Below are 45,872 nucleotides of genomic sequence, written 5' to 3' on the forward strand. Positions count from 1 at the left end.
TTTACTTCGCACATTACTCAAATAAATCAAATACAACGCACCAGCAAATAGGGCGATAGCTGCCACGCGTTTATAATCGAGCACTATCTGCGTATTGCCAAACCAACCAAAATGATCAACCAATAGCCCCATAATGATTTGACCAGCGATAACAGCAACGATGGTTGCCGCGGTACCGAGACGCGGTACTGCGACTACGATAGCTACCATCGAAAAGTTCCCAAACAGCGAGCCTGCCAATTGCCATGTCGGCACACTAAACATCGTTTGCGCTTGTGGCGGTTCAAAAAAAACTACCAATAACAATAGAATGATAGATGCGACAACGTTGGTCAGCCATGCCGTCGTCACGACATCGGTACGCATGCTGAGCGACCCATTAATAGAAGACTGCGCGGCGATGGCCATACCGCCTAGCAGTAATAATGGGAACGAGAGTGTCAATAGCATGGCTCTATCCTTAACATAACAACATCCTTAACATAACAACATCCTTAATAAATCAGCCAAAGGGCAATCAAAATAAGCACTAATGCCATTACTCGATAGATATCAATGGCACGTCGTTCGCTACCCAAAATACCGAAATGATCGATAGCTAAGCTTGCTGTGATTTGTCCACATAAAATTCCTACCATCGTTGTACCAACGCCCACTAACGGCGTAGTTATCGTGAGCACAATGGTATAAATAAAGCCGACAAGACCACCCGTTAATAGCCAACGCGGTTGCTTAGAGAGCGTGGGTAAATAATTGCACTTGCCTACGAGTATCAGCACAATCATTGCAAGACTAAAAACGATAACCCCAATTAAAAATATAGATAAAGTCGCTGACAAGCGCCCGATACTCTCGCCCAATGGTCCTAAAAATGCTGCTTCTAATGCTAATGCCATGCCGCCCAATACCACGAATAACAACATGCCGACTTGCTTCATAGCCTACCTTTTTTACATTTTTGTCTGATTTTATGAGATAAAAGCCCGTATTGTATGGATATAGGTTAGCAGATACAATGAAGGAAGCTAAAAGCATACCTTCAATGAAACTTTATGGTGATCTTATGAGTTTTCTAGAGCTAAAAATACCACCTGTTGCGCAAGTCATCATTACCGCTGCCGCGATGGTTGGCGTATCTAAAACCATGCCAAGTTTAAAGTTTTCACTTAATGGCTCAACTGCGTTAGCCATTGGTTTAGGAGTCATAGGATTGAGTAGTGGTATTATGGGCGTGACTCAATTTAGAAAAGCTCAGACCACACCCAACCCACAAGCACTTGAAAAAGTATCTAGTTTAGTAACCAGTGGCATCTATCAATATAGTCGTAACCCTATGTATTTAGGGTTGGTGCTTATCTTATTAGGCTGGGCGCTATATCTGTCTCATTTTTTTGCATTTATTTTAATACCAATCTTTATGATGTATATGACACGCTTTCAGATTCAACCAAAAGAAAGAATGATAAAACAGAAATTTGGCAATAAATATCAAGCTTATCTAAATAAGGTACGTCGTTGGATTTGAACTACCGTACGCAAAGAGATTTATTACCGATTCATAGAGGGTTAAATCAGGGCGAGACTGTTATGGAAATGAAAAATATACCTTTTTCTACTACTGACTGGACGAAAATAGAAGCAGTAGAAAACAAAGGCGAAACAGGTACAGGGTTTTGGAAAACATGCGAATTTAATAATATTAACCTGCATATGGTTGAGTATTCGGCAGGCTACCTTGCCGATCACTGGTGCTATAAAGGACACATGTTATTTTGTATTGAAGGCGAGTTGAATACCGAATTAAAAGATGGTCGTACTTTTACTCTGACACCCGGCATGACTTATCAAGTAGCGGATGATACGATTGCTCATCGTTCGTCAACCGCAGTAGGCGCTAAGTTATTTATTGTTGATTAATGATAGAAGTAAGCACAATATAAAAATAATTAAAAACGAGCACATAATATGCAGTTAGAAATCAATGTTATCGACGCCTTCACTGATAAGGTTTTTAAAGGTAACTCAGCAGCCGTTATTATCACCGATAACTGGCTTGACGCAACATTAATGCAGTCTATTGCTTTTGAGAATAACTTATCTGAAACCGCCTTCATAGTAGCTGATGATAAAGGTGTATATCACATACGTTGGTTTTCACCGCTGACAGAAATTGATTTTTGTGGTCATGCAACCTTGGCATCGGCGTTTGTGTTATTTAAGAAGCATCCTAGTTTGACGTCTATACAGTTTTCAGCTAAAGCGGTTGGGGTTTTGACCATCGTCCAAACGAATACTGGCAAAATACAAATGGACTTTCCAAATAGGATGCCTGAGAAAGTTGATAGTATCCCTAAGAGTTTATTGGCGGGTCTTTCTATTGTGCCTGTTGAGCTCTACCGTAATTCGCAAGCATATTTTGTGATTTATAACTCCGAGTCTGAGGTGTTGAATGTGCTTCGAGATAATGAAGAGCTTAAAAAACTTGCGCCGCTTGATGTAGTAGTTACTTGCCAATCTGAATCAGATAAGTATGATTTTATTTCACGCTATTTTTGGCCAGCTAATGGTGGTGATGAAGATCCAGTAACAGGCTCTATTCATACGGGACTTGCACCATTGTGGGCAGAGCGTTTGGGTAAGAATGAATTGCTTGCGTATCAAGCCTCAAAACGCGGTGGGGTGTTGGATTGTGTGGTTAAATCAGATAGAGTGCTTATTTCTGGTAATGCTGTGCAATATATGACGGGATTTATCACGATCGAGGAGTAGTGAGTTTTGACTGAATTAAAAACGGTTGGATTGTTTGCGCTGACCGCATTGGCTGAAATTGCAGGGTGTTATCTGCCGTATCTGTGGTTACGAGAAGGCAAGTCTATTTGGCTACTCATCCCTGGAGCGTTAAGCTTAGTCGCCTTTGTCTGGTTACTATCCTTACATCCAACGGCTGCCGGTCGAGTTTATGCAGCTTATGGCGGTGTTTACATTTTAATGGCAATTTTATGGTTATGGACGGTGAACGGTATACGTCCAACTACTTGGGATATATTGGGTTCGGCGGTCGCACTATTAGGCATGGCGATTATCATGTTTGCACCGCGCAGTGCCTAGTTTAAAAACTGCCAAGCAAACTATTAGGTTCGATCAGCAGTTTGATACGCTTAATATTAGTGTTTACCTAAGATACTACCATTGTCATCTTTCTTTGATTGCTTAGCTGCCTTCTTTTCTTTGGCTGTCAAAAGTGGTTTCTTTTTGACGTTCTTCTTACTATCTTGACCTTTACTCATGGTTTTTTCCTCTTGATATGAGCCGTAATGCCTTTAAAGTCAAATTTGAATAGACTTAGAAGGTTGTATTGATGCCGCTAACGCAAATTATGCGCATTGCAACGAGTATAGGCTTAAAGCCTTATAATAGATAGCACCCGCAAAATTCATCTACGTTTCTTCTCAATACTATTTTTAGATAAGCTTACTTTTAACTCGGAATGATGTTGAGAGTTGCTTTTAAAAACGGCTTTTTAGAATTGGTTGTGGTTGATTCGCTCAATCAATATCGGTATTAATAAGTGCTTACTTACGGATACATAGCGATTTGCTATAATGAGCGTCAAGCCGATAAGTAGCTGCGGCAAACCTTTATCATATTATTATTTAGCACAACGATGCTTACTGTTTTGGTTGATTATTATGCGTATCCGTAAACTATTTAAATTTGAAAATGCTCATATTGTGCGTAATTGTAGCTCTGAGCGCTGCAAACACTCGATTCATGGTCATAGCTATCAGATAGAGTTGATACTTGAAGCGAAACGCTTAGATCATGGGCAGATGGTATATGACTTTGGCTTATTAAAATCCTCGATTAAAGACATTATCGACAGTTTTGATCATGCGATTTGTTTTTGGAGTAAAGACGATCCTGAATATATCGCTGCTTGTAAAAAATTCAGTGCGCGTTGGATAAGTTTGCCAGTATCGCCGTCGGCAGAGCAGTTCTCGCGAGTGATATTCTTTTGGGCGCAAGAGATTTTGCAACAAACTCAAATGCAAAATGGTGAAGCCGATGTTAGTGTTTACTCGGTCATTGCACACGAAACTGCGACTGGTTACGCGCAATGTTTTGCTGATGACGTGGCCAATGAGCAAATGGGTAAGCTTAATCTGGAAGAGTTTGAGTTTAGTGAGCAAGTTCGTGCTGAGTGGCACGACCCTGAGCTATATGCAAAAATGATTCGTGGTGAGAGTTTTGTTAATCCAACTGTCACTATGCAAGTACAGGCGGATTGAGCCTATGCATAACAATAAATCTATAATGAATGATAAATATCTGCAAACCTTAACACTTCATTCTGAGGACGATACGCAAGCACTGGCTAAGCAATTGGCAGCTTTACCGCTGACAGGTAGCGTGTGGCTAGCAGGGGATTTAGGAGCGGGTAAAACCACATTAACTCGCTATTGGTTGCAAGCATTGGGTCATAAAGGCGCGGTAAAAAGCCCGACTTATACCTTAGTTGAGCCTTATCATATTCAGCAAGATGACGGGTCAATCAAGCCCGTCTATCATGCTGATTTGTATCGACTTCAAGATCCAGAAGAGTTGTCTTTTATAGGTTTTGATGAGTATTTAGATGAGCCTAACGCATTGGTTATTATTGAATGGGCGAGTCGTGCGGACAGCTATTTACCGCCACCGACACTGTTTATTGACATGACGCAAGCTAATAACAGTGCTGACAAAGAAGCCCGTCGAATTGAAATAACACTGTCAAAGGTAGGCCAGATGCAAGATTTAGACTTATCTCATCTAAAGATTTAGTCGAAATAGCACTTGATCCTCTAATGTTAGTCTCTAATACTTCCAAAAATATGATATTTCTCAATGCCAGATAGTACGCCACATAGCCACACCAATACCCGCATCAAAAAACTATCGCCACTGCTCATTAATCAATTAGCAGCTGGCGAGGTAGTGACGCGTCCAGCCGCTGTGGTCAAAGAGCTGCTAGAAAATGCCATTGATGCTGGTGCGACTGATATTGAAGTACGTATTACCCAAGGTGGCATGGGGCTAATTGAGGTGGTTGATAATGGTATTGGGATTCATCCCGATGATATGGTGATGGCGATTACCCGCCACGCGACCAGCAAAGTTGCTGACGTAGCAAACTTGCATGGTATTACGACGTTGGGTTTTCGCGGGGAAGCATTAGCAGCGACAGCCGCCGTATCACGTTTAACCTTAATCAGTAGCCATGACGACACTGGCATCGGTCGTCAGCTGCAAGTCGCTGGTGTACTGGATGAGGCACCAAAGTTAATACCTGTTGTGTATCAACGTGGTACGACTATTACCGTCAAGGATTTATATTTTAACGTTCCAGCCCGCCGTGGCAATTTAAAGTCTATTGCTACCGAGTTTAATCATATCGAAACCATCGTTCGTGAGGTCGCTTTAGCGCGCGCTGATGTGGCGCTGACCCTTTTTCATGATAATAAAAAACGTCTGTCGCTATCGGTAAGTGCGTTAAATAACAATAACGGCAGTTGTCTTTCATTATCACGTTTGGAGCAAGCGACTGGGCTAGCATTGGCAGAGCAAGCAATTAAAGTTGCTGTTGATTTATCTAGCCTAACGCAGCAGCCAAATATAAACGCTCTTTCTACCTCTACTGATAATGTAGGCGCTTTCCATGTGCAACCCGCTAGGATTGGTGGCTGGTTGTGGACAAGTTACGATGCCAATCATAGCTTACCCAAGCTTATTTATGTAAATGGTCGATTGGTCAAAGAGGCTATCATTAGCAATCAGCTGCGCCAACTTGGCCAAAGTGCACAGTTAGCAGGTATTGGTTATGCGCTGTACTTTGAGCTGCCAACCGAGTGGCTCAATATCAATGTCCATCCTTCCAAGCAACGTATCAAAATCAGTCCACTGAATAATATCATGGCACATTTAAGCCATGCACTTCGGGCAAAGCTAAAATCGCTTAATACTGAAAAGATTGTTTGCCCTAAAAATACAACACCAAGCGGTCATGTTTCCACAAACCACTTTTTTAATATGTCAGATCCAATAGCGTCATCTGCCAACAATTCAGTGCGGAGTCAGCAAGTTCAAGCGCCTAAGCAAGCATATCAAATTTCAGGGAATCAGTCGTTATCTCAAAGTGCGACAGACTTTCATGTTAATAAATCTATAGAGGACAGTCGTCATTCTATTGGCAATGTCACTGTAGAGACGCTATCTTTACCAATATGCTTAGAAGTTATAAATAGTGTCGCTGGTTTGATAGTAGAGCCTTCAGTTGCACACAGGAGTGGAGATAAAACATTGTCTTGGTTACTGTTTTATCATAAAAGTCAGTATGTACTGATTGGCGCTGAGAGATGGCAGTCAGCATTAAAAGTATTGTTTGAATCCAATGTTTCTAGCGATAGCGCTTATAAAACGCCTAATGATTTGAATGGCGCTACTATTAACCAGCAGTTAGCCATGATAAGCCTGCAAATGTCCGTACAAGATGCACAAGCTTTTGTAGCAGATATTGAGGCTCTATTAAGCAAATATGCTATTCAAACGATAGAGAGCAATCGGTTAGTCACATTGATGTTATCATCTGCGTCCCTGTAGATTTGAGTAGCGGCTAGTTTGAACATAGAGTGTTTTCTATAGTGAATACATACTGTTTAGCTAGCAACCGCTTATCTTGTCACTTGTCAAAACATAACCATTAATTAAGGGCAATTATATGCGACTTCCGTCAGCTAGCTTATCTCATCACTTAAGCGCCAGTCTAGCAGACAATAGCGTGGTGTGTCTGATGGCACCAACGGCGAGTGGCAAGACTGCCTTGGCTTATGAGCTTTACGATACCGGTCGTTATGAGCTGATTTCGGTAGACTCAGCGCTCATCTATCGTGACATGAATATTGGTACCGCAAAACCAACCGCTACTGAGCTAGCGCGCTACCCACACCATTTAGTCGATATCATTGACCCTATGCAGAGCTACAGTGTTGCTGAGTTTGTCAGTGATGTCGCCCTTTTGATTGATGACTGCCATCAAAATGGCAAGATACCACTGCTGGTCGGTGGCACGATGATGTATTACATGGCATTACTTGATGGGCTCTCACCTGTGCCTGAGAGTGATGATAGTGTTCGCGCGCGCGTTGCGCAGTGGCGACAAGATGAAGGTATCAGTGCGCTCTATGATTATCTTGGTAGAGTTGATGTCAGTACCCATGAGCGCCTCAATGCCACTGATACTCAGCGTATTACTCGTGCGATTGAAGTATATTTGCAAACGAACATCCCTATCAGTGAATGGCAACGCAAGCCTAAGCAAGCAATAGCACATAACCCTAATCAACAATGGCATGCTATTTCTGTTATGCCAGATCGTCCGTGGCTGCATACGCGTATTGAGCAGCGATTAGACATTATGTGGGGTGAGGGACTAGTCGCTGAGGTTGTTAGTTTGCTTAAGCATTATCCTTTAACCCCAAACTTGCCATCAATGCGCTGCGTTGGTTATCGGCAAGTATTGGAATACTTGGTACAAATTCAGCATCCCGTCTTTGATCTACCACATCTGGATAAGGCACAGTTTTATGATGCTTTTTCTCAACCTGAATCATTAAACGCTGAACATAGTAATCAAAGTAGCAGCATTTATGATGGTAATACTGAGGCGCATGTATCGACGGCAAATGACCAAACCGAGAGGCTTGCTTGTCAGCAAATGCAAAATAAGGCATTATATGCCACAAGACAGTTGGCAAAGCGCCAGTACACGTGGCTGCGAAAGGTGATGGGACTGTCTAAGGCAGCAACATTGCCTGCAGAAGAATCACTAATACAGTCATCAATGGCAACTACGACAGCGACTACTGTATCTGGTGGTATAGCTGATTCTCAAAACTACAAGTTGATACTGCACTCATTTAGTACTATGGAGCAGGCAAGAGAATATTTGTTTTAATCCATTTTATTGATCATTTACTCCGGCTTATTGTACCATTGCTATGGTGTCGTATGAATGCACAGCATTACCGTATAATGTCATATAAAGATACGAAACTAATGACAATTAGTTTCAAAGTATAATGTAGATAACTGGTATAATTTGATTATATGAAAGTACTAACTATGGTAAGTGAAGTAGCTTTTGAGTAATGAGCACGTCATATTTAATATTAAAAGTAACTAACGCAACAACTGGTTACTTAATTTATGACAATAATGATGTATTCGAGATAAAGTAGAATAACTTAACAATCTTTAGTACCTATGTAGATACATTTTATAGATAAAATTTAGTATTGTATCTACCCTTAGCCATTATAATTGCAGTAACCTTTAAAATAATTGGCGCTAACAATAATTATATAGTATTTAGGAGAGATTTCATGTCAAAAGGACAAACTTTACAAGATCCGTTCTTGAACTCACTACGTAAAGATCGTATTCCAGTATCTATTTTTTTGGTTAATGGCATCAAGCTACAAGGTCAAATAGAGTCATTTGACCAATATGTTGTTTTGCTTAAAAATACCGTCAGTCAAATGGTATACAAACACGCCATTTCAACCGTCGTACCAGCACGTAATCCACGTAGCAGTACCACACCAGGTGTGGCGACTCAAAGCCAAGGCGCAGCTCCAATGGGCTACCAAAGTCAAGGTGGCGGTGCAAGTGGTGGTTTTGAGCGTGGCGCTAATAGTACTCCATCTACTAGCGGTGGATTTGAAGAGCGTGGCTTTGCCAATCGTAGTGGTTTTAATCGTGGGGGCTTCAGTCAAGGAAGCCAAGGACAAGAGCGTGGTTTTGAGCGTGGTAGCTTTGGTCAAGGACAAGAGCGTGGTTTTGAGCGTGGTGGTTTTGGACAAGACCGTGGTTTTGAAGCGCCGTCAGACAATGGGGGTTATGATAACAAACCCAATGATGAATCTGATGATAGCGACTCATAAAACTTTGTATTAAGACATTAAATATCATATTAAGACCTACTAGATTAGTGGGTTTTTTTATGGATATAGGTATAAATAACAAACCTATAATTCACTTGCAAGCCCCTCATACCTGTATTCTTATTACGTGTTATTAATTTTGACCATCATTATTAATATGGCTAATAGTATAGTAAAATACTCTCATCCATTAAAAATATAACCACTAAAAATATAGAGCCACGCTATGAATAATCCTGAACGCAATCTGACTCATGAGCAGTTTATTAGTAAGGCTATTGACGCTATCAATACTGAAAAAGCGGCACTTGAATTATTGACAGAGCAGATAGATGATAGGTTTGCACAGGCTTGTGATATTATTTTGGCGTGTCAGGGTCGCGTGGTCGTGACCGGTATGGGTAAGTCGGGATTGATTGGACGTAAGATAGCAGCGACATTCGCTTCTACTGGTACGCCTTCGTTCTTTATGCATCCTGGTGAAGCAGGTCATGGCGACTTAGGGATGCTCGTCAAAGGAGATGTTTTGCTTGCTATCTCTAACTCTGGCGAGTCAGATGAGATAAAGATGCTCTTGCCCGTAGTCAAACACTTAAATATTCCGCTGATTAGTATCAGTCGAGACAAGCGCGGTATGCTGCCTCATGCTGCGGATATCATCTTGACGCTTGGCAAGTCGCAAGAAGCTTGCCCGCTTAATCTTGCGCCTACATCAAGTACCACAGCGACACTGGCATTAGGCGATGCACTAGCAGTGGCTTTGGTTCATGCGCGCAATTTTACCTCAGAAGATTTTGCCTTATCGCATCCTGCGGGTGCATTGGGTCGTCAATTACTGACACGTGTGGAAGATTTGATGCATAGCAAATCAGAAAATTTGCCACTCATCAACCAGCAAGCACCGTTACAAGAAGCGTTATTTATTATGTCGGCTGGACGTTTGGGCATGACGGTAGTAACAGATGATGAGAAAAAAGTCGTGGGTATATTTACCGATGGCGACCTCAGACGAGGTCTAGAAAAAGGCATTGACTTACAGACACCGATGCGTGAGCTCATGGTAAGTAATCCTCGCCGCATCAATAAATCTATGCGCGCTTCTGATGCGCTTAGTGTGATGAATGAGAATGCGATTAGCCAGTTGCTTATTATCGATGATGAGCAGCGTTTGGAAGCCATTATTACGGTGCATGACTTACTACAAGCCGGTGTAAAGTAAGCGTTATAGTAGACTATCTATTCATAAAAGAGATGACTGATGCAAGACTTAATCAAAAAAGCCGGAAAAGTAAAACTATTGGTAATGGACGTTGATGGTATTTTATCAAACGGTCAAATTATTTATGATGCCAATGGTGTTGAGACCAAGGCGTTTTTTGTACACGACGGCGTCGGCGTGAAATCTTTAGCTCGCTATGGCATCTTGACCGCCATTATCACCGGTCGTAGCAGTCCTATGGTCGACAAACGCGCTGCCGAGATTGGCGTGGACTACATTGTTCAAGGGCGTGATGATAAGCTAGTGGCATTAAACGAGCTGTTGGCAAGCCTTAACCCTGCACTTAATATCACAGTCGATGAGTGTGCCTATATGGGCGATGATTTGCCAGATATTAAAGCCATGCAAACCGTTGGTTTTGCAGCGACTGTGCCTAACGCTCATGCGGAGGTCATCAATCGCAGCCATATGGTGACCACGCGTGCCGGCGGTACAGGTGCTGTACGTGAAGTATGTGATCTGATTTTAAAAGGTCATGGACACTATCAAGACTTTATCGCGCACTATACGCTTGATGAAGTAAAAAATCAGGATGACTTATTGTGAATACCCGTGTTTTAATAGTCATTGCCTTGATTATCGCAGCCCTTGCCGGTTGGTTTTTTAAGCAGCAGGGTGAAATTACGCCGCCCGTTAATATTGAAACCTCTGATGTTGATTATGAAGCGACAGATATCAAGGCGGTACAAACAAACGAGCAAGGCGAAACAGAGTATGAGCTGAGCGCTGAATCATTGACGCACAATCCGACAACCAATGAAGATGAGATGAAAGGCATCACCATGAATTGGGAGCCGTCAGATGAGCAGCGTTATCGTATTGAAGCGGGGACAGCAGCTATCAGTCAGCAGACAGGTGAGCTGAGCCTATCAGGTGGTTTCTCTTTAATCAGTGAAGGTAAGACCGCCAATGCTAATGTTGAGCCTATTAAAGTAACCGGAGCAACATTGAAAGGTAATACCAAGTCAGGTCAAGTGTATAGTAATGAGCCCGTAAAAGTTGAACAAGGTATGAACCGCTTTGAGGCGTCAAGCATGAAGGCCAATCTTGAAACAGGCGACTATGAATTTGGTCAAGTGGCAGTTTCTTTTACACCTGCTGATCGCCAAGATAAAGCCTTATTTTAAGCACCCTGTTATTCAAGTATTTAGCAGTAAGTTTGTAAACTCTATTACCTATTATAAAACGAGTAACATTATGACATTCAATTCTTTGCCTGCTTTACACTTGCTATCGACGCGCTCTATTCAAGTTGCACATAGCTTACGTACACTGCCAGTCGTTATGCTGCTAGCGCTGCCGTTATATAGTCACGCTTTGCCATCAGATGCCAATCAGCCTATCAAATTATTGGCGGACAAAGCCACTTATAGTGAGCGTAGCGGCATCACAAGCTACTCTGGTACCGTGGTCATTACTCAAGGTACCTTTAAAATGACCGCTGATAACATTACGGTCAATTTATCACAAGGTCGCAGTATCAACTCGGCAGTAGCAACTGGGCGTCCAGCGACTATGCAGCAAGTTGTGACGCAAGAGAAAGGTTTGGCAAAAGGTCAAGCAAATAAGATTGACTATAATGCCGTTACCGGTATCGTGACGCTAACAGGTAATGCAAAATTGGTACAAAATGGCGCAAGTTTCGCCGGTAACGTTATTCGTTACAGCTTAAAAGCGGGCGATGTGGAAGCCACTGCAGGCGGCAGTCAGCGCGTGGAATTGGTGTTCCCGCCTAACAATGGTAGCAGCCAAAGCAGTATACGTTAAGCTATATGACAAGTTATGTCATAACACCTGCAACGATATAAACAAACGACTAAAAATTTCAGTGGTTGCTATACATTTAAAAGCGACCACCTTATGAGTAAGTTATGAATGATAATAAAAATAATACCACTTTAGCAGAAAACCCAACAATAACAGCGAATGATGGTGCTGCGCCTGTTGCTCGTCTGACGATGCAAAATCTAGGTAAGCGCTACGGTAAGCGCTGGGTTGTCAAAGACGTCTCATTCTCTGTAGAGCAAGGGCAGGTCGTTGGATTATTAGGTCCAAATGGTGCAGGTAAAACGACCAGTTTTTATATGGTGGTCGGTCTTGTTAACATGGATAAAGGCCGTGTCACCTTGGGGAATATGGATTTATCTAAGTACGCTATGCATGAGCGTGCGCGTGCTGGTATTGGTTATTTACCGCAAGAAGCCTCTATTTTTCGTAAATTGTCTATTGAAGACAATATCTTGGCTATTTTGCAAACCCGTAAAGAGTTAAGCAGTAACCAGCAGCGTCAAGAACTTGAAAAACTCATTGGTGACTTTCATTTAGAGCATGTACGAAAATCATTAGGTATGAGCGTATCAGGCGGTGAGCGTCGCCGTTGTGAGATTGCTCGAGCATTGGCAGCGGATCCTAAATTTATCTTGCTAGATGAGCCTTTTGCTGGTGTAGATCCCATCTCTGTCGGTGATATCAAAGAGGTTATCTTAGCCCTTAAAAAGCGAGGTATTGGTGTATTAATCACTGACCACAACGTTCGTGAGACTCTGGCGATTTGTGAAAAAGCCTATATCGTCTCAGAAGGCGCTATCATTGCTGAAGGTACCTCAGAAGAGGTATTAGACAACGAGCTGGTGAAATCTGTCTATCTTGGTAAAGACTTTCAAGTGTAAGTTTGCTAAATCTTCCATTAAAAAATTCTTTAAGCTGGCATGAGGTTTACTCATATGTAATCTCAGTCAGCTCTTGTTATTTATTTTAATCACCTTTACATTGCTTTTACTTCCTCTATAAAATATGGCTTTTCATAGCCGCTCTTTGTTTATCTTGATATCTATACTTTAGATTTTATCTTTAAAATACGCTTATAAGCGTCCTCCTATTTTATAAACCATTCTCTTTTAACGTGAACACCTGCATAAGGCTTATACATTATGGCAAAAAATAAAACAAGCTATGTCTGTCAAGCTTGCGGCGCTCATTTTGGTAAATGGGCAGGTCAATGTAGCGACTGCGGCGAATGGAATACTTTGATTGAAGCACCCAATGTTAGCATGCCACACCACAATAAAAATACAGCAAAACCCAATGCTGGTTTTGCAAATCCCCGCAACGCAAGTGGTACTGGCACAGATGCGGGCAACTATGCAGGAACTCGCAGTGCGGTCATGCCACTCAATGCGGTCAGTATAGGCTTAGATACTCGGTTACCGACTGGTATTAGTGAGTTTGACCGTGTATTGGGCGGTGGTTTAGTCGCGGGCTCTGTAGTTCTAATTGGCGGTGACCCTGGTATTGGTAAGTCGACTATCTTGCTGCAAACCGCGACCAATATGGCAAAAGCGGATTCGCTAGCAGGTAGTGCGCTGTACGTGACGGGTGAAGAGTCATTGGCACAGGTTGCCATGCGAGCAAGACGCTTAGATTTACCTGCTGACAGACTTCGTGTACTCGCTGAGACCAATGTAGAGACTATTTGCGCGGCTTTGACGCAAGAGCAGCCTGCGATTGCCATTATTGACTCTATTCAGACTATTTATACTGATGCAATCAACTCGGCACCAGGTGGGGTTAGTCAGATTAGAGAGTCTGCTGCTATTTTAACTCGTTATGCTAAGCAAACAGGTACAGCATTATTCTTAGTAGGACATGTGACTAAAGAAGGGACGCTTGCAGGGCCACGTGTGCTTGAACATATGGTTGATACGGTTTTATATTTTGAAGGTCAGTCTGATTCGCGTTTTCGGATGATTCGTGCCGTCAAAAACCGTTTTGGCGCGGTCAATGAGCTAGGTATTTTTGGCATGACCGATATGGGACTCAAAGAAGTCGCCAATCCATCGGCAATATTTTTGAGCCGCTATGATAAGCCAGTGGCTGGTTCTGTCGTTATGGTCAGCAGAGAAGGTACAAGACCACTATTGGTAGAGGTGCAAGCTCTGGTTGATGATTCACAAGGCTCACCAAGACGCATGGCATTAGGATTAGACTTTCAGCGCTTGTCTATGCTGCTCGCTGTCATGCATCGTCATGGTGGTATCCATACCAGTGGGCAAGATGTGTATGTTAACGTCGTAGGGGGTGTTAAAGTCATAGAAACAGGGTCAGACTTGGCAGTACTACTCGCTTGTGCATCAAGCATTAGGGAAAAAGCGCTACCATCGTCATTGGCTGTCTTTGGAGAGGTGGGTTTATCGGGTGAAATTCGTCCTGTACCTAATGGTCAGGAGCGTTTAAAAGAAGCGATGAAGCATGGTTTTAAGCATGCCATTATTCCTAAAGCCAATGCTCCTGCCAAAGATGCACTGCAATTTAAAGGCATTAATGTCATCGCAGTCGAACGCCTAGACGATGCTATTGCCAGTGCATTTGAACTGTAATTTGTTGAACTAACCTTTATAAAAATAATCCTTACAAAATTAAACAATAAAAAAGCACCTAACTTATTGGTAGTTAAGTGCTTTTTTTTAAATCTAAAAATATTGATACAAAACCGTTAAAGGTTTAAACCGCAAATGGTCTAAAACGTTAATGGTTTAAGAAGATGGTCCTGCAACACGCTCGATAGCGACGTTACCAACCCCTTTAGCAGTAATACCAAGCTTTTTGGCAGCACCGTAAGATAAATCCATCACGCGATTACCATGGAATGGACCGCGATCATTTACTTTAACGACAACACTTTTACCGTTTGTCTTATTGGTGACTCTAACGTAACAGTTTAATGGTAGTGAGCGATGAGCAGCAGTCAAGCCATTCATATCAAAAGTCTCGCCACTGGCAGTTTTGCGACCATGAAATTGACGACCGTACCAAGAAGCTAGACCTGTTTGTTTAAATTTGCTCACAGAGTTAGAAGCGACCGCTGTTAGACGCTCTAAAACGTCTTCATCATTACTTAATTGTGTGGTATCACTGGCTAGCAGAGAGCTGCTAAGCGCTAATGAGGTAGGTTGACGTGCAGACTTTACTAAGCTGGATGCGCCGTCATGTTGACGACTAAGTTCACCGAGTACACGGTCGATATGGGAGGCGTTATCTTGCGAAACTATTGCAAGGGATGTTTTTGGTTCTGCAGCATTTGCATTAGAAACAAGGGCAGAGCCAGCAAATAGTACGGCTGACATTGTCAGTAAACCAGATAAACGCTTATTCATAAATACCTCTATAACTTATACATCAAAACTTAACTCTAAAAAATCTTAGAGGGAGCGAGACAGTATTAGACCACTCTAACAGTGCCGCAAACTCCAAAACCGATATCACTCATCTTTCTCATAATGACTGACGTTCTCGTTCGGTTTCAATAAGTCTTCATGTATGGTAATTTTTAATTCATCATTACTGGTTAGCAGATCTTGATAACACAGTAATGACACGCTCAAATGATGGTTAACAATCTTAATTAAAACATTCATCAACAACTAAAATCTGATACTAATATTCAATAAACTGCCTTTTTAACATTGCTAAGTTAATAAGGGGTTTCGAGAGTCTTGCGTATGAGTTTGTTATTAAACCGTTAATTAAGTAGTGACTTTGAAAGTCCAAAATCTACAAGTTGCTAACTATACGGATGAGCTATAACGCCAATATAATTAAATGCTAACTTTCTTAGTAGCTCTGTACGGGTTATGTATAAATGACAGTAATAAGAGATTAACGCAATTAATTGTAAATAACAAGGAATAAAACCTCTTGATATTAGGTGCTAAATACAGGCTATTCTCTACGATTTAAATCAGAGTTACCTAAGTAAATTAATAATTAAAACAGTATCTTAGGTAATTTAATGAAAATTAAAAATAGTGGCTTTTATCATAATTTATGCATTGTTAATTACAAATAAGATGACTGAAAATCGGCTTGTTGACTCAATAATTTGCTCATTATTACTTTACGTATAGTTACTGAGTAAGTAGATTCTAAGAGTAGTTTATGCAGTTATTTGTTAATTTACGAATTCATAGAAGAGGCTAGCTTGTGTTTTATTTATGTATTTGGGTATGACTTTATGATTGAAGATTTAATAGTTTTATAGAACGAAATAACCGCTTAAATGCCAACGTTATTTTCTTGAGGTAAAAAAAGACCATATTATTAAATATAGTCTCTTTAGATATAAAAATGGAGATACTTACTCTGACTTATGCGTATGAATGGACATCAGTAAACCGAAACCTGCCATTAAGGTCACAATAGCGGTGCCGCCGTAACTAATAAAAGGCAGGGGAACACCGACAACGGGTAAAATGCCACCGACCATACCAACATTGACGAATACATAGATAAAAAACGACATGGCAATCGCACCGGCTAGCAATCGGCTATAAGTATCAGGATGAGAAAAGGCGATATATAAGGCGCGTGTCAGGATGCAAGCATAAATAAATATCAATAAGATAACACCAAGCAAACCAAACTCTTCAGAAAAGGCGGCGATAATAAAGTCGGTATGACCTTCTGGTAAGAAGTGTAGATGCGACTGCGTCCCTTCTAAATAGCCTTTACCCGTGAGACCTCCAGCGCCAATAGCTGTTTTGGACTGGATAATATTCCAGCCAGCACCTTGTACATCAGCTTCAGGGTTAAATAGTGTGAGTACACGAGTACGCTGATAATCATGTAATAAAAAATTCCAAGCAAACGCAACAAGCGGTATCGACAAAGTCACCGCGCCTGCTATTAGTTGCCATGATAGCCCTGCTAAAAACAATACAAAGATACCACTAGCAGCGACCAGTAATGACGTACCAAGATCAGGCTCTTTGGCAATTAGCAACACGGGCACTACAATCAATGCCAAGGTAGCGGCAATACTGGATAATGAAGGCGGCAGATCACGCTTAGATAAAAACCATGCGCACATCATCGGCATACCAAGCTTCATAAACTCTGAAGGCTGTACACTACCGAACCCTGGTAGATTGATCCAGCGCTGCGCGCCCATACGCACCTCACCAATGATATCAACCAATACCAGTAGTATCAGACCCAATACATAAAAAATTGGCGTAAAGGTACGATAAATACTCGGCGGTATCTGTGCCATGATAGTCATAACCGTAAACGCCACGCCATAGCTGAGCATTTGTCGTAATACCATATCGGTATCTTGCCCTGCGGCACTGTATAAAATCGTCAGACCAATACAACAAACGGTGAGTAATAACAGGGTCAACCAAGGGTCGATGTGGGTACGTTGCCAAAATGTTGGCGTATGACCTTGACCTAAATGATGGCTTTGTCGGGAAAAACGATATTGCGGGTTAGAAGACATAGGCAGAGTGTGACTGGCAGTTGACGTGAAAGAAGAGTGATGCTTGGCAGAATACTTACGAAAACTCGTAATTATAGAGTGTTTAATCAAACAAGCATTAAATAATAAAGTAACTTGTCAGTAATAAAGTAACGTCAATATAAAAATAATGAGGATAAGTGTTAATACCGAATAAGTCGCTGCCAATTTATGACGATAGTTTAGCTTGCTTACCTAAAATTTGATAGTATCGATAAAACGTTTTTAGCGGTAGTTTGTTGCAATGATCAATATGAAAAAACACCTTGATAGGCAAATGCACAAGCCTATGATTGCACTTTGTATTTGTGCCAGCACCTTGAGCGCCCATGCTGCGATTATTAGTGATAATAGTGAGCGCCGTATCCAAGTACGTCAGGGCAATAGTGTCAATAATAGCGGCAATGCCTATATTACACCGTCTAGGCAAGTCTCACCTTATAATGCAGGCGCGACTGTTTTAAGTGGCTCAAGCGGTGATAGCATGCAAGGACTGATTCAGCAAAAACAGCGTGAGTTTGAATTTGATGGTAGTCTTTCGATAGAAGAGAACAAACGCTTTAATAGCAATATGAGCGTGCCACGCTACAATACCACTTATAATACGGGTAATAACAACTATAATAATTATAGCAGCACAGATTTTAACATTTGGCTCAATAGTAATAGCTATCGTGCCAGTCAAGTCGCGAGCTTCCAGCGTTACCTCAACGCGCGTGTCGGAGCAGGAAATGTACCACCTTTATCGCAGCTGCTGACAACCGCTCGCAGTTGGGATAAATGTGGCTATGAGCCATATCAGCTACCACCGCAAGAGCTGTGGGCTAACATCGTGCCAACATTACAGTTATACAGTCAGCTAAAAAGCCAAGGGGTTCTGCCAGCCAGTAGTGAAATCCGCTCGGTATACCGTAGTCCTGGATTAAATGAATGCGCTGGTGGAGCAGGTAGCAGTAAGCATATGACGGCAGGGGCGATTGATATTTGGGTGCCAGAATATGAAAGTAGTCCATGGCAGCGGAGTCGAATGCAAGACGGCTTATGTGAGTTTTGGCAGTATCAGGGTCAGTCGCACAACTTTGGACTAGGATTGTATTCCACCGGCGCTATTCATTTGGATACCGATGGTTATCGTAAGTGGGGCTTTAATCATGCCAGTAGCGGCTCTCCTTGCCGTTATTGATACGATAATCTAGAGGTAAAACAAAAAATAAGCTCAGCCAGTAATATTTACTGACTGAGCTTATTTTTTTGTGCAGTATGAAAGGTAAAAGGCGCTATTTAGCAGTTTTCTTACTAGTCGCTTTCTTATCCCAAGGATTGACCTCGCCAACGGTGACGATTAAAAAATCTTCAGGCTTTAAGGTGTCACGTAAGGTTTGATTCACCTCTGACAGTTTTACTTGTTCAATACGGCTCACATAATTGGTCAGGTAGCTTGTTGGCAGCTGATAGAAGTTCATCATACTAAGCAAACCATTAATCCCAGCATTACTGGCAAAACCCATCGGGAAACTATTTTTTAGATTATCCGTGGTCAGTGTCATCTCAGCACTGGTAATACCCTCTTTTAAGGTGTTATTTATTACCGCTAAGCTGGCATCAATTGCAGCGCGTGCTTTATCATTACGGGTTGAAAAACCAATCTGATAAGGGCCGCGTGCCAGCATCGGATTCATCGAGCCTGAGATACCGTAAGTATAGCCAAGGTTTTGCCTAATCTCAGTCATCAATCTTGCATTAAAATCCCCACCTGCCAGCACTTCATTACCAACGGCAAAGTTGGTTTGCTTTTGCTGCGCCTTCATATCCGTTGCCCGCTTGTCGCCCAGTTGCCCCATCAGCACAGTAGTTTGGCTACTAGGAAAGGGAATATGAATATGCTGTGATTTGGTAAGTGGTTTTGGCTCAGGTAAAGTAGGCGCTGCTTGACCAAGTGGTAAATCGGCGGTGATGTCTTCAGCTAGCTTTTGCGCTTGCGGTAAAGTCAGGTTGCCTGTCATAGAAAGAGTGGCGTTAGCGGCTACCAGATAGCGGTTTTTGAAATCTATCAGCTGTTGTCTGGTGATATTAGGCACCGTTTCAAGCGTACCAACAGTCGGGTTCGCATAAGGATGGTTGCCATAAAGTGCTTTGCTAAAGGCAATGCTGGCAAGACTGTTAGGGTCTTGTTTTTGCTGTTGCAAACCTACCAATAAACGAGCCTTATTACGAGCCAAAATTTGCTCATCAAAGCTCGGTTCAGTGAGCATTTGAGTCATCAAATCAATAGCAGGAAATAAGTGTTTATCGTCAGATAAGCTACGTAATGACACCGTAAACATATCTTTATAAGCACTACTGCCTAGATTAATACCTAACGTCTCAACCGCGCGAGTAAATTCATTTTCATCCAAGCGCTTAGAGCCTTGCTCTAGCATCGTTGCTGTCATATTAGCAATACCAAAGCCTGTGCTACTGATATTACCATCACGAGCGCTACCAGCATTAAAGCGCAAATCTATATCAACTATCGGTAAGGCGCTCGTTGCCACAAACAGTACCGGTACACCGGCTTTGGTTTTAAATTGTTGAATGGTTGGGACAGTAACCTTTAAAGGCCTGGCATTATCTAGGCTGGTTAATTTATCTAAAGCAGCAATTGGCGCGCTGATATCGACTGTAGATGCTTGGGCACGATTTTCCTCGCTGGAGGTCGTATCTGCTTGCGCTGCCATAGTCAAAGTCGTCAACCCCAAAAATAAGCCCACACTCAAACTTGGTAGTTGCTTAAATTTTGGCTTTATTAATGACAGTAAAACGGTTTTCTTTTTGGTCGTCTTGTTAATGCTAAGAGGAGTATTCTGAGTCATAGCTTTCTTCTTTTTAATAGCGTCTTAAGCGGTAATTTTTGATGAGGTAATCTGACGAAACTTCACCTTTATTTACCTTTGGCTTGTTTTTTGACAGGCTCTTTAGCGGGTGTTTTAGTATCGTTTTTAGGTGGTACGATATGCATCACTGTTAGGTTATCTTTGACCAAATACTTTTTACTAGCAGCTTGTATATCAGCAACCGTTACGCTATCCAGTTTGGTTGGTAGCTTAGCAAGTAGCCTATCATCAAGCCCGATAGATTGTAATGAGCCAATCATGCGCGCTTGACCTTCCATGCTGTCTTGGGCGTATACCAGACCGGTCACTGTATTGGTTTTAGCACGCTCGATTTCATCGGCAGCAATCGGATCGGTTTTCAGCTTCTCTATTTCAGAGATAATGGCTTGCTGTGCTTGCGCTAAGCTGATGCCCTCACGCGGCGTCGCTTGTAACAAGAATAGTCCATCGCCGCGATCTAATAGGTCGTATGAGGTGCCCACTGTGGTCAGCAGCCCTTGCTCACGCACCAATCGGCTCTCAAGGCGCGCTGATAAGCCGCCATCCAATACGTCTTGCGCAAGTGATAGCGCGTAGGCCTGTTTTTCATTGCTGGCATCTATGGACACAAGGCTCGGTACGTTGTAACCCATTAATAAGACAGGCACTTGTACCGCTTGCTCAGATTCTACTTGCTGATAACCACGAAAGCCTTTTTGACTTACTTCAGGGCGTTTTGGTAGCTTGCTTGGTTTCAGCTCACCAAAATAACGTTTTACTTGGGTTAAAACTTCAGTGGGTTCAACGTCGCCGACGATAACTAAGGTTGCATTATTTGGTGCATACCATATTTTATACCAGTCTTTTAAATCTGCGAGGGTAATCGACTCAAGCTCATTCATAGGTCCGATGACTGACTCGCCTTTGGGGCTATTGGGCAGGGCAAGCAAGCGAAATGACTCATAAGCTTTAGCAAGTGGATTGTCATCAGTACGCTGGCGGCGCTCTTCCATGACGACTTGATGCTCTTTGACAAATTCTTTTTCATCAAATACTAAGTTTTTCATACGATCCGCTTCAAGCTCCAGCGCTAAAGGAAAGCGGTTGGCGGGGAACAGCTCGTAATAACCAGTATAATCATAGCTGGTAAAAGCATTGTTGACGCCGCCAAATTTGGCAATCAGGCGCTCATAATCCGCACTTGAAACATTGCTAGTACCTTTAAACATCATATGCTCAAGCACATGTGAGATACCGCCTTTATCAAGCGGTTCATCTGCTGAGCCAACCCGATACCAAAGCTGCGTCATCGCCACCGGTGCACGATGGTCTTCTTTTATCACTACCTTTAGACCATTTTCTAACTGATATTCATGGCGACCGGACATGTCCATGGTCAGTGCTGATGATGCCTGAGCGTCTGTGGTCGCTTTATTTTGAGTAACAGCTGTCTGTGTATTCGATACTGGTTTAGTGCTGATGGCACTGGTTTGGCAGGCAGTAATGGTCGTTGCCATCGCCAAAGCACAGGCAAGGCGTAAAGATAGAGCCGGTAGTGATAAAGGTGCGGGCATGATGTATTCTACTTATATAAAAAGGGCTGCTTGCAGGTTAATGGCTTAAAAATCGATAAGATAGTCTCTCATTTTTATGAGCTAATTGAGACTTTATAGAGATTTATGTGCGCCAACCATCACGCTCGCAGTCGGTTTAAATGTTGGCGTCGTACTGCAACCGGTTGCTAATAGTGCAAATGCTGCCAGTAATGTTACTGATAGTGAAATAGTAGCGATATTATTAGTCATTTTTTTATAATCAGTAGAAAGAGATAGCATAAGTGATTCCTAATATAAAGAGGTCAAATAAAGCGCATAAAATATTATTAAATAACGCTTGCTAAGAGTAGGGGAAGATTACCTTAACAAAGGTCAGATTTTTGTATGCAAACCTTAAGCGAAGCTTACTCGCTGATTCATCTACATAGCGTAGAGTTTCTATATAGCAGGTAAGCTGCCTTCAATGCCACTTTATAATTTATGAGTATTTGACTGCGTTCTAAGCTGCTAAAGACTGAGCAGCACCTGAATTATGCTAAACTAAGCTAAAAATATCTTTTGCTAAATTAATAGCAAGCTTGCGCCAGACAGATTAACTTTTAAAATAAACACATTACCGATAATGATAAATTTTAGGGCAAACTTATGAATAACCCCAATAATAGCAATCGTGTGGTCATCAATCTTGATGGCGCTCTTGATGATTTAGATGACGATGATATTACCTTACCCAGTCTGCCGGCGCAATCAGTCCCCATCGTTGATGAGCCTAAAGAGGCGGTAGCCCCACAAGCGGCTATTGAGGAAAGTTCAGCAAGCGATCAGAATCAGCAAGCCACGCCTACTATTAATAAGCAAGTATCAAGCTCTGATGCGGCAGAAAATATTGCTTTGGGCGCGCCTATTATCATGACAGAAAAGCGCAGCACGACTGAAAGTACTTCAGAAAGCTTTTCAAATACCAATAATATAGACAATATCACGCCGTCTATTTCTGCAGCCAAAATCCCAACCATGCCGCTGCAAGAGCAGTTAGGCGAACATACAAGTGTTACAGCTAATAATGCTGCCTCAAGCAACGTACTATCTGAGACACAGCAAACGACAGCAGTAGCTCAGAAAGATGAAGATCAGGAAGATAGTAAAAAAGGCAGCTGGTTTAACCGCATGAAAAGCGGTTTAAGTAAGTCTCGTAAGAATCTAGCTGAAGGTATGGTCAATATTCTTATCGGTGGCAAAGAAATCGATGATGAGCTGTTAGAGGAAGTCGAAGATCAGCTCTTAGTTGCTGACATCGGGGTCAATGCCACCAATCGTATTATCAAAAGTCTTACTGAACAGACAGCCCGTGGCGATTTGATTTATGCGCATTCATTATATAAAGCACTGCAAACTGAACTGGTTGATATCTTAACGCCAAAAGTTGCACCGCTTATCATTGATACCAGTAAAAAGCCTTTTGTTATCTTGGTAGTCGGGGTTAATGGCGTCGGTAAGACGACAACGATTGGTAAACTTGCCAAGCGCTTACAAGGCGAGGGTAAGTCTGTGATGCTCGCTGCCGGCGATACCTTCCGTGCGGCCGCCACTGAACAGCTGCAAATCTGGGGTGAGCGCAATAATATCCCAGTGGTGGCGCAAGGTCATGGCTCTGATAGTGCTTCGGTCATCTTTGATGCCATGCAGTCTGCTAAAGCAAAAAATATTGATGTACTCATAGCTGATACTGCTGGACGCTTGCAAAATAAAACCCACCTGATGGCAGAGCTTGAAAAAGTGGTACGCGTGATGCGTAAAGCCGATCCAAGCGCGCCGCATGAGGGGATGATTGTCCTCGATGCTGGTACTGGTCAAAATGCGATTAACCAAGTTGAACTCTTTAATAAAGTCGTGCCATTGACGGGTATTACCATTACCAAACTTGATGGTACGGCAAAAGGCGGCGTGGTCTTTAATATCGCTGAAACCACGGATGTGCCTATTCGATATATCGGAGTTGGTGAGTCGATTGATGATTTGCGCGCCTTTAGCCCAAAACAATTTGTCGCCGCCTTGTTTGAGACTGACGCTAAAGAATAGCGATCAGCAGTTTATTTTAGCCACTACTTAAGTCTTAAAGAGATAGCGATTTGAAAGGAGTCGTCATGATAGTCACCACAGCCGTTTTTGGATCTTATCAGCTCACATTAATTGCGAATGCCAATGAATATAGCAGTCCTAAGCTGGTTGAGGTTAATTGGCTGCTGGCAGGTGACTCTTGGCATAGCTCAAAATCTATTCCTAAACTCAAAAAGCATTACAGACTTGTCGATCAAGACTTTAACTTTATCGACAAGGATAGCCTAAGCAAAACTAATTCTGCTCAAACGCTATTAATAGAGGCTATAAAACAGTTGGACGAGTATTTTAAGGGCGAACGTGAGAATTTCGATTTACCCTTAGATGTGTCGTTGGGCACTGAGTTTCAGCAGCAGGTATGGCGAGCGTTACAAGACATCAAGCACGGTGAAGCTATTAGTTATGCCACACTCGCTCAGCGTGTTGGTAATCCAAAAGGTTATCGCGCCGTTGCCAATGCTAATGGTAAAAATCCTTTCAGTATTATCATTCCGTGTCATCGAGTCATTGCTAGCGATGGTAAACTTGGTGGCTATACAGGCGGATTAGACAAGAAGGAGTACTTATTGGCTTTGGAAGGAGTGAGATGTAAATTATAATAAAGCCATGTAAAACTGTGTTCTCATCAATTGAAAAAAGCCAAACGCTAAAAACGTTTGGCTTTTTCGTGCTTAGTAATCAATGAAAATTACTGTTCAAGCTGTGCCATGACTTCATCTGAAAAATTCACATTGCTATAAACTTCTTGGACGTCGTCGATATCTTCCAACATATCAATCATTTTCATCACTTTTAGCGCGTCATCGATATTATCGATCTCAGCGCTGGTAGGCGGTGCCATGGTAACTTCAGCATTATCAGACACTAGTCCTGCCGCATTTAAGGCATCTTTAACTTGACCGAAATTTTCCCATTCAGTGATGACAAGAAGGCTTTCACCATCATTTTCAATATCAACGGCGCCTGCATCTAACGCGACCAGCATGATCTCATCTTCTAAGCTTGTGTCATTAAAGATGATTTCACCGCGCTTATTAAATAGATAAGCGACTGAACCTGAAGTGCCAAGATTGCCTTCGTTTTTGGTAAAGGCATGACGTACTTCACTCACTGTTCGGTTTAGATTGTCAGTCAAGGTCTCAACTAAGACCGCGACCCCGCCGATACCATAGCCTTCATAACTAACTTCGTCCATATTGTCATTGTCATCGCCGCCCGTACCGCGAGCTACCGCACGATTGATGGTATCTCTAGTCATATTGACTGACAAAGCTTTTTCAATGACGGCACGTAAACGCGGGTTTTTATCGGGGTCGGGGTCACCTTGCTTGGCAGCAGAAACGATTTCACGAATAATCTTGGTAAATATTTTACCTTTTACCGCATCCTGACGGGCTTTACGGTGTTTAATATTTGCCCATTTTGAATGGCCTGCCATATGACATCCTTAATTTTTTACGGGTTATTAATAGTAAGAACAAAAAGGCTATGAATAAAAACCTTTTATATCTGCTGAGATGTTTTTATGATATGACTTATATGATTGAGCAGTAAGCTTAAGGTAATCAATCTATCACTCAGTTAACGATTTGTATGTCGTTAATAGCGCTTTTTTGCTACACTGCTATTTTCTGGCTTTTAAGCTGCGGTCGACTATTATTTTAGTAACCGCGCGCTGTAGAGAATCATCTTGTTTTAAATATGATTTATAACGCTGGTACTCATATTATAAACCACTTTGGCGTATTTTGACCAATTTTAGCTCACCCACGTAGGCCTAAATCTTCGGTTTATATAACCATTGATCCTGTGATTTGATTGACTCTATGAAACAACCGACTACCGAAGCCCTTACGCATTTGCGCAACCGTATTCATATTATTATTGAAGGCACAGATACTCGTTTGGGTAAGCTGTTTGATATCGTATTATTGTTTGCGATTTTAGCCAGCGTGGCTGTAGTGATGCTAGATAGCGTACTATATATGCGTTTGCAATATGGCACACTATTTCGCTATGCAGAGTGGTTTTTTACCATTTTGTTTACCATTGAGTATGGCTTAAGATTGTTTTCAGCACCAAATCGCCTTCGTTATACGTTTAGCTTCTTTGGGATAGTGGATTTATTGTCCGTATTACCAAGTTACTTAAGTCTAATATTTGGCGGCGTTCAATATCTGCTGGTTATTCGTATACTGCGTATCTTACGTGTGTTTCGTGTCCTTAAGCTTGAAGCTTATATGCAGCAAGCAGGGTTTTTGGCGTCCGCACTTAAGACCAGTCAACAAAAAATTATTGTCTTTTTCTTATCACTGGTTTTATTAGTGACTATTTTTGGTTCTATCGTCTATGTCGTAGAAGGACCAGAAAACGGCTTTACTAGTATTCCAGTCTCTATTTATTGGGCAGTGGTAACGGTAACCACAACCGGATATGGCGACATGTCACCTAAGACGCCTATTGGACAAGCAATTGCATCTATGGTGATGATAGCTGGTTATGCTATTATTGCCGTACCAACGGGTATTTTTACTGCTGAACTGGCTCGTAGTATGCGTCCGCAGCTCAATCCTGTAACCTGTCCAAACTGTGGTAAATTTGGTCATGCAGTTGGCGCAGAGTTTTGTGATCGCTGTGGGCATGCACTTCATATTTAGCTATCATTGACATTGATTTTATAAATTTGTGGCTATTCAATCTTTGCAAGCAATACTCTAAATTCTAAAACTCTATATATTCATGGACTAAAGGCGATAAATCTATCGTTACTCCGAGGTTGACGAGATTCCAGTATTGCCCAGATATTGTGCGGTCGAGCATCATCGTAGCGGCTGATGGCTGAAACTGTCCAAAGTATTTTAAAGAAGTACGCATCTGGGCGATGGCTTCATGATGAGTTTGACTGGTTGAAAAATTAAAAGCACCTTCTTGATAAGGCTTTATAGATAAAGGTTTTAGCCCAATCTCTAACCATCTTTCATAAAACTCGCCAGGTACGATTTTATCGTCTTCGCGGCGAATATCAAGCGCAATCAAATCCTGCTCAAGTGCTGTCACATCACCTTTTAAAGCATGCTTAGCAAAGCGGCGGAATAGCTGCACTTCGCTGTTACTATAGCTGCGAATACCACCAAAATCATAGGCAACGACACTGCCGTCAGCACGAAAGGCAAAGTTGCCGGGATGCGGGTCACAGTGCATTCGATATAAGCCAAACAGCTGTCCTGCCGTAAAATGAAACAGGCGAACAGCGATTTTTTGCTTGATATCATTATCCCATGTTGCTGCTACTGTCAACGATTCGCCGCTCTCTTCCGTCAAGGTCAAAACTCTCTTAGAAGAATGGCTGCTGATGACTTTTGGGATAATAAGCCCAGTATCTTCGGCATGAAAAGCTCCAAATACTCGCAGATTATGTGCTTCTTTAATATAATCAAGCTCGTCATGTAAGCTTTGGCGAATCTCGTGAAATAGCTGCTCTTGTAGTTGTTTACTCATATTGAGTACGCCAGCGATTTTTAGCGCCATACGCACTTGTTTTAGGTCACTATCACAGTTTTTATCGACATCAGGATATTGAACTTTGACCACAACCCTTTGCCCAGATGGTAAAACTGCTCGGTGTACCTGTCCGATGGAAGCCGCTGCAAAGGGTACTTCTTCAAATTCAGTAAACAATTCATGAATAGGGGCGTTAAGCTCACGCTCAACCTGCGCTCGTATTTGCACATACGGCATTGCTGGCGCATCTTTTTGTAGCTTCTCTAATGCAGTTGCTACCTCAGGCGGGAATACATCTTTGTATTGCGAGGCAATTTGCCCCACTTTCATTACTGCACCCTTCATCTCACCAAGCGTTTCAGCGATTTGAATACCAACATCTTGCATCAATTCCGAACGCGCTTGTAGGCGTTTTTCTTCGTCGCTTGACAGATGCTTTAGGGAGTTTTTCGCAGCTTTGCCGGCAATGCTTGCTGTCATGCCAGCGAGTTTCATAAAGCGTGCTCCGGACGATTTTGCCATGCCTATCACCGTATAGTGGGGTATTTTCTAACCCCTGATTTTATTGTTTTAATTAAATAAATGCTGTTTAACGACTGTGCCAATAATGTCTCTAGCGCTATCTTAATAAGACTTTCATAATAATTGTATGAGGCTTTTATCAATACTATTGAGATATAAATTATCAACGCCAAAAGCTCATTACTTCAAAAGACTATTTATTTTAAAAAGTTACTTATTCAATGTTATCGCATAAGTATGGGTCAGCCAATAATCCAGTGCCATATGATAACCCAACTGCCCCAACCCGCAAATTACCCCAACTGCCACATCACATAAGTAAGAGTGCTCTCGAAACGACTCGCGTGCGTGGACATTCGATAAATGCACCTCAATAAAGGGTTTTTGGGTGGCGAGTAGCGCATCGCGTATCGCAACAGATGTGTGAGTAAAGGCAGCAGGGTTGATGATGATGGCATCGACTTGTGCGCTTGCTTCTGCTAATAAACCATAATGCTGAATGTCATCGACCAGCTTGCCTTCATGATTAGACTGACTACAAATCAGCTCAATACCATGCGCTGCTGCGCGCTCTATTAACGCCTTTTCAATATCAGCAAGGGTCGTGTGACCATAAATATCAGGCTCACGCTTACCAAGTAAATTTAGATTGACGCCATTAACTAATAATAATTTATGAGTTAGGGTTTTATTTGAGTTTTGTTGAGTAGTATTTGTCAGTGCTGCTGATTGAGAGGAGGTAGTCATAAGGGTCTCGATGGATAGACAGTAATCTTTTTTATCATTTTTGATTTATATAAGCGTACGACAATAATAGGTTTGAGAGTTTAGAGTGCTCGCTATCCCTTTATCATAACAGCTTGTAAGTTCATTTATAAAATAATAAACGATAAAAATAGCCTAAGTTATAAAAATCATATTAAAAACCTTTGTGTTGCTAAAAACCCGTGCTATGATATTTTTTACACAACATATATTACGTGTTTGTTGCTAAGTCCATTTTTGATGATAAAAGAGTGGTTAATGCTTTTTATCTCATATGGTAAAGGCGCTATGGGTGAACTCATAAAAGTCAATTCGTTGATTTTATATTGCCGATAGCATACAGGATAGTCACTGTTAAATTTTGATTTCATAATCTTAGTATCCGTTTATATGCAATGATGCAAAGGAATTTGGGACTAAGTAAACTTTTTAGGAAGTAATATTATGTCAGCTCGTGAGCAAGGTATCGTTAAGTGGTTTAATGACTCAAAAGGCTTTGGTTTCATTCAACGTGATAGCGGAGAAGATATTTTTGTGCATTTCCGCGCGATCCAAGGTGATGGTTATCGCTCTCTCAAAGATGGCGAAAAGGTTGAATTTAGCGTTGTAGAAGGTGATAAAGGTCTACAAGCTGAAGAAGTCAGAAAAGTAGAAGAGTAATCGCGACAGTCATTCGTGTAGTTTAGCTATAATGTCTGTACAAACTACTGATATACTACTGAGTCAAGCCCGTCCTGTCTTACTTATGTTGAGTTCAATGCAGCATATTCAGTAAGTATTGACATAGTGCTTGGCTTTTTTATGCTTATCAGTTTTATAAGGCTTCAGCTTCATAAATAAAATAAATTATTTATAAGCCTTACCGTTTCTTGATTCCCTGTCATTTATCATTGATAAATGATATACAAGCGATTTATACAAAAGGATATTTTTTTGAGTAACTTTACGACGTTTACGGATTTGCCACTTTCAGCAGCGACCTTGCGTGCAGTAAGTGACTTAGGTTTTACTGAACTGACGCCTATTCAGGCCAAGATACTGCCACATACATTGGCAAATCAAGATGCAATCGGACAGGCACAAACCGGTACTGGCAAAACAGCCACATTTCTAGTGACGATTATGGAAGCCTTACTTAAGCGTCCGTTTGCTGCTGATGAAGAGCGCCATTTAGGTGAGCCACGTGCCGTCGTTATGGCGCCAACCCGCGAGCTCGCTCAGCAAATCTTTGATGATTGTATTGCCTTGACCAAATATACCTCTTTGCACAGCGTCTGTATTATGGGCGGCACCAATTATGAAACCCAGCAGCATGAGCTTGAACGTCAATATGTTGATATTTTGGTTGCAACGCCTGGTCGTCTGATTGATTTAATGCATAAAGGCATGGTTTACTTGGATCGGGTGGAAGTGCTGGTATTAGATGAAGCTGATCGTATGCTCGACATGGGTTTTATCCCTGATATTAAGCGTTTAGTCGGTCGTATGCCGCCTAATACTGATCGTCAAAGCTTATTGTTCTCGGCAACCTTTAACCAAGATGTGATGAATTTGGCTTATCGCTGGCTACATGAGCCAGAGTTTGTCGAAATTGAACCTGAGCAAAAAACCAGTGACCTAGTCGATCAACATTTTTACCTATTAACTGAAGATCAGAAACTAGAAGCAGTTGAGCGTATCATTACCGATAGCGCGGTAGAGAAGGTCATTATTTTTGCCAATCGTAAAGACCAAGTTAAGCGTTTGTATCATAAGCTGCGTCAAGGACACAAAATTGTTATGTTATCAGGTGATGTGATTCAGCAAAAACGCGAGAAATATCTACAGCGCTTTAAAGATGGTCATGCTTCTGTTCTAGTCGCGACCGATGTGGCAGGGCGCGGTATTCATGTTGATGATGTTAGCCATGTCATTAACTATACCTTGCCAGATCAGCCGGATGATTATGTACACCGTATCGGTCGTACTGGTCGTGCTGGGCAAACTGGTATTAGTATTAGCTTTGTCAGTGAAGATGATGCCTTTAATATACCGGCATTAGAGAAGCATTTGGATACTAAGTTTAAGCTTGAGCAATGGCAGCCTTAATGAATTGTTGTTAATAAAGCTTTGAAATCGTTGAATATAAAAAAGCCCTTAATAAATAAGGGCTTTTTTTGATGATATATTTTTGTCTATAGTGAGAAAACTTAACTATTACTTGTGATCCATCGTTGCTGAGTCATCATCCATGTTATGCATACTATGATCCATCTGGCTCATATCGTGATTGGTGGTGTCACCTGCGTCATTCATCATCATTATATGATCGCCGCTATGCTCCATACCCATGCTATGACCATCGCCATGCATATTGGTCATAGCAATAGGAACGAAAACGACAGCTAAGCCAGACAATACCATAATAGCGCCATTAAGCTGTCTCAAGCGAAAACGTCCAATTTTATCCCTTAACCAACCGACGGTCTCATGAGTAGCGACCAGCATCGGTACAGTTCCTAAGCCAAAGACGAACATTAAGGCAGCGCCGCTAAGTGGATTGTGTGCAACCACAGCAATTAGCAGAGCGCCATACACTAAGCCACAAGGCAAGAATCCCCATAGCAGACCGGCTGACAATGCTCGCGGAAAGGTGTTTAGTGGAAACACTTTTTGACGAATAGGGCTTAGGTACTGCCAAAAGCGCATGCCAAAACGCTCAAGCTTATTTAGGAACGGTGCACCAAGCATGGTCACGCCGACAAACACCAATACCAAACCAAGTAAGATACGAGGCATACTATTGCCTTGCATCAATGGCTGTAAGACGGTAGTACCTATCAGTCCTGCGAGCAAACCCAAAAAAGCATAGCTGCTCAAGCGACCGAAATGATAGGTCGCGACCAATGCACGGCGCTTGGCAGGGCTGACCTCTTTCATTGACAGACCAAAGGCGGTCACTAAGCCGCCACACATACCTAAGCAATGCGGTGAACCAAAAAAGCCCATTAATAATGCCGCAACGAGTAAAGCGATGGTCATGGAAAGACACTCCTAAGAACGGTAAAAGGCGCACTAACTTATCACTCTAAAATATAGGTGAAATAAGTAGGTAACACATCGGCAATATAAATTGAAACTATATTTTTGAGTGCTTGTTTGTATTTGAGACATGAGTTTAGTCGCTATCAGCACTATTGTCTGAATCACTTATCGGATGAGATGATTTTTCAATTGGGGCAAGGTCATTATTTTCATCTACTTTTTGATTAGGGTCAATAGACTCCTGCGCCTGCATCACTTGTCGGCGCTCTTGACGATCGTCTAAGATAATACGCTGTGAGGCGTTATCTAAATCTTCAAATTGATTAGATTTTACCGCATAACGTACAGCCCAAATCGCGACCACAAACAGCATGAGACTTAATGGAATTAATAAAAATATACTAAGCATGGCACATCTCTTTTATAGCAGTTTGTTTTATTATTATACACTTAACGAAATTGTGTTGGACAACCTGTAGTAATAAAATTAACGGAGTAGATACTTATCAAATGGCGATTGTTCAAATAAATAGCAAACGCTATTCATCAGATGCTTTTGCCACCTTGCCTCTTGGGGTTAATAACTGCTGCGACGTCACTTCTTTAGCCTCTCGGCAATTTGCTTGAGGGCGTATCACATCGCGTAGGTAGGCAGCAGTTTCATAAACCGCACGCCGCGAATGGCTTAAGTTTTGTGCTGGCTCCCTCCAATCACGTCTGACGGGTAAAGGGGCGTTGATAGCGGTGCTATTGATACCGTTTAGAGCGAATTGTCTACGCGCCCGCGCCATATGGTAACGGTCAGTGATAAGATAAACATGATAAAGGGGAATGCGTTTTGCGGTAAAGCGGGCATTTTCGCAGGTATTCATACTGGCATTTTCGCTGATGAGTCCATCAATACCATGCTCAATCAGCCATTGACCAAGCCAAGGCGCTTCAGCACCGCTAAGTACGATTGGTAAAGGCAGGTCGTGATAGGCTGTGGCAGCAGTACGCGCACGATTAAGACTATATTGATTAAGGATAATTTGGTTATTATTATCATTGGTCAGCCCGCCGCCTAAGACCACATAAGCGGTAGGCGGAGAGCTCATAGCCGCAGGAGGCATTTTTGGTAGTGGTAGAAGAGCCAATATATAGATCACTGCTTGAGAAAATAGCGGCGTAAATAAACTGATAAGTACTAAAATAACCGTCGTCGCACCTAGCAAAAACGTGGCATTAATAATACGAAATAGCTTCACCATGCGCTCAGCTGAGCGTAAGTAAGACCGCCACAATCGCGTCGACCATGACTGTTTAGACCACATGCTCTTTATATCCGATAGAGCCGTTAGTATTTACCCATACTGGTTCGCGCGACAATTGAATCGCAAACTTTTCATAGATCGTATCGGCAATATATTTTTGCGCAGCAGCGACATCTTGTTTGGTGGCAATATACGGCGCGTGATTGGTCAATACCAGTGCTTGTTGCTGATGGGTGACGATTGGCGCTATACCACCGCCTTTTAGGCCGGCTTGTTCTATAAGCCAACCAGCTGCCACTTTAGTCATGGCGTCCGGCATTGGATAGCCAACGATAGTAGGATAATAAGATTGTAGCGCGGTAAATTGCGCTTGAGGAATAATAGGATTTTGAAAAAAGCTGCCACAATTTGGTAAGTGTTTTGGGTCAGGCAGCTTTTGCTGACGAATCTCAATGATAGCATGCATCACATCAGCGGGCGTCGGCTTGCTGCGACCGTGCTGCGCTGCATAGTCCTGTGCAACTATTTGTACATCACCATAGCTTGCCCGCACTTTTGTCGCATCAGTATGTAATCTAAAGCCCACACGGCTGATTAGCCACGTATTCGGCTGACGTTTAAACATACTATCACGATAGTCAAACTCGCAGTCTACTGCGCTCAAATCATGCCATGTTCGGCTTGGTAAATGATAAGCACGTACAGACTGCAAGCAGTCCTCTAGCTGCATGCCATAAGCGCCGATATTTTGTATGGGAGCTGCGCCAGTCAGACCAGGTATTAGCGCAAGATTTTCAAGTCCATACCAGCCTTTAGTGACCGTATATACTACCAAGTCATGCCAGTTTTCACCTGCCATTACCTCGATATCAATATAAGCGTCTGTCTGCGCTATTACTTTTATGCCACGCATTTGTGGTCGTAAGACAATCGCATTCAGCTTTGCTGGTAATAGCACATTGCTACCGCCAGATAGTACGAATAATGGCTTGTGATGCTTTGTATCTTCTGCATAGTTCGTCATGAAAGCATCAAGCTGCACCTCATCCGTCAATATGACGACAGAATCAGCAAGACATGCCAATGCCATGGTATTACTATGTGACAAATCAGTTATTGAACGGTTTAATAAGTCCGCTGGTAAGTCATCAGTCGTTAAAGCACGTTGAGTGTGGCAATCAAGGCGTGAAGCTGAAGTCATAACGTAGCCTAATCTGACAAATAAACAAAAATCATATGATGTTTATTATAAAGGATGCTAAACATAAAGGTAGCAGAAATATAGCGCTTTATTACTAGGCAGTCTTCCAACTTTCAATCCAAGCTTGTGCACTTGATTCGATGCGTTCAATCACTTCTTCAAAAGCATCGCTATCACCAGTATATGGATCTGGCACATCGTCACCGCCGTAAGTGGGATCCTCCTCACTAAATAAAGCCAGTTTGGCTAACTTGGTATCGGTGTTGCTTATATTGTCTTTAATTGCCTGCAAATCCGCTAGGTTTTGCGCATCCATAGCTAGAATTAAATCAAAATTGTGAAAGTCATCAACACTGACTTGGCGTCCGACCAGCTTACTGATGTTATAACCGTGGGCTTTGGCATGACGCTGCGCGCGCTCATCAGGTGCGTGCCCAATATGCCAATCCCCAGTTCCTGCCGAGTCTACCTTCATTGACAGCCCTGCAATCGCTGCTTGCTGACGAAAAATCTCTTCAGCAGTTGGTGAACGGCAGATATTCCCCAAACAGACCAATAATACAGATGAGGGAGTAGATGCTTTAATTGGCATATGATGACCTTTTGTCGCAATAAAAAAACATGCTATCAAAATCAGCATTGAAGATGTGATTTATAAGCATGTTATCAAGTAAAGTAATGGATGATAGCGTAACGGTTAATGCCTTGAATGGCAAGGGTAGAGAGTAAACAAGAGAGTCAGTAGTTCATGCATAACTGCTGACTCTATTATTATTTAAAATAGTGTGATGTGCTTGCTGGTTTTACCAACATATCTAGTCTTGATTGCTTTTAAAGCGCTGCAAATCTCGGCGCTCTTTTTTATTGGGTTTGTTGTCTGGACGGGCAAGGTTGGCAAGTTTACGTTGCTCAGCATAATAGGCGCGGCGCTCTTCACTTTCTTCAGTCTCTGAATATAAAATTTCAGCCGCTGTTGCGTTACCGCGTTGCGATGTTAGTGCTTCAACAACGATTGTCTTTTCAGTCATGGCAGTGGCTGAGCCTTGACGAATCTGCAACTCATCACCAATAGTAATCTCTTTGCTGGTCTTTACGCGGCTACCTGCATAATGTACGCGGCCACTTTCAATGGCTTCTTTAGCAAGGGTGCGTGTACGATAAAAGCGCGCCGCCCATAACCATTTATCAAGCCGCATACGCGCCGTATTAGCTTGGCTATGACTGGGCTGATTATGGTTTTTATTGTGTTTACTCATTAAAACCTCATAAATATCAATCAAGTAAGATAATAATGGTGTTCTTTTTGCTAATTAAAAGGGCACTCGGCTATTATGGTTAGCAACTGTTACAGCCATTTCTGCAGCATCTTTCGTATTTAACAGCTCTAAGCCGTTTATCACACCTGCGATATTTTCTGCTGTTTTGTTTTGGCTTAATATAAACTGAGCTTGGATAGAGTCTATAGTGAGTCTAAAACCAATAATACCTCGGCACATAGCATCGATATAAGCGGTAGGCGCATCTTCCAATGACCAAAAATTCTCTGATACAATTTCTTGCTGCGCCGTCATAGTTTCTAATATCCATTTCAACGTATCAGAATCTTCAAGCATCTCAATTCTAGATTGAATATGTATGCTTTGGTAATTCCAAGTCGGAACTTCTTTTTGGGTTTTTGCTTTGCTTGGATACCAATTAGGGCTGATGTAATGACCAGTATCTTGAAAGATAATTAACCATGAACTATCTACGAGTGCATCCAAATAAATAGGGTTTTTGCGACCAAAATGACCATAAAGGTAGCGTTTTTTACTGTCAGAATCAGAGTGCTCTTCATAGAAGAATAAAGGAATATGACAAGCTTCGATGCCATTACTGGTCTGAGCAATGATAGTCGCTAAGGGCTTCGCTGCGATAAAGTCGATTATATTATCGAAATCTTCTTCACAAAAGACTGAAGGGGTGTGCATCATATTCTCTATATATCAAGTTGTTAACATCGGTTGCTAACGACAGCTTCTAACATCAGTTTTTTAATATTGTTTTCTAACTTTAGCTTCTAACAATAAGAAGCGACCACGCCTAAAAACAGAGGTCGCTTATAGTATTCCATGAGCGTTGTTATATCTATGCTGCTTTATCAACTTATGAACCTACTTTAAAAACAACTGATAGCCAATATTATCATTGAGCATGGTGCAGTCGTAACCAATATCAAGAAGGGCATCTTGCAGCTGGCGAGAGTTACTCTCAGAGGCTTGCAAGCCGACCAATACACGACCTTCAGCTGCGCCATGATTGCGATAATGGAAAAGCGTAATATTAAAATCGTCACCCAATTTTTCTAAAAAGGTCAATAAAGCGCCGGGGCGTTCTGGGAAAGTGACTTGTAATAACTGCTCGTTTTCAACATGCGCATGACCACCAATCAAATGACGGATATGTGATTTGGCAACATCATCATCCGTCAAGTCATGTGCTTCATAGCCATCAGATGCCAATTGTGTACGGATAGTTTGGCGCTCTTTATCGCCTTCTTTTAATGCGATACCGACGAAGATGGCTGCAGGTTCCATAGAGTCGGGTGACTTCTTGCTATCTGCACGGTAGTTAAACTCAGTGATATTACGTCCATGTAAGCTACGGCAGAAATTTAAGAAAGCACCCGTTTGCTCAGGAATAGTCACGCCAAAGATGGCTTCTTTTTTCTCACCAATCTCAGTGCGCTCAGCGATATAGCGCAGACGGTCGAAGTTCATATTGGCACCGCAAATGATAGCGACGCAGTTTTTACCTTGTAGATTGTGAGCTTCAATGTATTTTTTCATTCCAGCAACTGGCAACGCGCCAGCAGGCTCAACGATGCTGCGATTCTCTTCAAAGATATCTTTGACGGCAGCGCACACTTCATCGTTAGTACAAGTCACGACTTCAGGTTCGACGACAGGCCCTGATTTATCCCCTTTTTGCATACGGACGATATCAAAAGGTAGTTCACCAATCTGGGCAACTGCCACACCATCGACGAACAGGCCTACTTGCTCAAGTTTGACACGCTCGTTGGCTTCAAGCGCGGCTTTTAGACACGCTGATTGTTCAGCCTCTATAGCGATGACTTTTACATGCGGGGCAACTTCACCTAAAAATGCCGCCACGCCAGAAATAAGACCGCCGCCGCCTACTGCCACAAATACATAATCCATATTGCGCCACTGCTGGGTCAGCTCAAGTCCGATAGTACCTTGTCCGGCGATGACCAATTCATCGTCATAAGGCGGAATAAAGGTCAGACCTTCACGCTCAGCGCGATCGATGGCGTAACGGTTGGCCTCATCGAAGCTATCACCATATAAATCGACATTGCCACCAAGCGCTCTGACCGCATCTACTTTGATATCGGGAGTAGTAGTTGGCATAACGATAATATTATTAAGGGCAAGCTTACGAGCAGAGTAGGCGACGCCTTGGGCATGATTGCCTGCCGATGCACAAATGACGCCACGTGCTTTTTGCTCGTCGCTTAATTGGCTTATACGATTATAAGCGCCGCGCAATTTAAAGGACTTGACTGGCTGCAGGTCTTCACGTTTAAAACGAATATCATTAGCAAAACGTTGGGTCAGCTTGGGCGCCGTTTCAAGTGGTGTTTGAATAGCTACGTCATAGACGGTGGCTTGTAAGATGGCTCGTACCCAATGTGACAGCATAACGGTTCCTAATCTAGATGATAAATAAAGAGGTGATATATGAAGATAAAAATGAAATAGATTAGCCTATGCTGATTTTTAGCATCTTGCAAGGCGCAATTGCAATTTTCATGCGTATTTTTATAAGGCTATAGCAATTGACATAGCCTTATAAGGATTGAGTGGCACTTATAAAAAATATCAACAAAAATAAAGGGTAAATTAAAGTGGTTAGCAGGCCTACTCCGTTATAGCCATTGGTTATCGCTATCAGTTATAATAGCGGCGCATTTTACCTCTTGTACCATTTACTTTTTTTAAAACGATACGTCTATTCTGCCAAGGATTTATGATGAGTGATCAGCAAGCACAAAAGCAAGCCGCCGCCCACGCCGCACTACGCTATATTGAAGATGATATGATACTTGGCGTAGGGACCGGTAGTACGGTGAACTGTCTGATTGAGCTATTACCAACAGTAAAGCTGGCGGGCGCGGTTGCAAGCTCGCAGGTGACAGAAGATAAGTTGCGCGCGCTTGGTATCGAGATTGTTGACTTAAACTTTGCGGGTCAGCTCGATGTATATATTGATGGTGCTGATGAAGTAAACGCTCATTTGCAGTTGATTAAAGGTGGCGGCGGTGCACTCACGCGTGAAAAAATCGTTGCTGCCGCATCGAATAAATTTGTTTGTATGGTTGACGCTAGTAAAAGCGTTGAGATACTAGGACGCGAGTTTCCAGTGCCGATAGAGGTGTTGCCGCAAGCCCGTTCTTATGTCGCTAGGCAATTAGCGCGTATGGGCGGTGAGCCTGTTTACCGCGAAGGCTTTGTCACCGATTATGGCAATGTGATTTTAGATACTTATGACTTGGATGTGAGTCATCCAATAGCACTTGAGCAGCAATTAAACAATATCGTTGGTGTGGTCTGTAACGGTATTTTTGCTGCTAATCAAGCCGATGTATTGTTAAAAGCCAGCAGTAATGGGGTTGAAGTACTGACTCGTTAATAAGTGATTTATTTATCTACTGAATATTAAAAAGGCAGCGTACAATTTATGTGCGCTGCCTTTTTTACTGTCTATCACTGTATAGATAGCTGATAAAAATGTGCCTATAATTTTATTTTGTCTTTTAACAAAAATTCCATCAAAGCTTTTTGCGCATGTAAGCGGTTTTCAGCCTCATCCCAAACGACAGAACGTGGATCATCTAGCATATCATGCGATATCTCTTCGCCGCGATGCGCAGGTAAGCAGTGCATAAACACCACTTCAGGATCTGCCTTATCGAGTAGCGATGGTGTCACTTGATAAGAGGCGAAACGGCGTGCGCGCGTGTTTTGCTCAGACTCTTGCCCCATACTTGCCCACACGTCAGTGACGATTAAGTTTGAGTCTTTCGCCGCCTCTTGTACGTTTTCAACGATGCTCACGCAATGCGAAAAGCGTTTCATCAGCTCAGGGTCAGGCTCAAAACCATAAGGCGCAGCTACTCGTAACTCAAAACCAAATTGATGGGCAGCTTGCATGTAGGATGCACACATATTATTGCCATCACCGACCCAAGTCACGATTTTGTTTTCGATACTACCGCGATGCTCATAGTAAGTTTGCATATCAGCCAACAGCTGGCAGGGATGATATTCGTCCGTTAGCGCATTGATGATTGGGACGCTTGAATATTTTGCAAAAGTTTCCACTTTTTCATGACCAAAGGTTCGAATCATAATGATGTCGACCATGCTAGATATGACACGAGCAGAATCTTCTAACGGTTCACCGCGTCCAAGCTGGGTATCATTTGGTGATAAGAAAATAGCGCTACCACCGAACTGTCCCATGCCGGTCTCGAACGAGATACGCGTGCGAGTGGATGACTTCTCAAATATCATACCAAGCGTACGACCCACAAAAGGCTGATATATCTCGCCCGCGTGTTGCATCTTGCGCAATTCGCTGGCGCGTTTGATAAGGTTTTCTAGTTCTTGTTTGGTTAAATCAGATAAGGTCAAAAAATGGCGCAAGCTCATAGCAATCCTAGCAGTCGAACAAAGTCAATGAAAATGATGGGTTGTCAGCCAGTAATCATATCGCGTCAATTCATCAGTGCGCTTATACTGGAATAACAACAAACTTTTAGTATAGCGTAATTACTCTCAATGTAAATGTTGAATTTTGCGCTAATGAAAGGGTGCTAATACTAATAACTGAGACTGAGTAGCAAAATTAAAGCCATTAAGCTAGTGTGCGCTCTGGACGAGTGCTTAGTCTGCACAGCAACTCGTAACCGATGGTACCTGCATGTGATGCTACTTCATCGACATGCGGGACACTACCCCAAAGTATCACTTTACTATTTATTGCCAAATTTTTGGGTGTTGAGCTAATATCAATCACAATCATATCCATTGCGACCCTACCACGTACTGGGCATGGATAGCTTTTATTGGTTGTCGCATCGATGACAGAGACATAAGCATCTTTACTAATAATACGTGGATAGCCATCTCCATAGCCGATACTGACCAAGGCAGTTCTGGTCTCTTCTAATGCAATCCAGTGGCTACCATAGCCAATAGCGTCGCCCACTTTAATAGTTTGCAGAGCCATAATTTGTGCGCTGAAATCCATTGCTGGTTGTAAGTCTAATTCATGCGCACTTTGATCGATGACAGGCGCACTGCCATATAACATAATGCCTGGACGCACCCAGTCATGATGATGCTCTGAGAAATTAACAATACCAGCTGAATTGCACAATGAGCCTCTAATATCTGCACTGATGGTTTCTCGCAAGGTGTTAAGCATGTCATTAAAACGTTGAATCTGAATAGCGTTTAGAGGATGGTTATGGTCATCAGCATTGGCAAAATGGGTGGTCAGAATCAGCTGATAGCCAGCATCGTGCAGAGATTTTGCGGCTGTAATCAGTGTTTCTTTATTAAAACCTAGGCGATTCATACCAGTGTTATACTTTATCCAAACCACTCGTGTGGCGGTATTAATAGGCGGTATATGCGCTACCGCCCATTCTAATTGCGGCGCATGATGAATCACGCAACAGATATCGTGCTCAATCGCTTGCAGCCACTCATCAACAGTAAACGCGCCTTCGATAAGACCAATAGCTTTATCCCAGCCTAATTGTCGTGCCTCTAGCGCCTCTATCATCGTTGCGACGCCGACTCCATCTGCTTGCTGTAATGCTGGTAGGACAGCTGCCACGCCATGTCCATAAGCATTGGCTTTTACCATAGCAAGGACTTTAGAGTTTGGGGCAAGTTTTTTGACTTGGTTAAGATTATGGGTGATGGCGGCAGGTTTAATAGTGATAGTGCGCATAATCATCTTCTTTTTAGAAAAGTTATAAAACAATAAAGGTATAAAGCCAGTGATTCATCATCGGCTGATAAATCACTGGCTATTGGTATAAATTATAAGTTATTTTTTATAAATTATTAATCAATAATATTTGAGCGTTTATTTAAAGCAGGCATTATTCATCATTCTCAAAGCTGGTATTTTGATAATACTCTGGGGTTAAATTGATAAAGCGGGTAAATTGCCCTTCAAAGCCCAAACGTATGGTACCAATAGGGCCATTACGTTGTTTACCGATAATGATTTCAGCCACACCTTTGTGGTCTGAGTTCTCATTATAAACCTCATCACGATAGATAAACATAATCAAATCGGCATCCTGCTCAATCGCTCCTGATTCACGCAAATCCGACATGATAGGGCGCTTATTTGGACGATTCTCTAGACTACGGTTAAGCTGCGATAACGCAATGACGGGACATTCAAGCTCACGTGCCAGTGCTTTTAAACTACGAGAAATCTCAGATATTTCTCCAACACGGTTACCGTCTAGGCCGGGTACTTTCATTAATTGTAGATAATCGACGATGACAGCCCCAAGCTTACCATCATGGTTTTTGGCAATACGGCGGCAGCGTGAGCGCATCTCTGACGGCGGTAGGGCAGTACTATCATCAATATAAAGATGTTTGGACTGCAGATGCTGAATGGCGTTCATCATTTTTGCCCATTCATCTTCATTCATTTGCCCAGAACGCAGGTGGGTCTGATTAATCGCGCCCCAAGATGATAATAGACGCATGACGATAGATTCTGCGGGCATCTCCATTGAAAATACAACCACTGGCAAGTCTTCATTAAATAGAATTCCTTCTGCTAAGTTCATCGCAAAAGTGGTTTTACCCATAGAAGGACGGGCAGCCACAATGACTAAGTCACCTGCTTGCAGACCTTGGGTTTTATTATTGAGCTCAACGAAGGGTGTTTGCAGACCAATCATGCCATCAGGATTTGATTTTAGCTCTTGGATTTTATCGATGACATTGGTCAGTACGGCTGTAATACCAACAGGACCGCGCTGCTCTGCACGTTTATTATGTTGCTCATTGATACTAAAGATTTTACCCTCGACAGTATCCAGAATATCACTCACCGTTTGGTCTTTTGGGTTATAGGCAAGGGTCAACATGTCATTGCCAGTGGTAATCAGCTGACGTAAAGTAGAAAGTTCGCGCACGCGCTGAGCATAAGCTGTTAGGTTAAACAAGGTAGCAGGGCTTTGGCTCAAAATATCGGCTAAATAACTGTCACCGCCGGCACTTTTGAGTAGCTTTTGCGCCTCGAGCCAATCATGTACCATAACCGTATCATAAGGTTCATTAACCACGGCTAAATGGGCGATGGCATCAAAAATATACTGGTGTCGCCCCGCATAAAAATCGTCTTTGGTGACGATATCTGCGATTTTGTCGTATGCCTCTTCGATACTCATCAAAGACGCCAGCAGTGCCTTCTCAATATCAATATTATGCGGCGGTGTTTGATTGAGTAAGTCGTCGGTTTTTTCGTTGTCTGCCATGAGTGCCTAATTTTAAAAAGTCAGTTTCAAAAGTCGCGATAAAAATTATGTAATACGAGGGTTTAGCTGAGTGATGATACAACAGATAAGACGCCATGCGTCGCTATCGTAGAAGTATTAAAACATGACCTCAATGTTTAGTTGTAGATGCTACAATGAAAAGCGAAAGTTTAACACATAATACGATTTTTTCGGGTGCTATAAACGACTGTAACTCCTAGATTAGGGTTGTAATAGGTAAAGAAACCAGCTATATAATATGAATATGGATATTCGTTTTTCTACCAAAAAATACAATAAAATTAAATATTTACTAAGAATGTAAAGGTGCTATTGCTATGTCGAATATGCAAGAAATACAAGATACGCAAAAAAAATTACCGCTATTAATCACAACTGGAGAGCCTGCTGGTATTGGTATGGATGTGGTGCTGCTATTAGCACAACAAGGTAAGTTACAGGATTTTTCGCGACCTATCTGGGTAACTGCTGAAGCTGAAGCCATGCAAGCACGGGCTGATAAATTAGTCGCCGCTGGCGTGTTAACCACTTGTCCATCGTGGCAAATAATCACGGCACAAGTGAATGCTGAGGATTTTGTAGAGCAAATTGCACAGCAGACAGCTGATTTAAATCATAATAAATATACGTTTATTCTACTTGATATTCCTTGTGGCGCTCCTGTAGTCGCAGGTCATATTGATATTAATAATGCCCTAATGGTCGCTCAGCAATTAGAGATTGCTCACCAGCTGGCATCAAGTAATACTGTTGCCGCTATCGTAACGGGTCCACTACAAAAATCTGCGCTGATCGATGCAGGCATTAAACTGCTAGATGGCACCATGTTTAGTGGTCATACTGAGTTTTTTATGCAGCAAAGTGGCTGTGAAAAAGTCGTTATGATGCTTGCTAATGAAGCCATGAAAGTGGCACTCGTTACGACACACTTGGCGTTAAAAGATGTGCCTGCTGCCATCACTGCTGAGAATGTACGCCAAACGGTACAAATTGTCATCGATGATATGCGCGAGAAGTTTGACTTAATGCAGCCGCGTATATTGGTTTGCGGTCTCAATCCGCATGCTGGCGAAGGTGGGCATTTAGGTACGGAAGAAATTGATATTATTAATCCAGTATTACAAGAGTTTATAAAGGCAGGCGTAGATATCTCTGAGGCGATGCCTGCTGATACGCTATTCACTTCAAGGCATTTGGCGAATTGTGATGCGGTGATCGCTATGTATCATGATCAAGGACTGCCAGTGCTTAAATCCCATGGTTTTGGTGATACCGTTAATTTAACTTTGGGGCTACCTTATATTCGCACCTCTGTCGATCATGGCACTGCGCTTGATTTGGCAGGACGCGGCGGTGCTAGTGCTACTAGCTTGTATCAAGCATTAACCATGGCAAATGAGATGGCGGATAAATCGCTTATTAATAGACCTCTTGCATAAGTGTCGGTGCCTTGGCGAGATTTGTGACTTAGTATTAGGTAAATTTAGTGTGAATAATAGCTATTTATGAATCATTAAATACGTCCTGATATAAGTGGTTCGATTATAGCAGTCTGTTTTAAGTGGTCTGTTAATAGGTTTGGAGGGTAAAATAACTGGTTCCGTTGGGGTATACCATTTGAGAATGTCATTTTTTAAGAGCCAAGAAATCTACAAACCATTTAAATATTGAGAAACTCTTATGAATGATAAGTCAAAAATTTCAGATAACGCATCATTAAGGGAACTAGACAATGCATTTAAAATAGCAAAAACCATCTCTAAAATACCTTTAATTAAATATGTCAGCCCTCGCATTCATACTGCACTATCAGAGTTTCTTGAAACTGAGCCTCAGTTTTCTAAAGCAAAAGAAACACCTGATAAGTTTAACGAAATATTCTCAAAATTAGGATGGGTGGCTTATGAAAGCATAAGCCTAGATGTTATGGCGACAGCAGTTGATTTATATGTTGCAAAGGGCAAAGAAATTGCTGAAAATTATCTAGCTGATACCTATGATAAGGACACAATACGAATAGGTTTAATGAGTTTTTCAGGTCACAAGCATTTCAAAAAAAGGTTACGACTTCTAAAATTAGCTGAAATAGATTATTTGGAAGGTAGGTATCATGCTTGTGTGCCATTGCTGCTCAGCTTGTTGGATGGTGTGGTAGACGACACATCTGGGCATGTTGGGTTCTTTGCAAAAGAGTCTAATTTGGAAATTCGGGATTCTATAGCTGCACATGAAACTGGATTGACAGTTTTAGCTAAGATAATGACAAAAAGTGCGAAAAAAACAAATGAGAGTCCATGCAATATTCCATATAGACACGGTATATTACATGGGAAAGAACTTGCTTTCGACAATAAGATAGTCGCAGCAAAATGCTGGGCTGCATTTTTTGCTACAAGAAACTGGGCTGAAAGTTATGAAAAACTAAAAGATGAACCTGAGATAAAAGAAGAATATGGATTGAAGCAGTACCTTACTCATCGGGTAGCAATGAAAAATCTCAACGACGCTATAGCAGCTTGGCGTCCAAGAAACATGGCAGATCTTGATTATCTACCTTCTTGTGGCGGGAGTGATAGTCTGCCAGAAAACACACCCGAACATGCTGTGGCTCAACTCTTAGAATATTGGCAAAAACAGAGTTTTCAGCTTATCTGTAATATGTTTGTCTACCCTAAGAAAGCCGTACAAGCAAAAAATGATTATGGTGGAAATGCGCCTATCTCGTTTAAAGTGCTTAGCGTTGAAGATACAGCACCAGTTGTTACGAAAGTAGAAGTAGAAGTCAGCTTTCAAAAAGAAAATAGAACTATAAACGAGAAGGTCTTAATCATAACGAATTACTTAGATTCTGACGGTAATATTTTAGTACGGTCTGACCCAAACGGGAAATGGAAAGTTATGGAAGCATCGTTAGCTAG

The 45,872-nt window shown here is 42.1% G+C and carries 45 protein-coding genes and 1 pseudogene; 24 read left to right on the top strand and 22 right to left on the bottom strand.

Translation table 11 applies throughout. From position 1 onward, the window contains the following. Both ACMHKH_RS09980 and ACMHKH_RS09985 read right to left on the bottom strand, forming a co-directional pair. Nucleotides 1-450 (bottom strand): DMT family transporter (locus tag ACMHKH_RS09980; protein ID WP_413520490.1); only part of this gene is annotated, 450 nt, incomplete at its 3' end. A 44-nt stretch (nt 451-494) separates the two neighbouring features. Then, complete coding sequence (locus tag ACMHKH_RS09985; RefSeq protein ID WP_413520491.1) at nt 495-938, bottom strand: DMT family transporter; 444 nt, start codon at nt 936-938, stop codon at nt 495-497. 125 nt (nt 939-1,063) lie between these two features. On the opposite strand from ACMHKH_RS09985, the gene ACMHKH_RS09990 reads away from it, so the two are divergent. The 4 genes from ACMHKH_RS09990 (at nt 1,064) to ACMHKH_RS10005 (ending at nt 3,108) form a co-directional block, all read left to right on the top strand. Further along, a complete protein-coding gene (locus tag ACMHKH_RS09990) occupies nt 1,064-1,525 on the top strand; it encodes a methyltransferase family protein (RefSeq protein ID WP_413520492.1) in 462 nt (153 codons plus the stop codon). Between the two features lie 62 nt (nt 1,526-1,587). Then, on the top strand, nt 1,588-1,917 hold the full coding sequence (locus ACMHKH_RS09995) for a DHCW motif cupin fold protein (RefSeq protein WP_413520493.1): 330 nt from the start codon (nt 1,588-1,590) through the stop codon (nt 1,915-1,917). Between the two features lie 48 nt (nt 1,918-1,965). Beyond that, nucleotides 1,966-2,769 carry a PhzF family phenazine biosynthesis protein gene (locus tag ACMHKH_RS10000; RefSeq protein ID WP_413520494.1) on the top strand — a complete coding sequence of 268 codons (804 nt, stop codon included), beginning with the start codon at nt 1,966-1,968 and terminating at the stop codon, nt 2,767-2,769. Between the two features lie 6 nt (nt 2,770-2,775). Beyond that, nucleotides 2,776-3,108 carry a YnfA family protein gene (locus ACMHKH_RS10005; RefSeq protein WP_413520495.1) on the top strand — a complete coding sequence of 111 codons (333 nt, stop codon included), beginning with the start codon at nt 2,776-2,778 and terminating at the stop codon, nt 3,106-3,108. Nucleotides 3,109-3,164: 56 nt separating this feature from the next. On the opposite strand, the gene ACMHKH_RS10010 is transcribed toward ACMHKH_RS10005, so the two are convergent. Continuing rightward, on the bottom strand, nt 3,165-3,287 hold the full coding sequence (locus ACMHKH_RS10010; RefSeq protein ID WP_020443648.1) for a hypothetical protein: 123 nt from the start codon (nt 3,285-3,287) through the stop codon (nt 3,165-3,167). Nucleotides 3,288-3,689: 402 nt separating this feature from the next. Here ACMHKH_RS10010 and ACMHKH_RS10015 point away from each other — a divergent pair, with 402 nt between their 5' ends. The 11 genes from ACMHKH_RS10015 to radA all read left to right on the top strand — a co-directional run bounded on the left by ACMHKH_RS10015 (nt 3,690) and on the right by radA (nt 14,633). Then, on the top strand, nt 3,690-4,289 hold the full coding sequence (locus ACMHKH_RS10015) for a 6-pyruvoyl trahydropterin synthase family protein (protein ID WP_413520496.1): 600 nt from the start codon (nt 3,690-3,692) through the stop codon (nt 4,287-4,289). Nucleotides 4,290-4,293: 4 nt separating this feature from the next. Beyond that, nucleotides 4,294-4,821 (top strand): tRNA (adenosine(37)-N6)-threonylcarbamoyltransferase complex ATPase subunit type 1 TsaE, encoded by a 528-nt coding sequence (tsaE, locus tag ACMHKH_RS10020; protein ID WP_413520497.1) that lies wholly within the window; start codon nt 4,294-4,296, stop codon nt 4,819-4,821. Nucleotides 4,822-4,884: 63 nt separating this feature from the next. Continuing rightward, nucleotides 4,885-6,636 carry a DNA mismatch repair endonuclease MutL gene (mutL, locus tag ACMHKH_RS10025; RefSeq protein ID WP_413520498.1) on the top strand — a complete coding sequence of 584 codons (1,752 nt, stop codon included), beginning with the start codon at nt 4,885-4,887 and terminating at the stop codon, nt 6,634-6,636. A 118-nt stretch (nt 6,637-6,754) separates the two neighbouring features. Next, the gene (gene miaA / locus ACMHKH_RS10030) at nt 6,755-7,990 is read left to right on the top strand and encodes a tRNA (adenosine(37)-N6)-dimethylallyltransferase MiaA (protein ID WP_413520499.1); all 1,236 of its coding nucleotides are present in this window, start codon (nt 6,755-6,757) and stop codon (nt 7,988-7,990) included. A 427-nt stretch (nt 7,991-8,417) separates the two neighbouring features. Next, the gene (gene hfq, locus ACMHKH_RS10035) at nt 8,418-8,978 is read left to right on the top strand and encodes an RNA chaperone Hfq (protein WP_413520500.1); all 561 of its coding nucleotides are present in this window, start codon (nt 8,418-8,420) and stop codon (nt 8,976-8,978) included. 226 nt (nt 8,979-9,204) lie between these two features. Continuing rightward, nucleotides 9,205-10,197: a KpsF/GutQ family sugar-phosphate isomerase gene (locus tag ACMHKH_RS10040; protein WP_413520501.1), complete on the top strand. Its 993-nt coding sequence runs from the start codon at nt 9,205-9,207 to the stop codon at nt 10,195-10,197. 39 nt (nt 10,198-10,236) lie between these two features. After that, complete coding sequence (locus ACMHKH_RS10045) at nt 10,237-10,803, top strand: KdsC family phosphatase (protein ID WP_413520502.1); 567 nt, start codon at nt 10,237-10,239, stop codon at nt 10,801-10,803. After that, nucleotides 10,800-11,384: an LPS export ABC transporter periplasmic protein LptC gene (gene lptC / locus ACMHKH_RS10050; RefSeq protein WP_413520503.1), complete on the top strand. Its 585-nt coding sequence runs from the start codon at nt 10,800-10,802 to the stop codon at nt 11,382-11,384. The genes ACMHKH_RS10045 and lptC overlap by 4 nt, the downstream gene beginning before the upstream one ends. 70 nt (nt 11,385-11,454) lie before the next feature. Next, nucleotides 11,455-12,024, top strand: a complete 570-nt coding sequence (gene lptA / locus ACMHKH_RS10055; RefSeq protein ID WP_413520504.1) for a lipopolysaccharide transport periplasmic protein LptA — start codon at nt 11,455-11,457, stop codon at nt 12,022-12,024. A 191-nt stretch (nt 12,025-12,215) separates the two neighbouring features. Next, a complete protein-coding gene (lptB, locus tag ACMHKH_RS10060) occupies nt 12,216-12,926 on the top strand; it encodes an LPS export ABC transporter ATP-binding protein (protein ID WP_413520530.1) in 711 nt (236 codons plus the stop codon). A gap of 261 nt (nt 12,927-13,187) precedes the next feature. Then, the gene (radA, locus tag ACMHKH_RS10065; protein ID WP_413520505.1) at nt 13,188-14,633 is read left to right on the top strand and encodes a DNA repair protein RadA; all 1,446 of its coding nucleotides are present in this window, start codon (nt 13,188-13,190) and stop codon (nt 14,631-14,633) included. Between the two features lie 156 nt (nt 14,634-14,789). Here radA and ACMHKH_RS10070 read toward each other — a convergent pair. After that, nucleotides 14,790-15,137, bottom strand: a pseudogene (locus ACMHKH_RS10070) (septal ring lytic transglycosylase RlpA family protein); the annotation flags it as partial. 1,253 nt (nt 15,138-16,390) lie between these two features. Further along, complete coding sequence (rodA, locus tag ACMHKH_RS10075) at nt 16,391-17,533, bottom strand: rod shape-determining protein RodA (protein WP_413520506.1); 1,143 nt, start codon at nt 17,531-17,533, stop codon at nt 16,391-16,393. 271 nt (nt 17,534-17,804) lie between these two features. Between rodA and ACMHKH_RS10080 the strand changes: the two genes are divergently transcribed. Continuing rightward, entirely contained in the window at nt 17,805-18,734 is a 930-nt protein-coding gene (locus ACMHKH_RS10080; protein ID WP_413520507.1) for a D-Ala-D-Ala carboxypeptidase family metallohydrolase, read from the top strand. Nucleotides 18,735-18,828: 94 nt separating this feature from the next. Here ACMHKH_RS10080 and ACMHKH_RS10085 read toward each other — a convergent pair whose 3' ends face one another. The 3 genes from ACMHKH_RS10085 to ACMHKH_RS10095 all read right to left on the bottom strand — a co-directional run bounded on the left by ACMHKH_RS10085 (nt 18,829) and on the right by ACMHKH_RS10095 (nt 22,238). Further along, nucleotides 18,829-20,403 (bottom strand): M16 family metallopeptidase, encoded by a 1,575-nt coding sequence (locus ACMHKH_RS10085; protein ID WP_413520508.1) that lies wholly within the window; start codon nt 20,401-20,403, stop codon nt 18,829-18,831. A 68-nt stretch (nt 20,404-20,471) separates the two neighbouring features. After that, on the bottom strand, nt 20,472-21,977 hold the full coding sequence (locus ACMHKH_RS10090) for a M16 family metallopeptidase (protein WP_413520509.1): 1,506 nt from the start codon (nt 21,975-21,977) through the stop codon (nt 20,472-20,474). 93 nt (nt 21,978-22,070) lie between these two features. Continuing rightward, nucleotides 22,071-22,238 (bottom strand): hypothetical protein, encoded by a 168-nt coding sequence (locus ACMHKH_RS10095; protein ID WP_413520510.1) that lies wholly within the window; start codon nt 22,236-22,238, stop codon nt 22,071-22,073. A gap of 888 nt (nt 22,239-23,126) precedes the next feature. Here ACMHKH_RS10095 and ftsY point away from each other — a divergent pair. After that, complete coding sequence (gene ftsY, locus ACMHKH_RS10100; protein WP_413520531.1) at nt 23,127-24,038, top strand: signal recognition particle-docking protein FtsY; 912 nt, start codon at nt 23,127-23,129, stop codon at nt 24,036-24,038. A gap of 65 nt (nt 24,039-24,103) precedes the next feature. Next, nucleotides 24,104-24,676 (top strand): methylated-DNA--[protein]-cysteine S-methyltransferase, encoded by a 573-nt coding sequence (locus ACMHKH_RS10105; protein ID WP_413520511.1) that lies wholly within the window; start codon nt 24,104-24,106, stop codon nt 24,674-24,676. A gap of 89 nt (nt 24,677-24,765) precedes the next feature. Here the strand turns inward: ACMHKH_RS10105 and ACMHKH_RS10110 are convergent, their stop codons facing one another. Next, nucleotides 24,766-25,515 (bottom strand): YebC/PmpR family DNA-binding transcriptional regulator, encoded by a 750-nt coding sequence (locus tag ACMHKH_RS10110; protein WP_413520512.1) that lies wholly within the window; start codon nt 25,513-25,515, stop codon nt 24,766-24,768. Between the two features lie 388 nt (nt 25,516-25,903). Between ACMHKH_RS10110 and ACMHKH_RS10115 the strand changes: the two genes are divergently transcribed. Beyond that, nucleotides 25,904-26,734, top strand: a complete 831-nt coding sequence (locus ACMHKH_RS10115; protein ID WP_413520513.1) for an ion transporter — start codon at nt 25,904-25,906, stop codon at nt 26,732-26,734. A 64-nt stretch (nt 26,735-26,798) separates the two neighbouring features. On the opposite strand, the gene ACMHKH_RS10120 is transcribed toward ACMHKH_RS10115, so the two are convergent. Next, complete coding sequence (locus tag ACMHKH_RS10120; RefSeq protein WP_413520514.1) at nt 26,799-28,100, bottom strand: ABC1 kinase family protein; 1,302 nt, start codon at nt 28,098-28,100, stop codon at nt 26,799-26,801. 210 nt (nt 28,101-28,310) lie between these two features. Further along, entirely contained in the window at nt 28,311-28,847 is a 537-nt protein-coding gene (gene aroQ / locus ACMHKH_RS10125; protein WP_413520515.1) for a type II 3-dehydroquinate dehydratase, read from the bottom strand. A gap of 462 nt (nt 28,848-29,309) precedes the next feature. Here aroQ and ACMHKH_RS10130 point away from each other — a divergent pair, with 462 nt between their 5' ends. Together ACMHKH_RS10130 and ACMHKH_RS10135 are read left to right on the top strand one after the other, a co-directional pair. Continuing rightward, nucleotides 29,310-29,525 (top strand): cold-shock protein, encoded by a 216-nt coding sequence (locus tag ACMHKH_RS10130; RefSeq protein ID WP_011513806.1) that lies wholly within the window; start codon nt 29,310-29,312, stop codon nt 29,523-29,525. 237 nt (nt 29,526-29,762) lie between these two features. Further along, entirely contained in the window at nt 29,763-30,953 is a 1,191-nt protein-coding gene (locus ACMHKH_RS10135; RefSeq protein WP_413520516.1) for a DEAD/DEAH box helicase, read from the top strand. Between the two features lie 108 nt (nt 30,954-31,061). Here ACMHKH_RS10135 and ACMHKH_RS10140 read toward each other — a convergent pair whose 3' ends face one another. The 8 genes from ACMHKH_RS10140 to ilvA form a co-directional block, all read right to left on the bottom strand. Continuing rightward, nucleotides 31,062-31,886, bottom strand: coding sequence for a sulfite exporter TauE/SafE family protein (locus ACMHKH_RS10140; RefSeq protein WP_413520517.1), 825 nt, complete (start codon nt 31,884-31,886; stop codon nt 31,062-31,064). A 136-nt stretch (nt 31,887-32,022) separates the two neighbouring features. Next, a complete protein-coding gene (gene ccoS / locus ACMHKH_RS10145; RefSeq protein WP_413520518.1) occupies nt 32,023-32,298 on the bottom strand; it encodes a cbb3-type cytochrome oxidase assembly protein CcoS in 276 nt (91 codons plus the stop codon). 130 nt (nt 32,299-32,428) lie between these two features. Continuing rightward, the gene (locus ACMHKH_RS10150; protein WP_413520519.1) at nt 32,429-33,202 is read right to left on the bottom strand and encodes a YdcF family protein; all 774 of its coding nucleotides are present in this window, start codon (nt 33,200-33,202) and stop codon (nt 32,429-32,431) included. Then, the gene (gene murB / locus ACMHKH_RS10155; protein ID WP_413520532.1) at nt 33,192-34,232 is read right to left on the bottom strand and encodes a UDP-N-acetylmuramate dehydrogenase; all 1,041 of its coding nucleotides are present in this window, start codon (nt 34,230-34,232) and stop codon (nt 33,192-33,194) included. Before murB ends, ACMHKH_RS10150 begins: the two co-directional genes overlap by 11 nt. A gap of 205 nt (nt 34,233-34,437) precedes the next feature. Further along, nucleotides 34,438-34,935, bottom strand: a complete 498-nt coding sequence (locus tag ACMHKH_RS10160) for a low molecular weight protein-tyrosine-phosphatase (RefSeq protein ID WP_413520520.1) — start codon at nt 34,933-34,935, stop codon at nt 34,438-34,440. Nucleotides 34,936-35,158: 223 nt separating this feature from the next. Then, the gene (locus tag ACMHKH_RS10165) at nt 35,159-35,599 is read right to left on the bottom strand and encodes an RNA-binding S4 domain-containing protein (RefSeq protein WP_413520521.1); all 441 of its coding nucleotides are present in this window, start codon (nt 35,597-35,599) and stop codon (nt 35,159-35,161) included. A gap of 54 nt (nt 35,600-35,653) precedes the next feature. Continuing rightward, the gene (locus ACMHKH_RS10170; RefSeq protein ID WP_413520522.1) at nt 35,654-36,313 is read right to left on the bottom strand and encodes an FMN-binding negative transcriptional regulator; all 660 of its coding nucleotides are present in this window, start codon (nt 36,311-36,313) and stop codon (nt 35,654-35,656) included. A gap of 183 nt (nt 36,314-36,496) precedes the next feature. Beyond that, entirely contained in the window at nt 36,497-38,050 is a 1,554-nt protein-coding gene (gene ilvA, locus ACMHKH_RS10175) for a threonine ammonia-lyase, biosynthetic (protein WP_413520523.1), read from the bottom strand. A gap of 331 nt (nt 38,051-38,381) precedes the next feature. On the opposite strand from ilvA, the gene rpiA reads away from it, so the two are divergent. Continuing rightward, nucleotides 38,382-39,041, top strand: coding sequence for a ribose-5-phosphate isomerase RpiA (rpiA, locus tag ACMHKH_RS10180; protein WP_413520524.1), 660 nt, complete (start codon nt 38,382-38,384; stop codon nt 39,039-39,041). Between the two features lie 104 nt (nt 39,042-39,145). Here rpiA and argF read toward each other — a convergent pair whose 3' ends face one another. The 3 genes from argF to dnaB all read right to left on the bottom strand — a co-directional run bounded on the left by argF (nt 39,146) and on the right by dnaB (nt 42,933). Then, nucleotides 39,146-40,063 carry an ornithine carbamoyltransferase gene (gene argF / locus ACMHKH_RS10185; protein ID WP_413520525.1) on the bottom strand — a complete coding sequence of 306 codons (918 nt, stop codon included), beginning with the start codon at nt 40,061-40,063 and terminating at the stop codon, nt 39,146-39,148. 205 nt (nt 40,064-40,268) lie between these two features. Beyond that, nucleotides 40,269-41,375, bottom strand: a complete 1,107-nt coding sequence (alr, locus tag ACMHKH_RS10190; RefSeq protein ID WP_413520526.1) for an alanine racemase — start codon at nt 41,373-41,375, stop codon at nt 40,269-40,271. A 154-nt stretch (nt 41,376-41,529) separates the two neighbouring features. Then, nucleotides 41,530-42,933, bottom strand: coding sequence for a replicative DNA helicase (gene dnaB / locus ACMHKH_RS10195; RefSeq protein WP_413520527.1), 1,404 nt, complete (start codon nt 42,931-42,933; stop codon nt 41,530-41,532). Between the two features lie 338 nt (nt 42,934-43,271). Between dnaB and pdxA the strand changes: the two genes are divergently transcribed. After that, on the top strand, nt 43,272-44,393 hold the full coding sequence (gene pdxA / locus ACMHKH_RS10200) for a 4-hydroxythreonine-4-phosphate dehydrogenase PdxA (protein WP_413520528.1): 1,122 nt from the start codon (nt 43,272-43,274) through the stop codon (nt 44,391-44,393). Between the two features lie 241 nt (nt 44,394-44,634). Further along, on the top strand, nt 44,635-45,872 hold a 1,238-nt coding region (locus ACMHKH_RS10205), incomplete at its 3' end, for a hypothetical protein (RefSeq protein WP_413520529.1).

This window comes from Psychrobacter glacincola (assembly GCF_965118485.1).
Classification (GTDB): domain Bacteria; phylum Pseudomonadota; class Gammaproteobacteria; order Pseudomonadales; family Moraxellaceae; genus Psychrobacter; species Psychrobacter glacincola_D.

Excerpts from the sequence above, each read along its gene's own strand:
- ACMHKH_RS10120 (WP_413520514.1), bottom strand. The coding sequence starts at position 28,100 with ATGGCAAAATCGTCCGGAGCACGCTTTATGAAACTCGCTGGCATGACA.
- ilvA (WP_413520523.1), bottom strand. The coding sequence starts at position 38,050 with ATGCTGTCACATTGGGTACGAGCCATCTTACAAGCCACCGTCTATGAC.
- argF (WP_413520525.1), bottom strand. The coding sequence starts at position 40,063 with ATGAGCTTGCGCCATTTTTTGACCTTATCTGATTTAACCAAACAAGAA.
- hfq (WP_413520500.1), top strand. The coding sequence starts at position 8,418 with ATGTCAAAAGGACAAACTTTACAAGATCCGTTCTTGAACTCACTACGT.
- ACMHKH_RS10135 (WP_413520516.1), top strand. The coding sequence starts at position 29,763 with ATGATATACAAGCGATTTATACAAAAGGATATTTTTTTGAGTAACTTT.
- ACMHKH_RS10095 (WP_413520510.1), bottom strand. The coding sequence starts at position 22,238 with ATGCTATCTCTTTCTACTGATTATAAAAAAATGACTAATAATATCGCT.
- ccoS (WP_413520518.1), bottom strand. The coding sequence starts at position 32,298 with ATGCTTAGTATATTTTTATTAATTCCATTAAGTCTCATGCTGTTTGTG.
- ACMHKH_RS09995 (WP_413520493.1), top strand. The coding sequence starts at position 1,588 with ATGGAAATGAAAAATATACCTTTTTCTACTACTGACTGGACGAAAATA.
- ACMHKH_RS10130 (WP_011513806.1), top strand. The coding sequence starts at position 29,310 with ATGTCAGCTCGTGAGCAAGGTATCGTTAAGTGGTTTAATGACTCAAAA.
- miaA (WP_413520499.1), top strand. The coding sequence starts at position 6,755 with ATGCGACTTCCGTCAGCTAGCTTATCTCATCACTTAAGCGCCAGTCTA.
- ACMHKH_RS10110 (WP_413520512.1), bottom strand. The coding sequence starts at position 25,515 with ATGGCAGGCCATTCAAAATGGGCAAATATTAAACACCGTAAAGCCCGT.
- ACMHKH_RS10160 (WP_413520520.1), bottom strand. The coding sequence starts at position 34,935 with ATGCCAATTAAAGCATCTACTCCCTCATCTGTATTATTGGTCTGTTTG.
- ACMHKH_RS10150 (WP_413520519.1), bottom strand. The coding sequence starts at position 33,202 with ATGTGGTCTAAACAGTCATGGTCGACGCGATTGTGGCGGTCTTACTTA.
- ftsY (WP_413520531.1), top strand. The coding sequence starts at position 23,127 with ATGAAAAGCGGTTTAAGTAAGTCTCGTAAGAATCTAGCTGAAGGTATG.
- ACMHKH_RS10010 (WP_020443648.1), bottom strand. The coding sequence starts at position 3,287 with ATGAGTAAAGGTCAAGATAGTAAGAAGAACGTCAAAAAGAAACCACTT.
- aroQ (WP_413520515.1), bottom strand. The coding sequence starts at position 28,847 with ATGACTACCTCCTCTCAATCAGCAGCACTGACAAATACTACTCAACAA.
- ACMHKH_RS10115 (WP_413520513.1), top strand. The coding sequence starts at position 25,904 with ATGAAACAACCGACTACCGAAGCCCTTACGCATTTGCGCAACCGTATT.
- lptA (WP_413520504.1), top strand. The coding sequence starts at position 11,455 with ATGACATTCAATTCTTTGCCTGCTTTACACTTGCTATCGACGCGCTCT.
- ACMHKH_RS10105 (WP_413520511.1), top strand. The coding sequence starts at position 24,104 with ATGATAGTCACCACAGCCGTTTTTGGATCTTATCAGCTCACATTAATT.
- rpiA (WP_413520524.1), top strand. The coding sequence starts at position 38,382 with ATGAGTGATCAGCAAGCACAAAAGCAAGCCGCCGCCCACGCCGCACTA.
- ACMHKH_RS10090 (WP_413520509.1), bottom strand. The coding sequence starts at position 21,977 with ATGCCCGCACCTTTATCACTACCGGCTCTATCTTTACGCCTTGCCTGT.
- ACMHKH_RS10085 (WP_413520508.1), bottom strand. The coding sequence starts at position 20,403 with ATGACTCAGAATACTCCTCTTAGCATTAACAAGACGACCAAAAAGAAA.
- rodA (WP_413520506.1), bottom strand. The coding sequence starts at position 17,533 with ATGTCTTCTAACCCGCAATATCGTTTTTCCCGACAAAGCCATCATTTA.
- ACMHKH_RS10040 (WP_413520501.1), top strand. The coding sequence starts at position 9,205 with ATGAATAATCCTGAACGCAATCTGACTCATGAGCAGTTTATTAGTAAG.
- ACMHKH_RS10140 (WP_413520517.1), bottom strand. The coding sequence starts at position 31,886 with ATGACCATCGCTTTACTCGTTGCGGCATTATTAATGGGCTTTTTTGGT.
- dnaB (WP_413520527.1), bottom strand. The coding sequence starts at position 42,933 with ATGGCAGACAACGAAAAAACCGACGACTTACTCAATCAAACACCGCCG.
- tsaE (WP_413520497.1), top strand. The coding sequence starts at position 4,294 with ATGCATAACAATAAATCTATAATGAATGATAAATATCTGCAAACCTTA.
- radA (WP_413520505.1), top strand. The coding sequence starts at position 13,188 with ATGGCAAAAAATAAAACAAGCTATGTCTGTCAAGCTTGCGGCGCTCAT.
- ACMHKH_RS10080 (WP_413520507.1), top strand. The coding sequence starts at position 17,805 with ATGAAAAAACACCTTGATAGGCAAATGCACAAGCCTATGATTGCACTT.
- lptB (WP_413520530.1), top strand. The coding sequence starts at position 12,216 with ATGCAAAATCTAGGTAAGCGCTACGGTAAGCGCTGGGTTGTCAAAGAC.
- ACMHKH_RS10015 (WP_413520496.1), top strand. The coding sequence starts at position 3,690 with ATGCGTATCCGTAAACTATTTAAATTTGAAAATGCTCATATTGTGCGT.
- ACMHKH_RS10000 (WP_413520494.1), top strand. The coding sequence starts at position 1,966 with ATGCAGTTAGAAATCAATGTTATCGACGCCTTCACTGATAAGGTTTTT.
- ACMHKH_RS09990 (WP_413520492.1), top strand. The coding sequence starts at position 1,064 with ATGAGTTTTCTAGAGCTAAAAATACCACCTGTTGCGCAAGTCATCATT.
- ACMHKH_RS10170 (WP_413520522.1), bottom strand. The coding sequence starts at position 36,313 with ATGCACACCCCTTCAGTCTTTTGTGAAGAAGATTTCGATAATATAATC.
- ACMHKH_RS10165 (WP_413520521.1), bottom strand. The coding sequence starts at position 35,599 with ATGAGTAAACACAATAAAAACCATAATCAGCCCAGTCATAGCCAAGCT.
- ACMHKH_RS09985 (WP_413520491.1), bottom strand. The coding sequence starts at position 938 with ATGAAGCAAGTCGGCATGTTGTTATTCGTGGTATTGGGCGGCATGGCA.
- alr (WP_413520526.1), bottom strand. The coding sequence starts at position 41,375 with ATGCGCACTATCACTATTAAACCTGCCGCCATCACCCATAATCTTAAC.
- murB (WP_413520532.1), bottom strand. The coding sequence starts at position 34,232 with ATGGCATTGGCATGTCTTGCTGATTCTGTCGTCATATTGACGGATGAG.
- mutL (WP_413520498.1), top strand. The coding sequence starts at position 4,885 with ATGCCAGATAGTACGCCACATAGCCACACCAATACCCGCATCAAAAAA.
- pdxA (WP_413520528.1), top strand. The coding sequence starts at position 43,272 with ATGTCGAATATGCAAGAAATACAAGATACGCAAAAAAAATTACCGCTA.
- ACMHKH_RS10045 (WP_413520502.1), top strand. The coding sequence starts at position 10,237 with ATGCAAGACTTAATCAAAAAAGCCGGAAAAGTAAAACTATTGGTAATG.